The organism is Roseburia sp. AM23-20 (genome assembly GCF_003470905.1).
GTDB lineage: Bacteria > Bacillota > Clostridia > Lachnospirales > Lachnospiraceae > Roseburia > Roseburia rectibacter.
In genome coordinates this window covers 389,718-447,388 of the sequence record NZ_QRHS01000001.1, presented here as the reverse complement: position 1 = coordinate 447,388, position 57,671 = coordinate 389,718, and the positions used below count along the sequence as shown (strand labels likewise).

At 40.9% G+C, this 57,671-nt stretch carries 61 protein-coding genes (1 of these 61 only partly in view); 55 read left to right on the top strand and 6 right to left on the bottom strand.

Going from position 1 to position 57,671, the window contains the following annotated elements; genetic code table 11:
• The 3 genes in view from DW650_RS02080 to DW650_RS02070 are tightly spaced (at most 24 nt apart) and all read left to right on the top strand, a layout consistent with a single transcriptional unit that may run on beyond the window.
• Nucleotides 1-801: the 3' portion of a DUF5716 family protein gene (locus DW650_RS02080; protein WP_117921732.1), read on the top strand. The gene continues 438 nt to the left of window position 1, outside the view; 801 of the gene's 1,239 nt are visible here — the last part of the coding sequence; its start codon lies beyond the left edge, outside the window; the stop codon is at nucleotides 799-801.
• 24 nt (nucleotides 802-825) lie between these two features.
• Nucleotides 826-1,635 (top strand): hypothetical protein, encoded by an 810-nt coding sequence (locus tag DW650_RS02075; protein ID WP_118208946.1) that lies wholly within the window; start codon nucleotides 826-828, stop codon nucleotides 1,633-1,635.
• Complete coding sequence (locus tag DW650_RS02070) at nucleotides 1,636-2,802, top strand: hypothetical protein (RefSeq protein WP_118208945.1); 1,167 nt, start codon at nucleotides 1,636-1,638, stop codon at nucleotides 2,800-2,802.
• A 67-nt stretch (nucleotides 2,803-2,869) separates the two neighbouring features.
• On the opposite strand, the gene DW650_RS02065 is transcribed toward DW650_RS02070, so the two are convergent.
• Genes DW650_RS02065 through DW650_RS19895 form a run of 3 tightly spaced genes read right to left on the bottom strand, consistent with a single transcriptional unit; the run spans nucleotide 2,870 to nucleotide 3,867 of the window.
• A complete protein-coding gene (locus tag DW650_RS02065; RefSeq protein WP_117921736.1) occupies nucleotides 2,870-3,478 on the bottom strand; it encodes a manganese catalase family protein in 609 nt (202 codons plus the stop codon).
• Nucleotides 3,479-3,751 carry a spore coat protein CotJB gene (locus DW650_RS02060; RefSeq protein ID WP_117921738.1) on the bottom strand — a complete coding sequence of 91 codons (273 nt, stop codon included), beginning with the start codon at nucleotides 3,749-3,751 and terminating at the stop codon, nucleotides 3,479-3,481.
• The gene (locus DW650_RS19895; RefSeq protein ID WP_241071007.1) at nucleotides 3,742-3,867 is read right to left on the bottom strand and encodes a spore coat associated protein CotJA; all 126 of its coding nucleotides are present in this window, start codon (nucleotides 3,865-3,867) and stop codon (nucleotides 3,742-3,744) included. Before DW650_RS19895 ends, DW650_RS02060 begins: the two co-directional genes overlap by 10 nt.
• Nucleotides 3,868-4,237: 370 nt before the next feature.
• Here DW650_RS19895 and DW650_RS02050 point away from each other — a divergent pair, with 370 nt between their 5' ends.
• From DW650_RS02050 to DW650_RS02035, 4 genes are all read left to right on the top strand, one after another.
• Nucleotides 4,238-5,554, top strand: coding sequence for an extracellular solute-binding protein (locus tag DW650_RS02050; protein WP_118208944.1), 1,317 nt, complete (start codon nucleotides 4,238-4,240; stop codon nucleotides 5,552-5,554).
• A 23-nt stretch (nucleotides 5,555-5,577) separates the two neighbouring features.
• Nucleotides 5,578-7,311 (top strand): methyl-accepting chemotaxis protein, encoded by a 1,734-nt coding sequence (locus DW650_RS02045; protein ID WP_118208943.1) that lies wholly within the window; start codon nucleotides 5,578-5,580, stop codon nucleotides 7,309-7,311.
• Nucleotides 7,312-7,517: 206 nt separating this feature from the next.
• Nucleotides 7,518-8,969 (top strand): glutamate--tRNA ligase, encoded by a 1,452-nt coding sequence (gene gltX, locus DW650_RS02040; protein ID WP_015520425.1) that lies wholly within the window; start codon nucleotides 7,518-7,520, stop codon nucleotides 8,967-8,969.
• A 67-nt stretch (nucleotides 8,970-9,036) separates the two neighbouring features.
• Complete coding sequence (locus DW650_RS02035) at nucleotides 9,037-10,860, top strand: ATP-dependent helicase (protein ID WP_118208942.1); 1,824 nt, start codon at nucleotides 9,037-9,039, stop codon at nucleotides 10,858-10,860.
• Here the strand turns inward: DW650_RS02035 and DW650_RS02030 are convergent.
• Complete coding sequence (locus DW650_RS02030; RefSeq protein WP_117921748.1) at nucleotides 10,857-11,168, bottom strand: DUF1292 domain-containing protein; 312 nt, start codon at nucleotides 11,166-11,168, stop codon at nucleotides 10,857-10,859. The two genes, DW650_RS02035 and DW650_RS02030, sit on opposite strands and share 4 nt — an antisense overlap.
• 162 nt (nucleotides 11,169-11,330) lie before the next feature.
• Between DW650_RS02030 and DW650_RS02025 the strand changes: the two genes are divergently transcribed.
• Nucleotides 11,331-13,205: a glycogen operon protein GlgX gene (locus DW650_RS02025; protein WP_118208941.1), complete on the top strand. Its 1,875-nt coding sequence runs from the start codon at nucleotides 11,331-11,333 to the stop codon at nucleotides 13,203-13,205.
• Nucleotides 13,206-13,228: 23 nt separating this feature from the next.
• Nucleotides 13,229-13,867: a DUF5662 family protein gene (locus tag DW650_RS02020; RefSeq protein WP_117921752.1), complete on the top strand. Its 639-nt coding sequence runs from the start codon at nucleotides 13,229-13,231 to the stop codon at nucleotides 13,865-13,867.
• Here the strand turns inward: DW650_RS02020 and DW650_RS02015 are convergent.
• Entirely contained in the window at nucleotides 13,815-14,708 is an 894-nt protein-coding gene (locus tag DW650_RS02015) for an RluA family pseudouridine synthase (protein WP_118209038.1), read from the bottom strand. The two genes, DW650_RS02020 and DW650_RS02015, sit on opposite strands and share 53 nt — an antisense overlap.
• Before the next feature lie 100 nt (nucleotides 14,709-14,808).
• On the opposite strand from DW650_RS02015, the gene sigK reads away from it, so the two are divergent.
• From sigK to tsf, 46 genes are all read left to right on the top strand, one after another.
• Nucleotides 14,809-15,432, top strand: coding sequence for an RNA polymerase sporulation sigma factor SigK (gene sigK / locus DW650_RS02010; protein WP_117921753.1), 624 nt, complete (start codon nucleotides 14,809-14,811; stop codon nucleotides 15,430-15,432).
• Nucleotides 15,433-15,647: 215 nt separating this feature from the next.
• A complete protein-coding gene (locus tag DW650_RS02005; RefSeq protein ID WP_118208940.1) occupies nucleotides 15,648-17,171 on the top strand; it encodes a YifB family Mg chelatase-like AAA ATPase in 1,524 nt (507 codons plus the stop codon).
• Between the two features lies 1 nt (nucleotide 17,172).
• Nucleotides 17,173-18,258 (top strand): DNA-processing protein DprA, encoded by a 1,086-nt coding sequence (gene dprA, locus DW650_RS02000; protein ID WP_117921757.1) that lies wholly within the window; start codon nucleotides 17,173-17,175, stop codon nucleotides 18,256-18,258.
• A gap of 113 nt (nucleotides 18,259-18,371) precedes the next feature.
• Complete coding sequence (gene topA / locus DW650_RS01995) at nucleotides 18,372-20,459, top strand: type I DNA topoisomerase (RefSeq protein ID WP_118208939.1); 2,088 nt, start codon at nucleotides 18,372-18,374, stop codon at nucleotides 20,457-20,459.
• Nucleotides 20,460-20,566: 107 nt separating this feature from the next.
• Nucleotides 20,567-21,352 (top strand): GTP-sensing pleiotropic transcriptional regulator CodY, encoded by a 786-nt coding sequence (codY, locus tag DW650_RS01990; RefSeq protein ID WP_118208938.1) that lies wholly within the window; start codon nucleotides 20,567-20,569, stop codon nucleotides 21,350-21,352.
• A gap of 283 nt (nucleotides 21,353-21,635) precedes the next feature.
• Nucleotides 21,636-22,031 carry a flagellar basal body rod protein FlgB gene (gene flgB, locus DW650_RS01985; protein WP_117921763.1) on the top strand — a complete coding sequence of 132 codons (396 nt, stop codon included), beginning with the start codon at nucleotides 21,636-21,638 and terminating at the stop codon, nucleotides 22,029-22,031.
• 32 nt (nucleotides 22,032-22,063) lie between these two features.
• Entirely contained in the window at nucleotides 22,064-22,504 is a 441-nt protein-coding gene (gene flgC / locus DW650_RS01980) for a flagellar basal body rod protein FlgC (RefSeq protein WP_006857500.1), read from the top strand.
• An 18-nt stretch (nucleotides 22,505-22,522) separates the two neighbouring features.
• Nucleotides 22,523-22,834, top strand: coding sequence for a flagellar hook-basal body complex protein FliE (gene fliE, locus DW650_RS01975; RefSeq protein ID WP_117921765.1), 312 nt, complete (start codon nucleotides 22,523-22,525; stop codon nucleotides 22,832-22,834).
• Between the two features lie 18 nt (nucleotides 22,835-22,852).
• Nucleotides 22,853-24,451 carry a flagellar basal-body MS-ring/collar protein FliF gene (gene fliF, locus DW650_RS01970; protein WP_243006879.1) on the top strand — a complete coding sequence of 533 codons (1,599 nt, stop codon included), beginning with the start codon at nucleotides 22,853-22,855 and terminating at the stop codon, nucleotides 24,449-24,451.
• A gap of 3 nt (nucleotides 24,452-24,454) precedes the next feature.
• Nucleotides 24,455-25,468, top strand: coding sequence for a flagellar motor switch protein FliG (gene fliG, locus DW650_RS01965; protein ID WP_117921770.1), 1,014 nt, complete (start codon nucleotides 24,455-24,457; stop codon nucleotides 25,466-25,468).
• Nucleotides 25,449-26,270 (top strand): FliH/SctL family protein, encoded by an 822-nt coding sequence (locus DW650_RS01960; RefSeq protein WP_243102835.1) that lies wholly within the window; start codon nucleotides 25,449-25,451, stop codon nucleotides 26,268-26,270. The genes fliG and DW650_RS01960 overlap by 20 nt, the downstream gene beginning before the upstream one ends.
• A 15-nt stretch (nucleotides 26,271-26,285) precedes the next feature.
• Nucleotides 26,286-27,593: a flagellar protein export ATPase FliI gene (fliI, locus tag DW650_RS01955; RefSeq protein ID WP_117921772.1), complete on the top strand. Its 1,308-nt coding sequence runs from the start codon at nucleotides 26,286-26,288 to the stop codon at nucleotides 27,591-27,593.
• Between the two features lie 14 nt (nucleotides 27,594-27,607).
• Entirely contained in the window at nucleotides 27,608-28,060 is a 453-nt protein-coding gene (fliJ, locus tag DW650_RS01950; RefSeq protein ID WP_117921774.1) for a flagellar export protein FliJ, read from the top strand.
• A 26-nt stretch (nucleotides 28,061-28,086) separates the two neighbouring features.
• The gene (locus DW650_RS01945; RefSeq protein ID WP_117921776.1) at nucleotides 28,087-28,929 is read left to right on the top strand and encodes a MotE family protein; all 843 of its coding nucleotides are present in this window, start codon (nucleotides 28,087-28,089) and stop codon (nucleotides 28,927-28,929) included.
• Nucleotides 28,930-28,976: 47 nt separating this feature from the next.
• On the top strand, nucleotides 28,977-30,473 hold the full coding sequence (locus DW650_RS01940) for a flagellar hook-length control protein FliK (RefSeq protein WP_118208937.1): 1,497 nt from the start codon (nucleotides 28,977-28,979) through the stop codon (nucleotides 30,471-30,473).
• 21 nt (nucleotides 30,474-30,494) lie between these two features.
• The gene (locus tag DW650_RS01935; protein WP_006857491.1) at nucleotides 30,495-31,250 is read left to right on the top strand and encodes a flagellar hook assembly protein FlgD; all 756 of its coding nucleotides are present in this window, start codon (nucleotides 30,495-30,497) and stop codon (nucleotides 31,248-31,250) included.
• A gap of 25 nt (nucleotides 31,251-31,275) precedes the next feature.
• Complete coding sequence (locus DW650_RS01930; RefSeq protein ID WP_015560452.1) at nucleotides 31,276-31,671, top strand: TIGR02530 family flagellar biosynthesis protein; 396 nt, start codon at nucleotides 31,276-31,278, stop codon at nucleotides 31,669-31,671.
• A gap of 80 nt (nucleotides 31,672-31,751) precedes the next feature.
• Complete coding sequence (locus tag DW650_RS01925; RefSeq protein WP_118208936.1) at nucleotides 31,752-33,407, top strand: flagellar hook protein FlgE; 1,656 nt, start codon at nucleotides 31,752-31,754, stop codon at nucleotides 33,405-33,407.
• Between the two features lie 164 nt (nucleotides 33,408-33,571).
• Nucleotides 33,572-33,775 carry a flagellar FlbD family protein gene (locus DW650_RS01920; protein WP_118208935.1) on the top strand — a complete coding sequence of 68 codons (204 nt, stop codon included), beginning with the start codon at nucleotides 33,572-33,574 and terminating at the stop codon, nucleotides 33,773-33,775.
• Nucleotides 33,776-33,829: 54 nt separating this feature from the next.
• Entirely contained in the window at nucleotides 33,830-34,624 is a 795-nt protein-coding gene (locus DW650_RS01915) for a motility protein A (protein ID WP_278336450.1), read from the top strand.
• A complete protein-coding gene (locus DW650_RS01910; RefSeq protein ID WP_118208934.1) occupies nucleotides 34,624-35,427 on the top strand; it encodes an OmpA/MotB family protein in 804 nt (267 codons plus the stop codon). The genes DW650_RS01915 and DW650_RS01910 overlap by 1 nt, the downstream gene beginning before the upstream one ends.
• A 16-nt stretch (nucleotides 35,428-35,443) precedes the next feature.
• A complete protein-coding gene (locus DW650_RS01905) occupies nucleotides 35,444-35,971 on the top strand; it encodes a flagellar basal body-associated FliL family protein (protein ID WP_118208933.1) in 528 nt (175 codons plus the stop codon).
• Nucleotides 35,972-36,002: 31 nt separating this feature from the next.
• Nucleotides 36,003-36,983, top strand: coding sequence for a flagellar motor switch protein FliM (gene fliM, locus DW650_RS01900; protein ID WP_006857484.1), 981 nt, complete (start codon nucleotides 36,003-36,005; stop codon nucleotides 36,981-36,983).
• Nucleotide 36,984: 1 nt separating this feature from the next.
• Nucleotides 36,985-38,163, top strand: coding sequence for a flagellar motor switch phosphatase FliY (fliY, locus tag DW650_RS01895; RefSeq protein WP_117921788.1), 1,179 nt, complete (start codon nucleotides 36,985-36,987; stop codon nucleotides 38,161-38,163).
• 38 nt (nucleotides 38,164-38,201) lie between these two features.
• The gene (locus DW650_RS01890) at nucleotides 38,202-38,561 is read left to right on the top strand and encodes a response regulator (RefSeq protein WP_117921790.1); all 360 of its coding nucleotides are present in this window, start codon (nucleotides 38,202-38,204) and stop codon (nucleotides 38,559-38,561) included.
• Between the two features lies 1 nt (nucleotide 38,562).
• Nucleotides 38,563-38,934, top strand: a complete 372-nt coding sequence (locus tag DW650_RS01885) for a flagellar biosynthetic protein FliO (protein WP_243094198.1) — start codon at nucleotides 38,563-38,565, stop codon at nucleotides 38,932-38,934.
• Between the two features lie 7 nt (nucleotides 38,935-38,941).
• On the top strand, nucleotides 38,942-39,841 hold the full coding sequence (gene fliP, locus DW650_RS01880; RefSeq protein ID WP_118208932.1) for a flagellar type III secretion system pore protein FliP: 900 nt from the start codon (nucleotides 38,942-38,944) through the stop codon (nucleotides 39,839-39,841).
• A gap of 80 nt (nucleotides 39,842-39,921) precedes the next feature.
• Nucleotides 39,922-40,191 (top strand): flagellar biosynthesis protein FliQ, encoded by a 270-nt coding sequence (fliQ, locus tag DW650_RS01875; RefSeq protein ID WP_117921794.1) that lies wholly within the window; start codon nucleotides 39,922-39,924, stop codon nucleotides 40,189-40,191.
• Nucleotides 40,192-40,199: 8 nt separating this feature from the next.
• Nucleotides 40,200-40,979 (top strand): flagellar biosynthetic protein FliR, encoded by a 780-nt coding sequence (gene fliR / locus DW650_RS01870; RefSeq protein WP_118208931.1) that lies wholly within the window; start codon nucleotides 40,200-40,202, stop codon nucleotides 40,977-40,979.
• A gap of 1 nt (nucleotide 40,980) precedes the next feature.
• Nucleotides 40,981-42,120 carry a flagellar biosynthesis protein FlhB gene (flhB, locus tag DW650_RS01865; protein ID WP_118208930.1) on the top strand — a complete coding sequence of 380 codons (1,140 nt, stop codon included), beginning with the start codon at nucleotides 40,981-40,983 and terminating at the stop codon, nucleotides 42,118-42,120.
• Nucleotides 42,117-44,162 (top strand): flagellar biosynthesis protein FlhA, encoded by a 2,046-nt coding sequence (gene flhA / locus DW650_RS01860; RefSeq protein WP_118208929.1) that lies wholly within the window; start codon nucleotides 42,117-42,119, stop codon nucleotides 44,160-44,162. The genes flhB and flhA overlap by 4 nt, the downstream gene beginning before the upstream one ends.
• Before the next feature lies 1 nt (nucleotide 44,163).
• Nucleotides 44,164-45,444, top strand: coding sequence for a flagellar biosynthesis protein FlhF (gene flhF, locus DW650_RS01855; RefSeq protein WP_118208928.1), 1,281 nt, complete (start codon nucleotides 44,164-44,166; stop codon nucleotides 45,442-45,444).
• A 4-nt stretch (nucleotides 45,445-45,448) separates the two neighbouring features.
• The gene (locus DW650_RS01850; RefSeq protein ID WP_117921801.1) at nucleotides 45,449-46,327 is read left to right on the top strand and encodes a MinD/ParA family protein; all 879 of its coding nucleotides are present in this window, start codon (nucleotides 45,449-45,451) and stop codon (nucleotides 46,325-46,327) included.
• Nucleotides 46,328-46,339: 12 nt separating this feature from the next.
• Complete coding sequence (locus DW650_RS01845) at nucleotides 46,340-47,101, top strand: flagellar brake protein (RefSeq protein WP_243094197.1); 762 nt, start codon at nucleotides 46,340-46,342, stop codon at nucleotides 47,099-47,101.
• Nucleotides 47,098-48,162 (top strand): protein-glutamate methylesterase/protein-glutamine glutaminase, encoded by a 1,065-nt coding sequence (locus DW650_RS01840; RefSeq protein ID WP_118208926.1) that lies wholly within the window; start codon nucleotides 47,098-47,100, stop codon nucleotides 48,160-48,162. The genes DW650_RS01845 and DW650_RS01840 overlap by 4 nt, the downstream gene beginning before the upstream one ends.
• Before the next feature lies 1 nt (nucleotide 48,163).
• On the top strand, nucleotides 48,164-50,281 hold the full coding sequence (locus tag DW650_RS01835; RefSeq protein ID WP_117921807.1) for a chemotaxis protein CheA: 2,118 nt from the start codon (nucleotides 48,164-48,166) through the stop codon (nucleotides 50,279-50,281).
• 15 nt (nucleotides 50,282-50,296) lie between these two features.
• Complete coding sequence (locus DW650_RS01830) at nucleotides 50,297-50,743, top strand: chemotaxis protein CheW (protein ID WP_006857472.1); 447 nt, start codon at nucleotides 50,297-50,299, stop codon at nucleotides 50,741-50,743.
• A gap of 81 nt (nucleotides 50,744-50,824) precedes the next feature.
• Nucleotides 50,825-51,445 (top strand): chemotaxis protein CheC, encoded by a 621-nt coding sequence (locus DW650_RS01825; RefSeq protein ID WP_117921809.1) that lies wholly within the window; start codon nucleotides 50,825-50,827, stop codon nucleotides 51,443-51,445.
• A gap of 12 nt (nucleotides 51,446-51,457) precedes the next feature.
• On the top strand, nucleotides 51,458-51,943 hold the full coding sequence (locus DW650_RS01820) for a chemotaxis protein CheD (protein ID WP_117921811.1): 486 nt from the start codon (nucleotides 51,458-51,460) through the stop codon (nucleotides 51,941-51,943).
• Nucleotides 51,944-51,963: 20 nt separating this feature from the next.
• Nucleotides 51,964-52,239 carry a hypothetical protein gene (locus DW650_RS01815; RefSeq protein WP_117921813.1) on the top strand — a complete coding sequence of 92 codons (276 nt, stop codon included), beginning with the start codon at nucleotides 51,964-51,966 and terminating at the stop codon, nucleotides 52,237-52,239.
• 20 nt (nucleotides 52,240-52,259) lie between these two features.
• Complete coding sequence (locus tag DW650_RS01810; RefSeq protein WP_117921815.1) at nucleotides 52,260-53,024, top strand: FliA/WhiG family RNA polymerase sigma factor; 765 nt, start codon at nucleotides 52,260-52,262, stop codon at nucleotides 53,022-53,024.
• Nucleotides 53,025-53,049: 25 nt separating this feature from the next.
• A complete protein-coding gene (locus DW650_RS01805; protein ID WP_117921817.1) occupies nucleotides 53,050-53,373 on the top strand; it encodes a hypothetical protein in 324 nt (107 codons plus the stop codon).
• Nucleotides 53,374-53,438: 65 nt separating this feature from the next.
• The gene (locus DW650_RS01800; protein WP_243102834.1) at nucleotides 53,439-54,068 is read left to right on the top strand and encodes a DUF6115 domain-containing protein; all 630 of its coding nucleotides are present in this window, start codon (nucleotides 53,439-53,441) and stop codon (nucleotides 54,066-54,068) included.
• Nucleotides 54,065-54,646, top strand: a complete 582-nt coding sequence (locus DW650_RS01795; protein ID WP_118208924.1) for a hypothetical protein — start codon at nucleotides 54,065-54,067, stop codon at nucleotides 54,644-54,646. Before DW650_RS01800 ends, DW650_RS01795 begins: the two co-directional genes overlap by 4 nt.
• Nucleotides 54,647-54,882: 236 nt before the next feature.
• Nucleotides 54,883-55,626: a 30S ribosomal protein S2 gene (gene rpsB, locus DW650_RS01790; RefSeq protein ID WP_022112309.1), complete on the top strand. Its 744-nt coding sequence runs from the start codon at nucleotides 54,883-54,885 to the stop codon at nucleotides 55,624-55,626.
• Nucleotides 55,627-55,654: 28 nt separating this feature from the next.
• Nucleotides 55,655-56,590 carry a translation elongation factor Ts gene (gene tsf, locus DW650_RS01785; RefSeq protein WP_117921823.1) on the top strand — a complete coding sequence of 312 codons (936 nt, stop codon included), beginning with the start codon at nucleotides 55,655-55,657 and terminating at the stop codon, nucleotides 56,588-56,590.
• 82 nt (nucleotides 56,591-56,672) lie between these two features.
• Here the strand turns inward: tsf and DW650_RS01780 are convergent, their stop codons facing one another.
• Entirely contained in the window at nucleotides 56,673-57,557 is an 885-nt protein-coding gene (locus tag DW650_RS01780; protein ID WP_118208923.1) for an AraC family transcriptional regulator, read from the bottom strand.
• Nucleotides 57,558-57,671: the final 114 nt, after the last annotated feature.

The window sequence follows — 57,671 nt, the reverse complement described above, 5'->3', positions numbered from 1 at the left end:
GGAAGACTGACACTCATTGACAGGAGAGAGAGCTTTTATTATTTTGCCTTCAGTCAGCAAAAAGAATTATGGCTGCATGATGTGTATCTGTTTGATAACCGTGGAGACGAAGTATGGTGCAGAAGACTTGAACGTGATCAAAGGACTATGCCACAGCTTGTCACGATCAGTGAGGAACAGCGCAATATAGACAGAGCAGGCAAGGATGCCAGCTTTTTGAAAGTTGTAACAGAAGCCGTATCGGGACATATTGTTTCAGCGGTATATCTGACTGGAGATGGTTTTGATGGTGAATGGATGAAAGAGTCGCTTTCTTTCTTATGTAAAGGCCGTCGGGTCTTTATGGGGAAAAACCTATATTCCAAGGGAGCGTGTTATGCAGCGGCAAGAAAGTGTATGAAAACAGAAAACAGCTGGCAGTTTGTCTATATGGGCGATAACGAGATGAAAGTAAACGTCAGCCTAAAAGTGCAAAGACAGGGGAAAACGGAGCTTTTGACACTAATCAATGCAGGGGATAACTGGTATGAGACAGTTGGAGAATGTGAGGTATTGCTGGATGGATCAAATGAGATCGATTTCTGGCTGCAGCTGCCAAACAGTAAGGAGGCGCAGATTGAAAAACTTACACTTGCGGATCTGCCAAAGCGGCCTCCGCGTACAACGCGTCTCCGTATCAAAGCACAGCCGGTTTCTGATATGGAAGTAAAGATTAAGATCAAAGATCTGGGGTTTGGAGAAATCTTTAAGAGTTCGGACAAAACGTGGGAATATATGATGTCACTGGGAGCAGTGAAATAGACGAAAGAGAGGCAGGAAAGACGAATGGGCGATTTGATCTTATGTAACCAGCAGTTGGCGGCGATGCCTTATTATATTGAAAATGTATCGTTAAATGTTTATTCGTTGGATGAACTGTGTTATTATATCAAAAATAATACCTGTCTTTTGGATGCGGATTTCATGGACGACGAATTGTGTGACTGGGTGGAACATGAGCTGGGGCTGCCGGAGGTGGCAGAGAACCTTAGACATATTAAGGATGGAGGGGGGATTTTATCAGAATTTACCGGCTGCCTGATGTCTGCGTGTGGTTATTGCACACCAGAGGAACAAAAGCAGATCAGAAATACACTTCAGGATATGGAGCATAAATCGGCATTTGAATGCGGAAAAATCAAAGCTGACCGTTATCTTGAAAATCAAAAATACATAAACAGTATTACGGAGTACAGAAAGCTCTTGCAGTCGGAAGAGAATGAAAAGCCCCAGATGGTTGGTGCCGTGTGGCATAATCTTGGCACAGCATATGCAAGGCTGTTTTTATTTGAACAGGCAGCTGACTGCTATGCAAGGGCGTACGAAAAAAACGACGATGAAGAATCTTTGCGGGAGTGTCTGATGGCATGCCGTTGCAATCATGATGAGCGGGCGTTTGGACGCAGGGTGGAATATTTTAAAATAACATCTGAGAAAGCAAAAGAAATTGCAGATGAATTGAGCAGATGCAGCAGAAGTGATGCGATATGTCAGTTTGAAACAATGCTTGATGAGTGGGATGCCGGGGATGAAAAGGTATGGGAGATGCAGCTTGAGGAATGGAAAAAACAGTACAGGAAGGATTGTATGGTATAAATGAAATTTTTTAACAGATGGAAAAAACGTAGTTTTGAAGAAAAAATGGATGATTTAAACCAGACTGTGCTGACGGAAAACAACATAAAAAATCCGAAACAGGTGGAACAATATGTTGTAGAGCGATTAGAACAGATGATCGATATCACACAGGAAATCGAGGAGGAAAAGTCAGAGTATCGCACAGTCACATCTTATCTTAACGACATTCAGAAATTGGAGGATCTTCCGGAGCCTGAAAAGAAAAAAATTGCAGATGTGGCACAGAATGTTGTGCAGTTAAACAGCGCGAGAAATTCGTTCCTGAATTCAGAAAAAAAACTGACTGATGCGCAGTTTGCGCAGCTTGAGCAGGAAGAGAAAACCATGCCGGAAGCAATCAAGCGTCTCAGCTCGAATGAACTTTATCAGGATACTATAAAAAAAGATATGAAATACCTTGAAAGAGAAAAATCAAGGTGGCTGTTACATCGTGAATATCTGATGCATCAGCAGAAAAGTTTAAAAAATTTATTATATATCATTCTTGCGGTCGTGGCAGCAGTGGCAGTAACACTTATCACGTTACAGTTTGGATTTAAGGTTGATACATATTATGCATGGATGATACTGATTTTTGTTATGGCAGTGGCAGTTTGTGCAGATTATCTGAAGATGCTGCACAATGATTCTGAAATAAAATTAGCGGAACGAAGTGCAAACAAGGCAATTCTGTTACTTAATAAGGTGAAGTTTAAGTATGTCAATATCACAAATGCGATTGATTATGCCTGTGAGAAATATCATGTAAGAAGAGCTTCGGAATTGAATCAGCTGTGGCAGTATTATATGGATGCAGTGCGCGAACGTGAAAAATATCAGCGCACAAATGAAGATCTTGAATATTTTAACAGCAGACTGGTACGTGCCTTAAACCAGTATCAGCTATATGATGCACAGGTGTGGATCACACAGGCAGCTGCGCTGATCGATCCAAAGGAAATGGTAGAAGTTAAGCACGGACTGATTCTGCGCAGACAGAAATTAAGAGACAGGATTGAGTATAATGTCACAGAAATGAAAAACCAAAGGGAGGAAGCGTTAAAACTTTCTGTAAAAGCCGGAAATATGAAACCTCAGATTGATGAGATCATCAATGCGATTGACCGGTTGATGGAGACAATGTAGGTTTAGAACTGCGTGCAACATGTCTGTATAAGACGTGCTGCACGCAGTTTTTTGTCAGTTTGCTCTGTTATTTTCCACATCCCGGATCAAATTCCGGATTGCACATATAAAAGTTTTTGCTGTCGAGTTCTTCCAAAACAAGACGTAGACCCTCACCAAAACGCTGGAAGTGGACAATTTCCCGCTGGCGCAGAAAACGGATCGGTTCACAGACTTCCGGGTCTTTTACGAGACGTAAAATGTTATCGTAGGTAGTACGGGCTTTCTGTTCTGCAGCCATATCTTCAAACAGATCAGTGATCGCATCCCCTTTGCTTTGAAATTCACATGCATTAAACGGGATACCACCTGCCGCCTGCGGCCAGATTCCGGCAGTGTGGTCAACATAGTAAGGAGCAAAACCAGCGGATTCAAGTTCTTCCGCACTTAAACCTCTGGTAAGCTGCCGGACGATAGCAGCAATCATTTCAAGGTGGGCTAATTCTTCCGTTCCAATATCTGTCAGCAGCCCTGCTACCTTATTGTAGGGCATGCTATATCTCTGCGAAAGGTAACGGAATGATGCAGCAGCCTCTCCGTCCGGGCCGCCGTATTGACTGATGATAATCTGGGCGATTTTGGCATTGGGTCTTGTAATGTTGACTGGAAATTGCAAACGCTTTTCATAGTTCCACATTTAACAGTCACCTCCTTCCCAAGGCCAGGGGTCTGATGCCCAGCACCAGTAATTATCCGGATTTGCAGTGTCGATGGTAAGCGGTGTGTAATTTTGTGCGTATGCGCGCAGCGCTGTGCGCCGCAGATCAGCATAATGATTGAAATATTTTAAAGCATTTTCATCATCTGGATGAGTGTCAAGATATTCTGTGATTTCCACGACTGCAAAGCTGACCATGTCGATCCAGTGAAGAAGCTGTGATTGATTCATCTGACTGATCATCATCGGCATCTACCTCCTTTTGCAGCTAAAAATGGTTTATCCAGTTCTGGAAAGATTGTTCCTGCACTAAGTGCACGATCCGGTTCGTAAACAGAAGAAAATTGCTGCCAGGGAACGTAGGCCATGGCGAGTACATGATCTGAATCGCAACTGGGATTCCCTGAAGGGGAGATACATTCCATGCAAGGCATAGATTCTGCATTTGGTGCAGAAGAAACAGGTGAACGTCCGCAGGAACGACCTGCATTCCCGGACATATGATAAGGTCTCATAATTGTTCTATTCCTTTTATCGTTAATTTTATAGTAAGATATGTAGAAAAGAAGATTTTTGTGCACGTATGAACATGATGTAAAAAAATAACTGAATATAGTCAAAAAAGCCTGCTTTTATATCGAAAAAAGCAAAAACGTGATTGATAAATATGTAAAAAGCCTGTAAAATAGATAAGTGATGTAGTGATAAGACGGCATAATACGAGAAAGGGGAATTAGAATGAAAAAAAGAATCGTTGCAGGAATGCTGTTTACGACAATCTTGTGTATGGCGTTCGGAGGCTGTGGAAATACGGCAGATCAGAAAAGTACAAACAGTGATGGCGCTGTGGAGTCAGTAGTACCGGGGGCAGAAGCATCTACAGAAATTGCTTTTGGAGATATGGAAGCGGATAACGGAGTGGTACAGCTGAAAGTCTGGTCAGAGGAAGATAATTTTGATATGTTAAACCAGATGATAGACAGTTTTAAACAGAAATATGCCGGGGAGGCAAAGCTTGAGATAACATTGGAGCAGAATGCAGATTCTGATACAAAGGATGTCTTATTAGGAGATATTCATAATGGTGCAGATGTTTTCTCGTTTGCGGATGACCAGCTTTCTGCAATGGTTGCAGCAGGTGCGTTATATCCGGTGCCAAATGCAGATGAGGTAAAAAATGCAAATTTAGAGGAGGCAGTTTCAGCTGCATCTATTAATGATACATTGTATGCTTATCCGATGACGGCAGATAATGGATATTTCCTTTATTATGATAAAAATGTTCTTTCTGATACAGATGTTCAGACGATGGATGGAATATTAGCAGCGCTGGATGCTGCCGGTAAATCGTTTTCCATGGAGTTAAATTCTGGATGGTATCTGTATTCGTTTTTTGGAAACACAGGTTTAGAGTTTGGTATCAATGATGATGGTGTGACAAACTATTGTAACTGGAATTCAACGGATGGAGCGATTAAGGGAATTGATGTAGCACAGTCTATTTTAAATATTACAACCAACCCGGCATTTATCAGTCAGCCGGATGGCGATTTTGTTACCGGAGTACAGAATGGTACGATCGGTGCCGGAATCAGTGGTGTATGGAATGCTGTTTCCATTAAAGAGGCTTGGGGAGACGACTATGGTGCAGTAAAGCTTCCGACTTATACAGTAGCAGGACAGCAGATACAGATGTCATCCTTTACCGGATATAAAATGATGGGTGTGAATACGTATTCAAAATATCCGGAATGGGCTGCAAAATTAGCAGACTGGCTTACAAACGAGGAAAACCAGACCATTCGTTTTGAAGAGAGAAATCAGGGACCGTCTAATACCAATGCGGCAGCGTCGGATGCTGTAAAACAGGTACCGGCAATCCAGGCTGTTATTGCACAGTCTGAGTTTGGTAAACTGCAGCGTGTTGGAAACAGTTACTGGGATGCATGTTCTGCATTTGGTGATACGATGGCAGCAGGCAATCCATCCGGACAGGATCTTCAGGAAATTATGGATATACTTGTTGATGGTATCACGGCATCCACGGCTAAATAAGTAACAGGAGGACAAATCACATTATGAAAAAACAGGGACGTTTCAGCACAAAAATGATCATACTGATTCCAGTGTTTGTTCTTGGAATTGTGTCCATTATTTCGAGTATTCTGGCAGTAAGGAATATCCGTAAAGTCAATGCAAATGCAACACAGATCGCAAATGGCTATATGGTCTGTATCGCAGATTTAGGGTCGATTCAGACAGAAACAGAAAAGATTCATCGGCTTGGATTGTCACATATTGTAGCAACAGATCTTGATTCCATGATCTCTCTTGTAGATGTCATACGTTCAGAACAGACGGTGCTTGATGATTATCTGTCAGATTTTGAACAGTTTATAGATGATTCAGACCGCGAAAATTACGAGGCGATATTGTCAAATTATGAAGGTTTGAAATATGAAAATGCAAATCTTATGGCATACAGCGCAAATGGAAACAAAGAGGCTGCGTATGCTTTGGCAAACGGTGCAATTTCAGAGTATGCAGACAAGATAGATCAGAATATCACGGCAATTCAGGAAATAGTAAATAACAATGCGGACACAGCAAAAACGCAGTTGACGGCTGTATATAATTATTCACTGACTGTTAGTTTTATTACCATTGCGGTAAGTATAGCATCTCTGCTGGTTGCAGTATTTTCCGTATTAAAGATGGTAATTGTACCTCTTTCTAAAACACAGAAAGAGATTACCGGAATCATTGACGGTATTGATAAACGGGAAGGTGACCTGACTAAACGTGTGACAATCATGTCGAACCAGGAAGTTGCTGCAGTCGGCAGTGGAATTAACCTGTTTATGGGAAAATTACAGGATATTTTTAAGACGATCATTCATAATTCAAAACGTATGGAAACGGTAGTCAATGAAGTCCGTGAAAGTGTTATGACATCAAACAGCAGTGTGTCTGATCTGTCTGCATTAACGGAGGAACTTTCAGCTACCATGCAGGAGATGTCAGATAATGCTTCTTTGATCAATTCCAATACGGAATCTGTTGCGGGAGAGGTAAATCAGATTGCGGAGCGTACAACTGAGATTAATAATTATACGAAGGAAATGAAAGGTCATGCGGATTCCATGGAATCTGCTGCGCGTTCTAATATGGAATCTACCGGCACGAAAGTCAATGAGATTCTTGAGGTGTTAAACAGGGCGATTGAGGACAGTAACAGTGTAAATCAGGTAAATAGCCTGACGGATGATATTTTGAATATTGCAAGCCAGACAAACCTGCTTGCATTAAATGCATCTATTGAAGCAGCCAGAGCAGGGGATGCAGGACGCGGTTTTGCTGTTGTTGCAACAGAGATCAGTCAGCTTGCAGCTGCCAGTCAGGAAGCTGCAAACCGTATCCAGCAGATCAACAGTGTTGTAACTCAGGCAGTGCATAATTTAGCAGACAATGCAAATGGACTTGTACAGTATATGAACGAATCTATCCTGCCGGAATTTGAAGAATTTGTAACGGCCGGAAGTGAGTATAAAAACAAGGCAACCTACATAGAGAATGCCATGAATGAATTCGAATCAAAGACGGATTCATTAAAGAACACAATGATTGAGATACAGAAATCGATCAATACGATTGCACATGCCATCGAGGAGGGGGCAAAAGGTGTCAGCAATGCGGCAGACAGTACACAGGTACTTGTTACAGATATGGAGAATATCTCAAGCCGTATGGATGAGAACTTTGAAATTGCAACCGATTTAAAGAAAGAAACGGCGATATTTACAAAACTATAATGCTGGCATTGCACCTGAAGGGAAAATGTTTTAAGTATGCAGAGACAGGAGAACGATCCTGTCTCTGCTTTTTACCGTTATATTTCGATTTGTGAACTTGTCAGCAGGGAAAAATTGTTATATAATGACGTGTACGGCATTTGAAATTTGAAAATCTTTTCCGGATCATAAAGATGGAAAATGAGAATACAGGAGGAAAATAAAAAATGAGCAAAGTAAGAACAAGATTTGCACCAAGTCCGACAGGAAGAATGCATGTGGGAAATCTGCGTTCTGCATTATATGAATTTTTGATCGCAAAACATGCAGGCGGCGACTTTATGCTTCGTATCGAGGATACGGATCAGGAGCGCTTTGTAGAAGGTGCAGTTGATATTATATATCATACCTTAGAGGAGACAGGCTTAGTACATGATGAGGGACCAGATAAAGATGGCGGTTATGGTCCATACGTACAGAGTGAGCGTATGAAGACCGGTATCTATATGAAATATGCAAAAGAACTGGTCGAAAAAGGCGAGGCATATTACTGCTTCTGCGACAAGGAGCGTTTAGAGTCTTTAAAAACAGAAGTGGACGGTAAAGAGATCATGATGTATGACAAACACTGTCTGCATTTAAGTAAAGAAGAAGTGGAGGCAAATCTTGCTGCTGGCAAACCGTTTGTCATCCGTCAGAACATCCCGAACGAGGGAACAACGACCTTCCATGATGAGTTATACGGAGATATCACGGTGGATAATGCAGAACTTGATGATATGATTCTGATCAAATCCGATGGATATCCGACCTATAATTTTGCAAACGTGGTTGACGATCATACCATGAACATCACACATGTGGTACGTGGAAATGAGTATCTTTCCTCTTCGCCGAAATACCAGCGTCTGTATGATGCATTTGGCTGGGAATCACCGGTTTACATCCATCTGCCGCTGATCACGGATGAAAACCACAAGAAACTTTCTAAGAGAAGCGGACATTCTTCTTTTGAAGATCTGTTAGAGCAGGGATTTTTAAGTGAAGCAGTTGTAAACTATATCTCACTGCTTGGCTGGAGTCCGGAAGATAACAGAGAAATTTTTACCTTAGATGAGCTGATCAAAGAATTTGATTACCACAGAATCAGCAAATCACCGGCGGTTTTTGATTATACAAAATTAAAATGGATGAACGGTGAATACATTAAAGCAATGGATTTTGACAGCTTCTATGAAAAAGCAGAGCCGTATATCCGTGAGGTGATCACAAAGGATCTTGATTTAAAGAAAATTGCAGCAATGGTAAAGACCAGAATCGAGGTATTCCCGGATATCAAAGAGCATATTGATTTCTTTGAGGCGCTTCCGGAATATGATGTGGCAATGTATACGCACAAGAAGATGAAAACAAACGCAGAAACATCTTTAAAGGTATTAAAGGATGTACTTCCACTGTTAGAAGCACAGGAAGATTACAGCAATGACGCATTGTATGCCACATTGTTAAAATACGTGGAAGAGACCGGTGTGAAGAATGGCTATGTAATGTGGCCGATCCGTACCGCTGTTTCCGGCAAACAGATGACACCGGGCGGAGCGACAGAGCTGATGGAGGTACTTGGAAAAGAAGAGTCCATTGCCCGCATCAAAAAGGGTATTGAATTGTTAGAACAGTAAGATTTTTTGACAGGCAGGGAGATTTTAAATTTCCCTGCCGTTTCAAATCTATGAATTGAGGTAATCTATGAGCTTTAATGCATCACAGACACGGGCAATCCATCATAAAAATGGACCCATGCTCGTTCTCGCCGGACCAGGTTCCGGAAAAACCCTTGTAATTACGGAACGCACGAAATATCTGATCGAAGAGTGTGGGATAGATCCGGCGCAGATTCTTGTTATCACATTTACAAAAGCTGCGGCAACAGAGATGAAACGCAGGTTTCAGCGGAAGATGAACAGATCATGTCCGGTAACATTTGGTACATTCCATGCGGTTTATTTTGCAATCTTAAAGCATGCATATAATTACAGTGCGGATAATATTGCGAGAGAGGAACAACGCTATCAGTGTATGAGAGAGATCATAGCGAAGGAACATCTGACCTATGAGGATGAGACGGAATTTATCACTTCCTTGCTGGGGGAGATCAGTCTGGTCAAAAATTCAGGAATACAGATCGCAAATTATTATTCGAAAAACTGTGCGGAAACTGTGTTCCGGAAGGTGTACCGTGAATATCATGAGTTTTTGTATAAAAACAGACTGATCGATTTTGATGATATGCTGGTATACACGAAAGAACTTTTTGAGCAGCGCCCCGATATCCTTGCGGCGTGGCAGAATAAATACCGCTATATTTTGATTGATGAGTTCCAGGATATCAACCGGATTCAGTATGATATTATAAAAATGCTGGCAGGAGAGCGTAAAAATCTGTTTATCGTGGGAGACGATGACCAGTCAATCTATCGTTTCCGCGGCGCAAAACCGGAAATCATGCTGCATTTTAAAGACGATTATCCGGAAGCGGAGACTGTTCTTTTGGATGTGAATTACCGTTCGACAAAAAATATTGTGGCAAGTGCCGGCTGTCTTATCAGTCACAATAAAGAACGCTTTACGAAAAAAATCGAAGCTGCTGACCAGGGAGACATTCCGATCGAGTGGCAGCAGTTTGAAAGCCAGCGCAAAGAAAATGCGCGTATTATCTGGGATATTCAGGAGGCAGTGGAAAGAGGGGCAAAATATGAGGAATTTGCAGTACTTTTCCGTACCAATACGCAGCCGAGACTTCTGATGGAGCAGTTGATGGAATATAATATACCATTCCGGACAAGAGACACTGTACCAAATTTATATGAACACTGGATTGCAAAAGATATCTTTGCATATATAAGAATTGCGATGGGAAGCAGGGAAAGAAGGGATTTCCTGCAGATCATGAACCGGCCCAAACGCTATATCAGCAGGGAATCATTAGACGAGGAGACGGTGGCATTTGATGTATGGGAATGGTACTATGAGGAACAGCCGTGGGTGGCAAAGCGTATTGAAAAACTTGAGGGTGATATCCATATGTTAGAGCATTTAAGCCCTTATGCGGCGATCAATTACATAAGGAAGGCTGTTGGCTATGACGAATTCTGCACAGAATATGCGGATTACAGAAGAATTAAGGCGGATGATCTGTTTGATGTTTTAGATGAACTGTTAGATGCTGCAAGAGAGTATAAGACCTATGATGCCTGGTTTGACCACATTGAAAATTATACGAAAGAGTTAAAAGAATTTTATCGTGTGCAGAACCAGAATCCAAACAGTGTTGCGTTAGCAACATTGCATAGTGCAAAAGGGTTAGAATATGAGAATGTATACATCATTGACGTCAATGAAGGAGTTATGCCATACAAAAAAGCAGTGTTAGAACAGGAAATAGAAGAAGAGCGAAGGATGTTTTATGTAGGGATGACGCGTGCAAAAAAAAATCTGCATCTTTTTTCGGTAAAACAACTGAACCATAAAGATGCAGAAATTTCGCGCTTCATCAAAGAAGCTCAGAACTAATCATCCATTTCCTCAAAGGCTGCTTCATCTAAAAGCTCGTCAAAACGGTCGGATACAGCTTCGTATTCATCATCATCCTCGATATTATCAAGGGAAGGATTGCCTTCACTGTCCTCAGAATAACGATAAATAAATACTTCGCCTTCCTCGTTCTCCTCGCCATTTTCATCGAGTGGGAGAAGTGCAATGTAATCACGTTCGCCAACAGTAAAAATGGTAAGAATCTCACATTCTACCTGACTTCCGTCGTCAAGATCAAGGGTTACAACGATATCTTCATCGTCATTGTTCTGGTTAAAATCACTCATGCCGATACCTCTCTTTTTTGTAATGGTCCTAATAAAGACAAAGACATCATAACATAATCGGGTGTGATTGAACATATTTTTCTATACAAAATGTAAAAAAAAAGGTATACTATTTTATTATAGAAAAAATACCGGGGTACGATAGAAAAGGTGGCAGACAGCATGGATTACACGATCAGAGAAGGCGATTACGAAAAATTAGGAGTACAGAAAAAGAATGATGCAGTTATTTTCACATTTGAAGGGGAAAAAGAAGAAAACTGCAGCATTCTTTTTTATGGGAAAAAAGCAGAGCCTGTCTGCAGAATTCCTGTACCGGAAGAATATTGCCGCGGATCAGTACGTTCTGTAGCTGTAGCCGGCAAGTTATGGAAAAATTTAAGATACAATTACGAGATAAATGGAAAAATCATTACGGATACCTATGCGACCCGTATTATAGGCAGAGAAAAATGGAACGATAAAACCCGCAGTGAGAATGATTATTTTATCTGTGGCGGTGCATATCCGCAGCCGTTTGACTGGGGAAATGACAGACAGCCGGAGATTAAACGACAGCAGATGGTTATGTATAAACTGCATGTGCGTGGCTTCTCCATGGATGATGCATCCTGTCCGAGAAAAGAGAGGGGGACATTTCGTGCAGTCGCAGACAAAATCCCGTATCTGAAGGCACTGGGTGTTACGACAATAGAGCTAATGCCTGCTTATGAGTTTGAAGAGCAGATAATACCAAAGAAAATGACGCTGCCGGATTATCTTAAATGGGACAGCCAGAGCGATGATCTGATCAAACCGGAAATAGTACAGCCGGAGAAAAAAATTAATTATTGGGGATATGTTCCGGGCAACTATTTTGCTCCAAAGGCTTCTTACAGCAGCAGTATAGATGCTGCGTCTGAGTTTCGGGAGATGGTGCGCACATTACATCAGAATGGAATGGAATGTGTGATGGAATTTTATTTCGCACCTGGGATGAATCAGAATGTGATTCTGGATGCACTGCGGTTCTGGGTACGGGAATATCATGTAGATGGATTTCATCTGCAGGGGGATGCACTGCCGGTTACAGCAGCAGCGCAGGATCTTCTGCTTAGCAGAACGAAGTTATTTTATACGCACTTTGATCCGATCCTGTTGGAAAATGCAAAGAAATATCATCATTTATATGTATATAGTGATGAATATCTGTATCCGGCAAGGAAAATGCTGAATCATATGGAAGGCAGTCTTAACGAGCTTTTCTGTCAGCAGAGAAAGCAAAACAGTGTGGAAGGTTTTGTCAATTACATTACAAATAATAACGGATTTACCTTGTGGGATCTGTTTTCCTACTGCGAAAAGCATAATTTGGAAAATGGTGAGGATAACTGCGATGGAAATTGCTTCAATTACAGCAGTAATTGCGGCGCAGAGGGAAATACGAGAAAAAGATATATAGATAATTTGCGGAAAAAACAGGTCAGAAATGCATTGACCATGGAGTTTTTGGCACAGGGAGTTCCACTGGTTCTGGGAGGAGACGAATTTTTAAATTCACAGCAGGGCAATAACAATGCGTATTGTCAGGACAATAAGACAGGCTGGCTGAATTGGAAAAAACAAACAAAAGAAAGCTGGCTGTATGAATTTGTGAAAAAACTTGCAGGTTTCCGCAGGGAACATCCGATCATTGCTTCGGATCATCCGATGGAGCTAAGCGATTATGGGCGGAAAGGATTCCCGGATCTTTCCTATCATGGGGAGAATGCATGGATTTCTTCAATACCGGCTGACAGACAGGCTGCGGGGATGCTCTATTGCGGCGAATATGAGAAGAAGTCAGATCAGACACCGGATGATTATATCTATATTGGTTATAATTTTCACAGTGGTCTGTCGCATCTTGCACTGCCAAAACTTCCGCAAAATAAAAAATGGTATCTTCTGATGACTACGGCAGTGGAAAATTCATTTCTGCCGGAAAAGAGACTCCTCGAAGATCAGCATCTTTTGGCAATCGAAGGGCAGTCAATCAACATTGTAATTGGAATATAAAAGTAGTAAAGAGGGTAAAAGATATGATAAAGGCATGGAAACATTTATGTACGATCCTGCATCACAAAAATTTAGTCCGGGCAGGCTGTTTTAAAATCGGACTTTATAAACAGGGATTATTGCATGACATGTCAAAGTATACGCCGACAGAATTTTTAGTAGGATGTAAATATTATCAGGGAACGATGAGCCCTAATAATGCAGAACGTGAAGATAAAGGATATTCTTCGGCATGGCTTCACCATAAGGGAAGAAATAAGCACCATATGGAATACTGGATGGATTATGGTGTTGGTGATGGGAGAGATGGTCAGAAACCGCATCGTGGGATCTGTGGTATGAAGATGCCGATTCAGTATGTGGCAGAGATGTATGTGGATCGTGTTTCAGCATCAAAGAATTATCAGCGGGATAAATTCAGACCGGACAGCCCGCTTCAGTACTATTTAAAAGGCAGACAGCATTATATTTTAAATGAGGACACGAAAGCGATGTTAGAACTTTTACTGGTTATGCTGGCAGTAAAAGGGGAAGATGAAGTAAATCATTTTCTGAAATATGAGGTATTAAAAGGAAAGGTTCCTTATGAGAAAGAATACCTCATTAATTTCAGGAAAAATCTGGAAAAAGGCAGTGCATATCGTCTGGAAGAGGAGCAGTGAGAACGAGCAGCCCGCCTGTGATAGGATGTGAAAATGTTAAGCGGTAGGAGTGAAGAGCCTGCCGCTTTATTGTTTTATCTGTTGGATTATAAAGAAAATCCCCGATCAGTGGATGACCGATCGATTTTAAGTGAACGCGGATCTGGTGTGTACGACCGGTCTCTAAATGCAGCGACAGCAGAGATAAACCATCGTGATAAGCAAGGCGTTCATAATGTGTGACGGCACGTTCTCCGTTTTTATAGTCGATCTGGCGTTCGATCGTCGATCCATCCACGCGTCCGATCGGAGCATCGATCGTTCCAGATTCAGGTGTTTTTCCGGAGACAATGGCGATATATTCCCTTGATATCTCGCGTCTGGCTGCTGCGGTACTTAATATGGCAGAACTTAACATGTGCTTTGCAATGAGGGTCAGCCCGGTTGTGTCACGGTCGAGACGATTGACACAGCGGAATGTATAAGGGATATTCTGGTCGTTATAATAGCCACATACAGCATTCGCAAGTGTATGGTCGTAGTGGTTGAGGGACGGGTGGATGGGCATATATGCCGGTTTATCCACAGCAAGGATGTCCTCGTCTTCATAACAGATGGAAAGCGGCAGGGAAACTGGCAGAATATGTGCGGAGGATGTATTTTCTTCCAGGTGGATAAAAAGTTCGTCGCCGGCAGATATACGTGTGCGCATGTAAGCCCATTCCCCGTTTAACAGGACGCTTTCGGGTGTCTTTTTCAGTTGTACGAAAACAGCATTTGGATATCCTTTTAGAGAGAGGTACTCACGAATGCTGAAAGAATCATATTCCGGCTCTATCCGGTAATTAAATTTTCGAATCATATGGTCATTATATAATAAAACTTTGAAAAAATAAATGGGGAAAAGCACGCACAACCTGGCAAAAACATAGAATGTATCAATAAAGCTTTTAAGGTGCGTTTTGAAAACATTCTTATCTCCACTTACGCCAGAGCAGGAAAACGAATGCCTGAAAAAATTAAAAAAAGGTAGCCTTGAAGCAAAAAACGAACTGACACTTCACAATATGCGTCTGGTTGCGCATGTGGCAAAAAAATATCAGAACTCGGAAGAAGATATGGAGGATCTGATCTCGATTGGAACGATAGGACTGATGAAGGCAATTGCAACGTATAAAGAAGATTATGGGAGCAGGCTGGCAACCTATGCAGCCAGATGTATCGATAATGAACTTCTGATGTATTTTCGGGCAAAGAAGAAAGTGTCGCGTGAAGTATCGTTATATGAACCTATCGGTATGGATAAAGAGGGAAATCAGATCCATCTGCTTGATATTGTGGAGAGTGAAGAACCGGATGTTGTGGAACTGTTAGAACATACAAGGCAGATTGAAAAGCTGCTTGGGCTGGTTCCTAAAGTGTTACAGGAAAGAGAATTGTTTATTATTGTACATCGTTATGGACTTTTTGGGAATAAGGAGATGACGCAGAGAGAAATTGCTTCTGCAGTTGGAATCTCACGTTCATACGTGTCACGTATTGAAAAAAAAGCATTGGATAAATTGAAAAAAAGTTTTTGCGAATAAGGTTGTATTTCTTACTATGAATGTGTTATACTTAGGCGACGGCGGATGTCGCCGCCTTATGTTCGGATTTATATCAGGTCTTAGAAGCTGGGTATGGAATTGCTCAGTGTTTCTATGCACAGGTTGTCGTGTGCATATGTCAGTAAAAATCAACTGCAGCATTTCTGCTGTAAGAATCAGATGAATCAGAAAAATGAATAAAAAGGAGGAATACGTTGTATAGTATTGTATCAACAGCGATCATACACGGAATCCAAAGTGTGCCGATTTCTGTGGAAGCAGATGTGAGCGATGGCATGCCTGTGTTTGAAATGGTAGGATTTCTTGCTTCAGAGGTACAGGAAGCAAAAGAGAGAGTGCGCACGGCACTGAAAAACTGTGGCTATGCATTGACTCCAAAACATATTACGATCAACTTTACACCTGCTAACATCCGGAAATCCGGATCCGGATTTGATCTTCCGGTTGCAGTTGCGGTCCTTACCGCATTTGGCTATGTCAGACAGGAACTGGTCGGAGAATACTTTGTAACAGGAGAGGTCGGGCTGAATGGAAAAGTACAGCCAGTAAATGGAGTTCTGCCAATGGTCGCGGAGGCAAAAGAACGAGGTATGAGGAAATGCATGGTTCCATGGGAAAATGCAAGTGAGGCTGCGCTGGTAGCGGACATGCAGGTGTTTGCCGTAAAAGATCTTGCGGAAGCTGTTACGTTTTTAAATGGAAAAGGGGAATATTATAATGAGCCATATAATATAGAAGAAATACAGGCAGGAAAGGCATTGGATTTTGCAGATGTATATGGACAGATATTAGTGAAACGTGCCTGTGAAACGGCTGTTTCAGGAATGCATAATCTGCTTTTGATGGGGTCTCCGGGTGCAGGAAAAACAATGATTGCAGAACGGATTCCTGAAATCCTGCCGCCCTTAAATGCAGAAGAACGGATGGAGCTTTCTAAAATATACAGTGTTTGCGGACTTTTAGAACATAAAAGAGGATTGATGCAGAAAAGACCGTTCCGTGCACCACATCATACGATCACACCGCAGGGACTTGCAGGTGGAGGTGCATTGCCGAAACCGGGGGAAATTTCGCTGGCACATAAGGGAATCTTGTTTTTAGATGAACTGACAGAATTTCAAAATGATACTCTGGAAATATTAAGACAGCCGATGGAGGATAAAAAAATATGTATCGCAAGACTGAATGCGAGCTATGAATATCCGGCTGATTTTATGCTTGTGGCTGCGATGAATCCCTGTAAATGCGGGTATTACCCGGATATGCAGAGATGTACCTGCACATCGGCAGCGATTAACCGGTATCTGAGGAAGATAAGCAGACCGCTTTTAGACCGGATTGATATATGTGTGGAAGTGCCGCCGATCGGATTTAAGGATCTTTACAATACTGGAAAAAGTGAACGGTCAGAAGAAATCAGAAAACGCGTTATACGGACACAAGAGATACAGAAAATGCGTTACTGTGGAGAAGAGTTCTGCTTTAACAGTCATATTCCGTCTTCTAAGATTTTTGAGTATTGTAAACTTGATAAAAAACAGGAAACTTACATGGAACGGATGTATAACAAATTAAATCTGACAGCACGGACTTATCATAAAATACTGCGTGTGGCACGCACACTGGCAGATATGGAAGAAAGTGAACAGATAAAAATGCGGCATTTAAATGAAGCGATCTGTTATAGAAATATTGATAAGAAGTTCTGGGAGGTATAGGGTGATAAATTATGCGTACTGGCTCTCAAATATTCCGGAAGTCGGAATACGCACCAGAAACAGGCTGATTGCCGCAGCAGGAAGTGCGAGGGAGATTTATGGACTGACAGAAAAACAGCTTCTTCTGATCCCTGGCGTGACGGAGAAACATGCTGCGAGGATCTTAGAGAGCAGAAAAAAAGATTATGATGCAATGTTTGAGGGGATGATAGAACAAGGAATCTGGTTTTTATCCAGAGAGGAACAGCTGTTCCCAGAACGTCTTGCCACAATCCCGGATGCACCATATAGCATTTATGTGAAAGGGAATATGCCGGCAGAGTGGAATAAAAAGACAGTGGCGATCGTTGGTGCACGCCGCTGTTCTGCTTACGGCAGATCAGTGGCAGAGAAAATAGCAGGAAAAATAGCAGAATCAGGTGCATGGGTTGTAAGCGGCATGGCATCCGGGGTTGATGGTGGCGGACATGCGGGTGCACTTGAAAAAAATGGATATACATGTGCAGTATTAGGGTGTGGGGTAGATATCTGTTATCCAAGATCAAATATTAGAATATATCAGGAGATACTTGAAAAAAATGGTGCAGTCATCTCAGAATATCCGCCGGGGACAAATCCGTCTGCGCCGCTTTTTCCTGCAAGGAACCGGATCATTGCAGGACTTGCGGATGTGGTGGTTGTTGTTGAGGCAAAAATAAAGAGTGGTTCGCTTATTACGGCGGATTATGCGTTAGAACAGGGGAGAGACATATATGCGGTGCCGGGACGTATATATGATGCGCTTAGCGGGGGATGCAATAATCTGATACGGCAGGGGGCAGGCATTATTTCTGATGTAGATGAATTCTTAAAAGAAATTGAATTACAGGGGGAGATAAATACCGGAGAAGATAATTTAAAAAATTTATTACTTGAAAAAGATGAGCGACTGGTGTATAGTTGTCTAAGTTTACGACCGAAAAACGTCGGGGAACTCTTGGAGAAGACTGGTATATTAGTACCGGACATAATGGACGTACTTGCCAGACTTCTGCAAAAAGGTTTTATTACCGAGACAGTTAAAAATTACTATATCAGAAAAATATGAAAGAAATTCTTAGACACAGCAATCTGCACAAATGGAACAGAGCTGCTGTCAGAAACAATAGATGGCACGTTTTGTACACTGCTCTATTGTCATGAATAAAAGGAGATGGATGCATGGCAAAGTATCTTGTTATTGTGGAGTCGCCCGCAAAGGTAAAGACAATTAAAAAATTTCTGGGAAAAAATTATGAGGTAGTGGCATCGAACGGACATGTGAGAGATCTGCCAAAAAGCCAGATGGGAATTGACACAGAGAATGATTTTGAACCCAAATATATTACGATCCGCGGAAAGGGAGATATCCTGGCAAAACTGCGAAAGGAAGCAAAAAAAGCAGATAAAGTTTATCTTGCAACTGACCCCGATCGTGAGGGAGAGGCGATTTCATGGCATTTGAGCCAGGCACTGAAGCTGGATGATAAAAATGCACAGAGAATTACTTTTAATGAGATTACGCAGAATGCAGTGAAGGCTTCGTTAAAAGAACCGCGCCAGATTGACATGAATCTTGTAGATGCACAGCAGACCAGACGAATTCTGGATCGTCTGGTGGGATATGAGATCAGTCCACTGCTATGGGCAAAAGTAAAAAGAGGACTTAGTGCCGGACGTGTCCAGTCAGTTGCGCTTCGCATTATCTGTGACCGGGAGGATGAGATTAATGCATTCATTCCGGAAGAATACTGGACACTGGATGCAGAACTGTCTGTAAAAGGTGAAAAAAAGGCATTGCTCGCCAAATTTTATGGAGATGAGAATGGAAAAGTTACAATTTCCAGTAAAGAGCAGGCAGACCGCATCATGGCAGAGATGCAGAAAGAAGAGTTTCACATTTTAGAGGTAAAAAAAGGAGAACGTGTAAAAAAAGCTCCATTACCGTTTACAACCAGTACGTTACAACAGGAAGCATCTAAGGTACTTAATTTTCCGATTTCAAAAACAATGCGTATTGCACAGCAGTTGTATGAAGGTGTGGATGTCAAAGGTCAGGGAACGGTTGGTCTTATCACTTACTTAAGAACAGACTCTGTACGAATTTCAGAAGAGGCAGATGCACAGGCGAGGGAATATATTGCTGGAAATTATGGTGAGAACTATATTGCCGGTGAGAAAACAGCAAAGAAGAATGGAGCCAAAATTCAGGATGCGCATGAGGCGATTCGTCCGTCTGATATCAACCGTACACCTGTCATGGTGAAAGAGTCGTTATCGAGAGATCAGTTCCGCCTGTACCAGTTGATCTGGAAACGTTTTGCGGCAAGCAGAATGTCACAGGCGGTTTATGAGACAACAAATGTAAAAATTGGAGCAGGAAAATACCAGTTTACAGTATCTGCTTCTAAAATTGCATTTGACGGATTTATGTCAGTGTATACAAGCGATGATGATGAAAAGGCAGAGAACAATGTCCTGGTAGGCTCTATTGATGAGAATACAGTGCTTGGATTAAAAGAGTTTGATGAAAAACAGCATTTTACCCAGCCACCGGCCCACTATACAGAGGCATCACTGGTAAAAACATTAGAGGAGCTGGGAATAGGACGTCCGAGTACTTATTCACCGACAATCACGACACTGCTAGGAAGACGATATATTGTTAAGGAAGCGAAAAATTTATATGTGACGGAACTTGGAGAAGTGGTCAATCAGATTATGAAGGAATCATTTCCAAGCATTGTAGACGAACATTTTACCGCAAACATGGAATCGCTGCTTGATGGTGTTGAAGAAGGCAATGTAAACTGGAAAACAGTGGTACGTAATTTCTATCCGGATCTGGATGAAGCTGTGAAGGCGGCGCAGAAGGATCTGGAAAAAGTAAAGATAGAAGATGAAGTGACAGATGTTATCTGTGATGTCTGCGGCAGAAATATGGTAGTAAAATATGGTCCGCATGGCAAGTTCCTTGCATGTCCGGGATTCCCGGAATGCCGCAATACAAAACCTTATCTCGAAAAGATTGGAGTTGCATGTCCGAAGTGCGGTAAGGAAGTTGTACTTCGCAAAACGAAAAAAGGAAGAAAATATTTCGGCTGCGAGGATAATCCGGAATGTGATTTTATGAGCTGGTCAAGACCTGTTGCAGAAAAATGTCCGAAATGTGGCGGGTACATGGTAGTCAAAGGAAATAAGATTGTGTGTGCAGATGAACAGTGCGGTTATGTGACAGATCGTAAAAATGTTGAAAAAGATTCCGAATAATGAAATAATTTTAGGAAGAATATATTAAGAATATTGAATTTTCAGAATTGACGTGATAAAATATAGTACATCATGAAAGACATATATGTAGTCAGGAGGCACGCATTATGAGCGTTCAGTTGTTGGATAAAACAAGAAAAATCAATAAATTGCTTCACAATAATAATTCATCCAAAGTAGTATTTAATGATATATGCGACGTATTAAAAGAAATACTGGAATCAAATATCCTTGTCATCAGTAAAAAAGGAAAAGTACTTGGAACCGGAGTAAGACAGGGTGTCGAAGAGATCAATGAATTGATCGTGGATGAAGTAGGAGGTTTTATTGATCCGCTTTTAAATGAACGTTTGCTTGGAATCCTGTCCACAAAAGAGAATGTTAATCTTGAAACATTGGGATTTGTGGATGATGTAAAAAAATATACAGCGATCATTACACCAATTGATATTGCCGGAGAACGGCTTGGAACATTGTTTGTATACCGTGAGAACCGTCAGTATGATATAGATGATATTATATTGAGCGAATATGGAACAACTGTGGTCGGACTTGAAATGATGCGTTCTGTAAATGAAGAAAATGCAGAAGAAACAAGAAAGGTACAGATTGTAAAATCTGCGATCAGTACATTATCTTTTTCAGAATTAGAAGCAATCACACATATTTTTGATGAGATGGACGGCAAAGAAGGAATCCTTGTTGCAAGTAAGATAGCAGACCGTGTTGGAATTACAAGATCGGTGATCGTAAACGCACTTCGCAAGTTTGAAAGTGCAGGTGTGATCGAATCGAGATCATCCGGAATGAAAGGAACTTACATCAAGGTATTGAATGATGTTGTGTTTGATGAACTAGACAAGATAAAGAAAGAGAATCATAAGAATAGTTAAATGAAAAGGAATTTGTTACGCTATTTGAAAAACGTGACAAATTCCTTTTTTATGAGAGTGCTTTTTACAGCATTCTGGCAGCATGTTCGCTAAAAAATGCAAAAAATGTCGAAAAAAAGAGAATTATGAAGAATCAGAACAAATTGTTGTACACGAAATCGTAAAATAATACAAGATACGGGGAAAAACAACGAAAAAAAGTAAAAAACTCTTGTGTTTTTTCTGAGATATTTTATAATAAAATAGAATAATGTAGAAAATAGTGCATGAAAGGAGCAACAGAATGTTTACAACGAATGCATTTGACTATACAAATATACTTGATAAAGCGGCTGATGCAAGCTGGATGCGTGAGAATGTTATCACTAATAATATTGCAAATATCGACACACCTGGATACAAGAGACAGGATGTTGATTTTGAATCTGTATTACAAAAGGCACTCGGTAAGACAAAATACAGCAGCCTTGATAAGAAGGTAAGAGAATTGAACCAGAATCTTGGAAAACTTACAGCGACATCTTATACGGATGCGGCAAATTATTCATACCGTCTTGACCGTAATAATGTGGATGAAAACACGGAAAATGCGGAGCTGGCTTCTGAATCATTGAGATATCAGCTATTGACGACAGCGATAACAAACAATTTCTCAAGAATGCAGACAGTCTTAAAATAAAAGAATAAAAAGAAACAAAGGATGGAAATTATATGGGATTATTTCAGGCATTTGATATCAGTGCAAGTGGTATGACAGCAGAACGCTTCCGTATGGATACGATTGCACAGAATATTGCAAATATTAATACAACAAGAACGGAAGATGGGACACCGTACCGGAGAAAGATTGTTACATTTGCGGAAAAGACAGAAACACCTTTTTCACAGTATTATGAGACGGCAAGAGCGAGAGCGGTTGGAAATGGTGTAAAAGTAACATCTGTAAAAGAAGATGATGAGACAGAAATGCGCATGGTTTATGACCCATCTCATCCGGATGCAGATGAAAACGGTTATGTTACATATCCGAATGTTAATACAGTAACTGAAATGACGAACCTGATTGATGCAACGAGAGCATATGAGGCGAATACAACAGCATTTGATGCAACAAAAAGTATGGTACAGGCTGCACTCAACATCAGCAAATAAGGAAAGGAATGACGGTAAATGGACATTACTTCGTTGACAGGGATTACATCAGATTATATTGAAAAAGTAGCAGAACAGAACAGACTCGTAAATACTTCAGATGACAGTTTCCAGTCAGTACTTGATTCAGCAATGAATGTGTTGACAGAAACAAGTGATTTGCAGAATGATGCAGAGGCTGCTCAGATAGAATTTGCTCTTGGGAAGGCAGACAATCCGCATGATATGCAGGTTGCAGCAAAGAAAGCGCTTACAGCACTTCAGTATACAACAGCAGTAAGGGATAAAATGTTGGATGCATATAAAGAGATCATGAATATGCAAATTTAATGAATGGAGTCAGATAACATGCCGGAACAGGTGCAGAATATATTAAATAAGATTACAGAGTGGTGGAAAAAATTCAATACAAAGCAGAAAGCATTACTGATCAGTATTGTGGCAGTAATCCTTGTTGCACTGGCAATACTGGCAGCAGTTGTGAGCAAACCCAATATGGTTACGCTGCATGAATGTCAGACAACAGCGGAAGCTGGTACAGTAAAAGATCTGCTGGATGGTGAAAGCATTTCATATCAGATGTCTCAGGATGGTCTGATCTTTTATGTAGATGCGAAGGATGAAGCAGCTGCGTCTATCCTGCTCGGCAAGAATGACATTCCGAGTCAGGGAGCTTCAATCGATAATGTTTTTGAGGGCGGATTCAGCTCAACTGAGGCAGATAAAACAAAAAAATATAAAGTTTATCTGCAGAAATATTTCGCAGAACAGTTAGAGACACTGTCAAATGTTGAAAGCGCTTCTGTTACTCTCGATATTCCGAATGATGATGGAACAATTCTTGCAAAAGATCAGGATTCATATGCCGCAGTCATTCTTACCTTAAGTGGAGATATGGATGAAGATCAGGCCGCAGGTCTTGCAAAATACATAGCAACACAGCTTGGTAATAAAAATACAGATAATATTCAGATTTTAGATTCTAATTCCAATGTTTTATTTTCGGGAGATTCTTCTGATACTTCGATAGGAACAGCAAACAGTCAGCTTTCAGTAAAATCAAAGGCAGAAAATCTTGTAAAAAGCAAAGTAAAAGATGTTATGGTTGGATCTTCCCTGTTTGATCATGTGGAAGTGGCACCGGAACTCGTGATGGATTTTGACACATCGGAAGAGGCAACCCATGAATATTACGCACCAGACGGACAGACGAATGGTATGGTTGGCAGCAAGAGCGAGTATGAATCAGATTCAGAAGGTGGCGCGGCTGCAACACCTGGAACAGATTCCAATGATGATACTTCTTATGTAATCGAAGATAATAATTACACACACAGTACAGTTACAGATACAACAACCAATTATCAGAATAATGAGAAAGTAACAAAGAAATCTTCCAATGGAGGAACTGTTGATTATGCAAGTTCTTCTGTTTCTCTGGTGGCAACAAAATATCGTATCTATGATGAAGATACATTGCGTGCATCCGGAGCACTGGAAAATATGACGTTTGATGAGTATGTTGCAGCAAACAGTGACCCGACACCGATCACGGTTGATCAGGAATACATTACAATGATCTCTAATGCAACAGGAATCCCGACTGATAAGATTACGATCATTGCGCAGGAAGAACCGGTTTTCCAGTATTCTTCCGGTGGAAGAAGTGCTTCCGATTATTTACAGATTGTGCTTGTGGTTCTGATCCTTCTTCTTCTTGGTTATGTGGTATTCCGCAGCACCAGAAAAGAGAAAACCGCAGAGATCGAACCGGAGCTTTCTGTTGAGAGCCTGCTTGAATCAACAAAAGAGAGCCAGGAAGAAATGCAGGATATTGGATACAATGAGAAGTCTGAGACCCGTATCCTGATCGAAAAATTTGTGGAAGATAATCCAGAGGCGGCAGCTTCATTATTGCGCAACTGGTTGAACGAGGAGTGGGAATAAGGTATGGCAACAAATACACAGGATTATACTGGAATACAAAAGGCGGCGATTCTTTTGATTGCCTTAGGACCGGAGCGGTCTGCTGATATTTTTAAACATTTAAAAGAAGATGAAATTGAAGAGCTGACACTTGAAATCGCAAATACCAGAAGCGTTTCACCGCAGGTTAAGGAAGATGTCTTAAATGAATTTTATCAGATCTGCCTTGCACAGCAGTATATTGCTGAAGGCGGTATTGGATATGCAAAAGAACTGCTGGACAAAGCTCTTGGTGAGGAAAAGGCACAGGAAGTTATTACGAAACTTACAGCATCATTGCAGGTACGTCCGTTTGAATTTGTGCGGAAAACAGATCCAAGCCAGTTACTGAACTTTATCCAGGATGAACATCCACAGACAATTGCCATGATCTTATCATATCTGACATCCGCGCAGGCGGCACTTGTGATCGGGGCACTTCCACCGGAAAAACAGGCGGATGTTGCAAAACGTATTGCAATGATGGATCGTACATCACCGGATGTGATTAAAGAGGTAGAGCGTGTTTTGGAAAAGAAACTTTCTTCACTTGTCAATCAGGACTACACGATTGTTGGTGGTGTGGATGCAATCGTAAATATTTTAAATACGGTAGACCGTACGACAGAGAAACATATCATGGAGTCTTTAGAGATCGAAGAACCGGAACTGGCAGACGAGATCCGCAAGAAGATGTTTGTATTCGAGGATATCTTGCTGCTTGATGACCGTGCAATCCAGCGTGTACTCCGCGATGTCGATAATGCAGATCTTGGTGTTGCACTTAAGGCTGCAAATGAGGAAGTACAGAATGTTATCTTTAAGAATCTTTCAAAACGTCTGGCAGCAATGATCAAAGAGGATATGGAGTTTATGGGTCCTGTCCGTATGAAGGATGTTGAGGAGGCTCAGCAGAAAGTTGTCAGTGTTATTCGTAAATTAGAGGATTCTGGAGAAATCGTAATCTCCAGAGGCGGAGGTGACGAGATCGTTGTCTAATCTTTACAAACCATGGTTCGTACATACAGAGAGTCAGAATGCGAGGGTGATCAATTCAAATGATCATATGCAGGAATTTCTGAAACAAAACATCATAAAAGAGGCACAGCCGAAAGAAGCACGGCCGGTAGGATCGGATGGTTTTGCGGAGGGAATCATTACTGAAAAAACAGATAATGTGATCCCTGTAGAAGAACCGGAACAGGATATGTCTGCTGCAAATGAAAAAGCGGAACAGATACTTTCGCAGGCGAGGGCACAGGCGGATGTGCTGATTGACGATGCAAGACAAGAAGCAGAAACGATACGCGAGAAAGCAAAGAAACAGGGATATCTGGAAGGACAGAGTACATTAGAACAGGAGTATGACCAGAAAAAACAGCAATTAGAACAGGAACAGCAGCGGAAAAAGGCACAATTGCAGAATTCCTACCAGGAAAAACAAAAAAATATGGAAAGAGAACTGGTGGATGTAATATTGGATGTGTTTAATAAAGTTTTTCATGTCCAGTTTGATGGAAAAAAGGAGATCCTGCTTCATCTGATTGATAATGCTATTGCCAATATAGAGGATGAAAAGCGTTTCCGGATCAAAGTGGCAGGCGACAATGTCTCATTTCTGGAGGAACATAAAGAAAATATATTAGATTATGTGGGTCATGATATAGAATTGGAGATCGTTCCTGATTATACGCTGGATGAAAATGCATGTGTTATAGAAACCGATTCGGGAATCTTTGACTGCAGTCTGGATGTGCAGCTTGATAATCTGATGAAAGATATCAGATCCTTGTGTTCTTAAAAGTGAGGCGGCAGAATGTATACATTTGATAAATATCTTCAGCTTGCTGACAAGACATATTTTAACCGTCTGGGCAAGGTGACAAAGATTGTTGGTCTTACGATTGAATCTGTAGGACCAAATGCAAAACTGAATGATCTGTGCCGCATCATTATCGATCGGGAACAAAATCTTTCGACGATGGCTGAAGTGGTTGGTTTCCGTGACAAACATTTGCTTTTGATGCCTTTTGAAAGCGTGGAAGGAATTGGTGTTGGCTGTATCGTAGAGAATACAGGACATCCTTTGACTGTAAAGGTTGGAGAAGAACTGTTAGGTCACACTTTAGATGGAATCGGGAGACCAACGGATGTGGATGAGTTGCTGGTTCCATATGATTACCCGGTTGAGGCACAGCCGCCGGACCCGATGGCAAGAAAGATCATTGATGAGGTTCTGCCTTTGGGCGTTAAGGCAGTCGATGGTCTGATCACAGTCGGCAAAGGACAGAGAATCGGTATCTTTGCGGGATCTGGTGTTGGAAAAAGTACTTTGCTTGGAATGTTTGCAAGAAATACAAAAGCAGATATCAATGTGATCGCGCTGATTGGTGAGCGTGGAAGGGAAGTAAGGGAATTTGTGGAACGTGATCTTGGTGAAGAGGGTATGAAGCGTTCCGTAGTCATTGTTGCAACATCTGACAAACCTGCACTGATCAGAAATAAAGCTGCAAAAACAGCAACGGCAATTGCTGAATATTTCAGAGATCAGGGAAAAGATGTGCTATTGATGATGGATTCACTGACACGATTTTCAATGGCGCAGAGAGAGATAGGACTGGCATCCGGAGAACCACCGGTAACGAGAGGATATCCGCCGAGCGTATATTCAGAAATGCCTAAACTCCTAGAACGTGCGGGAACCTCAGACAAAGGATCTATTACCGGACTTTATACCGTACTTGTAGATGGTGATGATATGAATGAACCAATTACAGATACGGCGAGAAGTATTCTGGATGGACATATCATGTTATCCAGAAAATTAGGACATAAAAATCATTATCCTGCAATTGATGTTTTACAGAGTATTTCCCGTGTTATGAGCTCAATTGCTACAAGTGAACATAAAGAACTTGCCGGAAAATTAAGAAATGTTATGGCTACTTATAATGAGGCAGAGGATCTGATCAATATTGGAGCCTATAAAAATGGAACCAATCGTGAAATAGATTATGCTATTCAGAAAATACAGGCAGTAAATGAATTTCTGATACAGAAGACCGATGAAAAATTTGAATTCAGTGAGGAAATTGATCTTCTTAGAAAACTGTTTGAAAACTAAGAAAGGTTTTTGACATGGCAAAGTTCAGATACAGAATGCAGAACATTCTTGATATCAAAGAGAAAATGGAAAATCAGGCAAAGACAGCCTATGGTATGGCAAATGCAAAACTGGCAACAGAACAGCAGAAACTTCAGGACATTCTGATCCGGAGAGCCGGGTATGAATCAAAAGCAAGGGAATTAGTAAGTGGAAACCTCAATGTTTTGGAAATTCGTGAATGTAGGCAGGCTATTGATGTTATGAAAAGCAAACAGCGCAGCCAGATGATGAATGTACATGCTGCGGAACGCAATGTTGAATTGGCAAGAAAACAGCTAAATGAAGCAATGGTTGAACGCAAAACACATGAAAAACTAAAAGAAAAAGCTTTTGAGGAATTTAAACAGGAACTTTTACATGAAGAGTCTAAAGAAATAGACGAACTTGTCAGTTATACCTATCACGATAATGGACAGCGCAGTTAGGCAGTTTGAGCGGACAGGAGGAAAACATGGCAGAAGAAAAAGAAGAAGTTGTAGATAAGAAAGCTGCAAAAAAAGAAGAAAAACAAAGAAAAAAAGAAGAGGCAAAAGCAAAAAAAACACAGCGGGCAGAAGATAGTGATGAGCTTGAGGAAGAAAGCGGCGGAAGCAAAGTGGCTGTATTCTTTGTCTCACTTCTGATCATAATTGTATGGCTTGCGATTATAGCACTTTTGATCAAATGGGATGTTGGTGGATTTGGCTCAGGCATGCTTGCACCGATCTTAAAGGATGTTCCTTATGTGAACAAGATTTTGCCGGATGATGCGGTGGAAGAAGTTTCAACAGAGGACAGTGCCTATGCATATGACACTATGGCAGATGCAGTGGAGCGCATCAAAGAGCTGGAAAAAGAACTGGCAGATGCCCAGAATACATCATCTGCAAATGCAGATTATATCAGCCAGCTGGAAGCACAGTCGGCAGAGTTACAGCAATATAAGGAAAACGAGGCAGAATTTGAAAAAGAAAAGCAGAGTTTTTATGAAGATGTTGTTTTTTCAGATGTAGCCCCGGATGTTGAGGAATATAAGAAATATTATGAAAGTATTGATCCTGCTAATGCAGAAGTATTGTATAAGCAGGTGGTAGCACAGACGGCAGAGGATGAGCAGCTTGATGATTATATCAAGACATATTCATCCATGAAGCCGAAAGAGGCGGCAGCAATTTTTGATACCATGACAGATAATCTGAAGCTGGTTGCACAGATTTTAAATGGAATGGATGCAGATTCAAGAGCTGCTATTCTTGGCAAAATGAGTTCTGATACCGCTGCAAAGGTAACAGAGATCATGAAGCCTTCAGAATAGATTATTAAGCGGCAGTACATGCAGCGAAAGAGAGAGGAGGAAGAAAAATGGGAAGCACGAGTGTTTCAGAAGTGACCGGTATCATGTCTGTTGGACAGGGAAGCCAGACACTCACAGGTACAAAAGAAGGAGATCTGAAAGTCCAGTTTGCAGAAGTGATGAGCCAGATGACAACACAGGTTGGATACGGATACAGTTATGGCGGACAGAACGGCAAACAGAACATGTCTGTTGTGACAGGGAAAAGCAGTGTCACAGATAACTATGAGCGTTATCAGAATAATGCTGCCAGTATAAAAAATAATCCGTCAGACAAAACAGATATCCAGACCGGGAATACAGATGAAAAGCTGGCTGCATTTGAAGAGGATGTTAGACAGGTTTTGAAAGAGAAACTTGGCGTGACAGATGAAGAGATCACGGATGCAATGCAGAAGCTGGGACTTACTGTGGCTGATCTTATACAGCCGAACCAGCTTACACAACTTACAGCTGAACTTACAGGCTCTGAAAATATCGGCGAATTGTTATGCAATGATTCGTTTATGGAAATTGTAAATGAAATCGGTGGATTATCACAGGATCTGTTAGATGATCTTGGAATGACATCACAGATGTTTACTGAGACGGTTGCGGCAGCATCACAGGTTGTAATGACTCCGGAATCGGCAGGTATTGAACAGTTACCGGAAATGCAGGTAACAGAAAATGTTAATGCAGACAAAACCGCAGCAAACGATAATCAGATGAATTCTGTTTTGGAGGAAGAAAAAACAGTTCAGACAGCATCAGATGCAGATGAAGTGGAAATACAAAAACCGGAAGACAATATTCTCCTGCAAAAAGAAGTGGCAGAAGAAACAGATAATACAGACGATATGCAGGAAAAAACGACATTGTCAGAGGATAACAGCCTGATGCAGGAAGAAACAGATACAAAGGCAGATGACGGGCAGACAGGAAACAGAAATGAATCCGGGAACACGTCAAATCAGACAGCATTTGTGAGTCAGGAGCATACTGTTGATCCGGCAGCGGCAAAAACACCGGAGACTGTACCGGAATTTTCAAGACAGCTTGATACGTTAGATCTGATCCGTCAGGTAACAGAATTTACAAAAATCACTGTCCGTGAAGCACAGACGACGATGGAGATGCAGTTGAACCCGGAACACCTTGGCAAGATTTATATCGAAGTAACGACCAAGGAAGGAAATGTATCTGCTCATATTATGACACAGAACGAACTGGTAAAAGAAGCGTTAGAAGCGCAGATGGCAGAACTCAAACAGAGTATGAACCAGGCAGGTGTGAAGGTGGATGCCGTAGAAGTTACGGTTGGAAGCCATGAGTTTGAAAAAAACTTAGAGCAGAATGCAAAACAGGAAGAGAGACAGGCAGAGGAGCAGGAAAAAGCTTCGCCAAAGACTAGAAGAATCAACTTAGATGATTTAGATGAACTCTCCGGAGTCATGAGTGAGGAAGAGGCCCTTGTGGCGCAGATTATGGCAGATCACGGTAATTCCGTAGATTATACTGCTTAAAACAAAAGAAAGGAGAAAAAAATGGCATTAATTCAGCCCGTTGAAGACGGAAAAATACCAAAGGATACCAGTACTACAAGCAAATCGGATACCAGCAATGACCTTGGCTATGACCAGTTCTTACAGCTGTTATGTGCAGAGATGCAGTATCAGGATCCGTTAGAGCCTACCAGCAATACGGAGTATGTTGCACAGCTTGCTACATTTTCACAGATGGAAGCAACACTTGGTATGCAGAGTACAATCGAGAGCAGCAATGCAAATGCACTTGTTGGAAAATATGTTATTATCAAGACAACATCTTCGACTGGAGAAACAACAGCAACAGAGGGATTTGTTGATTATGTACAGAAAGAAAACGGTGAGCAGAAGATCTGTGTAAATGGGGTGTTATATTCACTTTCTGATGTATATCAGGTTGCAGATACCGAATACATGGAGGCAGAGACACTTGCTAAGACGTTTGCAGCAGCGGTTGCTAAATTGCCGAATGCAGCACAGCTTACATTAAGTGACAAAGATGATGTCAAGAATTTAAAGACATATTACGATAATCTGAATTCTTATCAGCAGTCAAAGATCGATACAGATACTTTGAAAAAATATCAGGAACTGCTTGCACAGATGGAAAAACTTGCAGGAAAAGACTGGTATAAAAGTACTTCATCATCGACAGGTACAACAACAGATACAAAAACAGATACAGATACAAAAACAGATACGACAACAGGAACAGATACAACAACAGACACAAAGACAGATACAGATAAAACCTGATATCTGACAGAAGGGAAATGCGATTATGAATAAGATCAGTAACCAGTTTGCTTCCATTGAGCAGGTAACTGACCAGTATCTGACTCGGAAAAGCACGGATGCGGTAACTTCGAGCGGTGTCTCCTTTGAAGATATTTTAAAGCAGAAGCAGGATGCAAAAGCAGGTGGGACACTCAAATTTTCCAAGCATGCCACGATGCGCCTGATGGATCGTAATATCAATCTGTCAGAGGAACAGAATGAACGACTTGAGACAGGCGTTTTTAAGGCTGGTGAAAAGGGAATCAGAGAATCGTTAGTAATTGTTGATTCACTCGCTTTTATCGTAAATGTTCCGAACAGGACAGTCGTTACAGCAATGGACCGGACAGAGTCCGATGATAATATTTATACCAATATTGATGGTGCTGTGATCACGTAGCCGGACCGAAATGGAGGCTAGATTCCCGGAATGACAGAAGGGAAGGCAGCACAAAAGAACTTAGGAGGTCAATTTCAACTATGATGAGATCAATGTACTCTGCTGTGTCAGGTCTTAAGACACATCAGACAAAAATGGACGTTATTGGTAACAATATCGCCAACGTAAACACAGTAGCTTTTAAATCATCCTCAGTTGTATTTCAGGATGTTTTATATCAGATGACAAGTAATGCATCCGGTGCGAACGCAGCAACAGGTACCGGTGGTGTGAATGCAAAACAGATCGGTCTTGGTGTTACGACCGGTGCAACAAACTTAAGCATCACAACTTCCGGTGCGGCTGAAACAACCGGACGTGCATTCGATATCCGTTTATCAGACCAGTCTACGACAAACTTTTTTGTAGTTAACAACGGTTCTGAGAACCTGTTTACCAGAGCCGGTTCTTTCTATGTAGATGGTGCCGGTAACTTATGTATGACATCCACCGGTTATACAGTTATGGGATGGCAGGTAGATCCGACAACAGGAAATATCAAGAAGGATACCGTATCTGCACTTCGTGTCATGCAGACATCCAACCTGACATCTGCTCCGGAGGCAACCACACAGGCAAATGTTTCCGGTATTATTGATAAAAATGATAAGGATGTATTGTCAGACAACGGACTTGTCAAAACACTGACATTTTTTGATAATCTCGGTTATTCCTATACAGCGCGTTTTGCAATGAAATCTACCGGAACAGATGGAAAATATACGGTGGAACTGGAAAAAATCTTAAACAGTGACGGAACAACGTTCTATGATCCGGAAACCAGCAATGTTGATCTGAGTGATATATTTGGAGCAAAAACAACGAATGCTACACTTGGAACATACAGCCAGGTTCAGAGTGGTTATTACTATGATTCTGCTAACGATAAATTCTATGTAGGAAGTGATGCAAACGGTACAGAAATCTCTTGGGATCCGGCAACAAATTCTTTTACGGATAGACAAACTCCAGCAACTACACACAGCCTGAAACAGGTATATGGAATTTCGAATGCAATGGTTGCCAAGATTACAGGTAATAAGGCAAATGCTACAGTCAAAAATGGAACACTGACGATCACCGGAGATGTAACGGATTATGCAATCGACTTCAGTACAAAAGATGGTACATTTACAGGAGTCGGTGCAAGAACGTCAAACAATAAGACAAACACAGTTACACTTAATATGAGTAAACTTGGAAACAATCCGACCCAGTTTGATGATATTACCATTGATTTTTCGGGACTGAAAGATGCAAACAACGGTGGTAAATCCACAGCGGTTATGTCTACAGGATCTATAGATGATGGTGTGACAGGAAAAGGAAAGAAATTAGGTGCCATGATCGGTATTTCCATCGACAACAATGGTCTTATCACAGGTACTTATGATAATGGTAATACAGAAACCCTCGGACAGATCGCAGTAGCACAGTTCGCAAATGCATCCGGTCTTGAAAAGGTTGGAGAGAATTGCTACCGTACGACCTTAAACTCAGGTGAATTTGATGGAATCGGTGTTGAAATCTCTGCGGACGGAAGTTCTATGACATCCGGAGAACTTGAGATGTCAAACGTTGACCTTTCAACAGAATTCACACAGATGATCATCACACAGCGTGGTTTCCAGGCAAACTCCCGTATCATCACAACATCCGATACACTGTTAGAGGAACTGGTTAACCTGAAACGTTAATGTAATGTAAGAAAAAAATAATATTTATGTAAAACCCGTTCTAAAATGTCGAAACAGGTTTTACACAGGCAGTTACATATGTTATACTGAACATTGTGGCCGGTTTCAAAACAGGCCGGTCACAATGAAAATCTGTTGACTGGCAATGGAGGAATGATTACGATATGATCGAAGTGACACGGCTGAATGGAACAACAGTATTAATCAATTCGGATCTGATTGAAACGGTGGAGGAAACTCCGGATACAGTTATTTCTCTTACAACAGGTAGAAAGTTTATTGTAAAAGAAAGTAGACAAGAGGTCAAAAATTTAGTAAAATCATACAAAAGGGATATTTTTACAAATGGCCTTTTAAGAGAAGAATAAGTCCCACGGATGGGATTTTACAATATGAAAAATCAAGGATGGTAGGTGGAAAAAGTGGATATAGCATCAATAGTAGGTATGTTATTAGGCGTTGTAATGTTTGTGTTTGGTGTACTTTCCAACGGAGGTGTTGCAAGTTTACACTCCATGTGGGATATGGCATCATTCATTATTACAATAGGAGGTTCCATAGCAGGTACGCTTGCATCTTTTAAATTGGCGGATTTTATCAATGGTATAAAATCAATAAAGTTGATTTTTAAGGATGAGGTTCAGGATCCGGCAGTTGTCATCAATCAGATCATTTCACTGTCGAATACAGCGAGAAAAGAAGGACTTCTGGCATTGGAAGAAGCCGCAAATGGAATTGAAGATGATTTCCTGAAAAAGGGCATTATGCTTGTTGTAGATGGTACGGATCCGGAACTGGTAAGAGGAATCATGGAGACAGACTTAGCCTGTGTCGAGAGCAGACATAAAGCTAAAATTGCTGTCTGGGAAAAATGGGCTGAATTAGGTCCTGCCTGGGGTATGATCGGTACCCTGATCGGATTGATCCTCATGTTGCAGAACATGGAAGATGCATCCACAATCGGACCGGCGATGGCAACAGCGCTTGTTACAACATTGTATGGTTCATTACTTGCAAACTGGTTATGTAACCCGATTGCAGGTAAGTTAAAACTGAATAATGATAATGAAATGATGATGAAGGAAATTTCCGTGGAAGGTATTCTGTCGATCCAGGCAGGAGAGAATCCGCGTGTTATAGAAGAAAAACTGAAATCATTCCTTGCACCTTCGGCGCGTAATACAGCGCAGGAAAGCGAGGCTGGAGGTGAAGAATAGTGAAAAGAAAGCCTGATGAACCAAAAGGATCACCAGCATGGATGAATACATTTGCAGATCTGATGAACCTGTTGTTGTGCTTCTTTGTATTGTTATTTTCTATGTCAACAGTAGATGCAGAAAAGTTTGAAAAAATGGTGGCTTCCTTTCAGAATACATTTAGTATTCTTCCCAATGGAGGATCTTCTATTGGAGATGGAACTCTGATATCATCTGGTGTGAGCCAGCTTGAAATGTTAGATTCCTATTATAAAGACAAAGCGAACTCTGAATCGGATCAGGAGACAGACGAAGAGAATGATGTAGTGGAAGAATATAAAGAACAGGCACTGGAAGAATCAGAAAAGATGTCTGAACAATTAGAGGATGCCATTGCAAGGTATGGAATTCAGGATCAGGTAGAAGTTGATTTTAATGCACAGTATGTCATGCTCAATATGAATGGAGCTCTTTTATTTGACTCCGGGCATGCAGAAATCCGGTCAGAAGCATATCCGCTGATTGATAAGCTGGGCAAACTGATCGAACCTTATCAGGATAATATCATAGAAGTAGAAGGACACACGGACAACGTGCCGATCCATTCTGCAAAATATGAAGACAATGACGTGCTTTCGTTTTACAGGGCACGGGCGGTTACAGATTACTTGAGAGATATTACAACAGTGAAACCCGCACACTTGAAAGCATCTGGAAGAGGTGAGTATGTACCTGTTGCAGATAATACAACGCAGGAGGGAAGAGCAAGAAACCGCCGCGTTATTATAAAAATATATAATTCTTATAGTTCAGACTTTAATTGAACAGGAAGGTAGCATTATGAAAAAGAATCTGATAACAGTAATTATTCTGGCACTGGTTTTGGCAAACCTTATTTTAACTGCAATTCTTGTGTTCACGATTATTCCGCAGACAAAGAAATCAAATCAGCTGATCGATCAGGTATGTTCTGCGATTAATCTGGAACTTCAGAGCGGTGAAAATACACCTGCAACACCGGAAGTGCCGATTGAAGACATTGAGACTTATGCGATTACAGATGGATTTACTGTAAACTTAAAACAGGGTGGAGATGGCAAACAGCATTATGCGGTGTTTTCGGTCAGCCTGTCTTTGAATACCAAGAGTGATGGATATAAGACTTATGGTGGATCAGAAGGACTTGCTGCAAAAGAAACGATCATTCAGAGTGAGATCAATACGATTGTAAATGGATATACGTTAGATGAATTTAATACAGACGGCTATCAGAATGTAAAAGATGATATATTAAAATCAATGCAGGATATGTTTGGAGGTTCAGACTTCATCGTTGGTGTAAACTTCTCAAGCGTTCAGACGGAATAGACCCAAATATTGTGTTAGGTGGTGAGAAAGAATGGGTGAAGTCTTATCTCAAAATGAGATAGATAGTTTGCTCAAAGCGTTAAGCAGTGGTGAACTTGATGTAGATGAAATGAAAGATGAAGATAAAAAACAGGTCAAAAATTATGATTTTGCCCGTCCTGCAAAGTTTTCAAAGGAACATCTGCGAACGCTGGAGATTATCTTTGAACATTACGGAAGACTCTTGTCAACCAATCTTCCTGTTTATTTACGGAAAAATGTTCAGGTTGAGGTGATGAACTCAGAAGCAGTTACATATTCAGAATTTTCAAATGCGTTATCGAATCCTGTATTACTTGGAATTGTAAATGCATCTCCATTGAATGGAAGCATTGTCATTGAGATGGCACAAAATCTTGGATATGTTGTAGTAGACAGAATGTTAGGTGGAAAGGGAGTGCCTCTGGATAAACCGAGGGATTTCTCGGAGATAGAATTGCTGATCATTGAGCGGATATTTAATGTGGCAGTAGATCTTTTAGTGGAGCCGTGGGAGAATGTATGTGAGTTAGAACCCCGGTTAGAGCGTATTGAGACGAATTCGCAGTTCGCACAGATTATATCGCCGACGGAGATGATAGCTCTGGTAACGCTCAATGTTAAGATTGGCGATGTGGAGGGATTACTGAATGTATGCCTTCCATATCTGACTTTAGAGAGTATTATGGACAAACTGAATACCAAATACTGGTATTCGAGTCTGCAGGAAAAGGATGAACAACAGTATACAGAAACGATCGAGGCACTTATTTCAAAAGCACCAATGCCGATCAAAGCTGTACTTGGTAACAGTTCCATTTCAGTAAATGATTTTTTGGGACTGCAGGTAGGAGATATTATCCGGCTGGATACGAAGGTTGATCAGGAACTGAGTGTCTTTGTTGGAAGTATAAAAAAATTTACTGCTCTGCCGGGAGAAACCGGTGATGACTATGCAGTAAGAATTACATCAGTGATTAGGGAGGAGCAGTAAGATGGATGGAACGATGTCACAGGAAGAAATCAATGCTTTACTGAACAATCCTTCAGGTACAGATGAAAATCCGGAAAATACATTGACAGAACAGGAAAAAGATGCGATCGGTGAGATCTCGAATATCAGTATGGGAACAGCGGCAACTACACTGTTTTCACTGGTAAACCGTAAGGTTGAGATTTCCACCCCAGTGGTTGCGTTTGCAAACTGGAGTGATATATGTGACGCATATGAAAAGCCATGTGTATTTATACGAATTGCGTATACCGTGGGATTAGATGGAAGCAATATCCTTGTGTTAAAGGAACATGATGTAAAAGTTATCACGGATCTGATGATGGGCGGTGATGGAACAAATACAGATGGAGAACTTGGAGAACTTCACCTGAGTGCAATCAGCGAGGCAATGAACCAGATGATGGGCTCGGCAGCAACATCATTGTCTTCCATGCTGAACAAGGTAATTGATATCAGCCCGCCAAGTGCAGATCTGATAGATTTGCAACAGACAATTGATGAGAGTCAGATTGATGAGTTCCTTGCAGGTGAATTTGTAAAAATTTCATTCCGGTTAGAGATTGGTGATCTTGTTGATAGTGAGATCATGCAGTTATATCCTGTTTCTTTTGCAAAAGAAATGTGTGCAAATGTAACAAGCAATATGGAAGAAGACAGTAATTCCACTGCAGGAATGAGTGAAAAAGAGAACACCCAGAGTACACCGGCAGCTCAGCCGACACCAGCACCGCAGCCACAACCTCAGATGGCAGCACAGCAGCCAATGATGGGACAGCCGATGATGGGGCAGCCAATGATGGGTCAGCCGATGATGGGACAACCAATGATGGGTCAGGAGATGTCGCAGATGTATGGACAACAGCAGGTAAATGTACAGCCGGCACAATTCCAGGCATTTACTGGAGCAGTACCGGGGAATTTTCAACCGGAAAATATTGATTTGATTATGGATGTACCACTTGAAGTTACGGTAGAACTTGGAAGAACTTCCAAATCAATTAAAGAAATACTTGATTTTACACCGGGAACCATTATAGAATTAAACAGGATTGCCGGAGAACCGATTGATGTTCTGGTAAATGGTAAATTCGTAGCCAAAGGCGAGGTAGTAGTAATAGAAGAAAGCTATGGTATACGAATTACTGAAATTATAAAATAAAAAACAAAAAAGAAGAGTTAAAGATAGGAGAGAAAATTATGGCTAAGGTTATGATTTGTGATGATGCTGCATTTATGAGAATGATGATTAAGGACATTCTTACAAAGAATGGTTATGAGATTGCAGCGGAGGCTGAAAATGGTGCTATTGCAGTGGAAAAATATCCTGAAGCAAAACCGGATCTGGTATTAATGGATATTACTATGCCGGATATGGATGGTATCCAGGCACTTAAAAAAATCAAAGAGATCGATCCGAATGCAAATATTATCATGTGTTCTGCAATGGGACAGCAGGCAATGGTTATTGAAGCGATTCAGTCAGGAGCAAAGGATTTTATTGTTAAACCATTCCAGGCAGAGCGTGTACTTGAGGCAGTAAAAAAAGTAGTGGGTTAGTATGATCTTATTAAGCGCTTCTTTTCGAAGTCTGATGCAACTGATAGGAGTACTGATCATATTTGTGTTTGTTTTGATTATTACCTACTTTACGACAAAGTGGGTAGGTGGTTTTCAAAAAACACAAATGTCCAAAGGAAATCTTACGGTTCTTGAAACAATCCGGATTGCAAATGGTAAATTTTTGCAGCTTGTTAAAGCTGGAGAACAATATTTTGTTATCGCGGTGGGTAAGGATGAAGTAACGAAGATTGCAGAACTTACAGAAGATCAGCTATCAGTCCGTACATCAGATGATATGAAAAATTCACAGGAAAGCTTTCAGGAGATATTTCATAAACTGAAGGATCATTTTCCAAAAAAGCAGGATTGATGGAATTATGACAAAATTAAAAAAGACATATTGTATACTGTCATTAGTATTTGCAATAGCAGTATTCGTGGCAATGCTGTTTGTCTCACAAAACAGGACAACTGTTTATGCAGCCTCCATGGATACGGACAGTATAAGTACACTGGATAATGCGGCGGCGGATACCGCCACAGGCTCAGGCAGTGGGTCAGACAGCAGAGGTGGTCTGTCTATCTCGATAAATAATGATGAGGCAGGAGTTTCTTCGGAAGTACGTGCATTATTGTTACTGACAATTATTGCAGTATCGCCGTCACTTTTGATCATGCTTACATCATATACCAGAATTGTAATCGTACTTCATTTTTTAAGAACGGCAATAGGAACACAGACGGCACCGCCAAACCAGATTTTGATAGGTCTGGCATTGTTTTTGACATTTTTTATCATGTGGCCGACGTTTCAGCAGATTAATGAAAATGCAATCCAGCCATTGGATAATGGAGACATTACGATGGAAGAAGCATTAAAAGAAGCAGAACAGCCGATTCGTCAGTTTATGTATGGACAGGTGCAGCGAAAAGATGTCAAACTTTTTATAGATATGGCTGGTGACAGTTATGATATTGACAGTGCCGCACTTGAAAAGGAGTATGAAGAATCCGGACAGAGTGCATATGATGCGATCCCGATGACGATTATGATTCCATCGTTTATAATCGGGGAACTGAGACAGGCATTTATCATGGGATTTGTAATTTATATCCCGTTTATTGTAATTGATATGGTAGTTGCATCTGTGCTTATGTCTATGGGTATGATGATGCTTCCACCGACAACAATTTCGCTGCCATTTAAGGTATTGCTGTTTATATTGGCAGATGGATGGAATCTTGTAATAGGAAGCGTAGTAAAGACATTTTATTGATGATAGAATGTTTGAAATGCGTATATTCTCTTATGGACGCAGATTAATATGTATACAGATAGCAAAGAGGTGAGAATGGAATGACAGAAGGACAGGTACTTGATATAGCAAAAGAAGCGATTTATACGATTATAATCTGTTCCGCTCCGATGTTGATCATTTCACTGGTTGTTGGTTTGATTGTCAGTATTTTCCAGACGGTTACATCTATTCAGGAGCAGACATTGACGTTTGTTCCTAAGATCATTGCAGTATTTGTTGGCATTATGATTTTTGGATCATGGATTCTGACAAATCTGACTGAATTTGTGACGACGTTATGGTCGAATTTTAGTATATATCTTGGTTAGGACGCTCTATGTTAGAATATACGTTTTCATTGGCTAATTTTGAAATACTGATATTAATATTGGTTCGCATATCGTGTTTTGTGTACATCGCTCCTTTTTTTGGGACAAGGAATGCACCTTCACAGGCAAAGATAGCTTTTTCGTTCTTTGTTGCGCTTTTGGTCTATGGTTTTGTTGATAAGACAGCAATCGAGTATACAGGTATGATTGGATATGCGATAATAGTGTTAAAAGAAGGAATTACAGGGTTGCTGATAGGATTTGCTGCAAACATTTGTAATTCCATTATTTTATTTGCGGGAAATATTATTGATATGGATATCGGATTATCCATGGTGACTGAATTTGACCCGACAATGAATACGCAGGTAACGATCACTGGAAACCTGTACAATTATTTTATACTTCTTCTTTTGATCGCAACAAATATGCATCATGTGATTTTACAGGCGGTGGTGGATTCTTTTACGGTAATACCGATCAATGGTCAGATCTTTAACTGGGATTCCCTTGCAGGTTCCATGACACAGTATATGACGGACATGTTTGTAATCGGATTCCGGATTTTTCTCCCGATATTTGCCTGTATGATGATTTTAAATTGTATCTTAGGTATTCTTGCAAAGGTTGCACCACAGATGAACATGTTTGCGGTTGGTATGCAGATGAAAATACTGATTGGTCTGGGAGTTTTATTCCTGACAGTTTCATTGCTGCCGGGGATTGCCAGTTTTATATTTACCGAAATGAAAAAAATGATGGTTTTATTTATAGAGGGAATGTACTAAGGTGGAACTGAAAGACAGATTACTATTTGCATATGACCTTCAGTGGTTTGCAAAAGATGGACCCGGAGGAGAAAAAACAGAGCCGGCAACGGAAAAAAAATTAAGAGAAGCGCGAGAGGATGGTAAGGTTGCAAAGAGTAAGGAACTTACGGCTGCATTTGACCTGATCGTATTATTTCTTGTATTAAAGATTTTTATTTCGTGGATCGGCAACGGTTTCTTAGGAGTTTTTCATTATGTATATAAGCTGATGCCTGATTTCGTGGCTGTTAATGCAATGGAGTCTTCTACAAAGGAGATTACTTCCTTTTTACATAATGTATACATAGAAATGTTTCAGATGGTCGCACCTTTTTTTGCTTTTGGTGTTGCGGTGACGGCCCTTGTAAGTATCCTTCAGGTAGGATGGAAAGTTACGGCAAAACCGTTGAAACCCAAGGGGGATAAATTTAACCCGATTAATGGGTTTAAACGTATTTTTTCAAAAGATTCGTTGTTTGAGCTGCTTAAATCTATATTAAAAATAGGTTTGATCATATATGTTGCCTATACATCCATAAAGGGTGAGGCAGATGATATTTTTATTTTATATGATATACCGTTAAATCAGGCAGTTGTATTGTGCGGTGATGTTATAATTAATGCAGGTTTTAAAATCAGCCTTGTTTATCTGGTGGTCGGAATTGTAGATTTTATTTATCAGAAACATCGTTTTAATGAAGATATGAAGATGACCAAGCAGGAATTAAAGGATGAGTATAAAAATACAGAGGGAAATCCTGAAATCAAAGGAAGACAGAGACAGCGTATGAGGGAGGCTTCCCAGAGACGTATGATGCAGGATGTTCCAAAAGCAGATGTGGTCATCACGAACCCGACACACCTTGCAGTTGCAATCAAATATGATGCCGAGGTGTCAAGAGCTCCGATCGTTATTGCAAAAGGAGAAGATTATCTTGCGAAAAAGATTCGTGAGAAGGCAAAAGAAAACCACATTGAGATTGTTGAAAACAAACCACTGGCGAGAATGTTATATGCAAATGTAGATATTGGCTCAGAAATACCGCCTGAATTGTATCAGGCAGTAGCGGAAATTCTTGCTATGGTATATAATATGAGAAACAGGGAGGATAGGTCATGAAGAAAGCTGACATAGGTGTTGCACTGTATCTACTGGCTGCAGTCATCTTTTTTATAGTGCCAATCAGTTCCACTTTACTCGATGTTATGCTGGCACTGAATATTTCAATCGCATTGATTGTTCTTTTTAATACACTGTTTGTAAAAGAAGTACTGGATATGTCTTTTTTTCCAACATTACTTTTGTTTACAACAATTTTTCGAATTTCCCTGAATGTATCTTCAACACGACTGATCTTAACCACTGGTGCCCCGGGTAATGTTGTACAGACATTCGGTCAATTTGTTGGTGGCGGTGACCTGATCGTCGGTGCCATCGTATTTATCATTCTGGTTATCATCCAGTTTGTTGTCATTAATAAAGGTTCTGAACGTGTTGCTGAGGTAACAGCGAGATTTACACTTGATGCGATGCCTGGTAAACAGATGGCAATCGATGCTGATTTAAATACCGGAGCGATTACGGAAAAACAGGCGAGAGAGCGAAGAAATAAGATTCAGGAAGAGTCCGCATTCTTTGGTTCCATGGATGGTGCTACCAAGTATGTAAAAGGAGATGCAGCTGCTGGTCTTATCATCACGTTTGTAAACCTTGCAGGTGGAACTATCATGGGTATACTGCGAGGTGGAATGAGTTTTCAGGAAGCCATTGAACATTATGGTGTGCTTACGATCGGTGATGGATTATCTTCACAGATTCCTTCACTTCTGATATCGCTTGCAACCGGTATTCTTGTAACGAAGGCATCTAAGGAAGCTGACTTTTCCAATATTCTTGTCAGTCAGTTATTTGGAATCCCAAAAGTATTATATATTGTAGGTACCACCTTAGCGGTACTAGGAATCGCAACTCCGTTGAATACTTTGCTGTTTCTTGCATTTGGAGCAACTTTTATTATTGCAGGACGACAGGTAGATAAGAATATCGGTATTGAGAGCATAGAGGAAGAAGTCAATACGGCGGAGACGGAAGCGGAAGAGATACGAAAACCAGAGAATGTTGTGTCGCTTCTTCAGGTTGATCCGATTGAACTTGAATTTGGATATGGTATTATTCCATTAGCCGATGTAAACCAGGGAGGAGATCTGTTGGATCGTGTTGTTATGATACGACGGCAGATTGCTCTTGAACTTGGTACTATCGTACCGATTATTCGTTTGAGAGATAATATTCAGCTAAATCCGAACCAGTATATCATTAAGATCAAAGGTGTGCAGGTAACAGAGGGAGAAATCCTTTTTGATCACTATATGGCAATGAATCCAGGATATGTGGAGGAAGAGATCACAGGTATTCCTACGTTTGAACCTTCATTTCATCTCCCTGCTATCTGGATCACGGAAAGTCAGCGTGAACGTGCAGAGAGCCTTGGTTACACAGTTGTTGATCCGCCATCGATCATTGCAACACATCTGACGGAGGTGATCCGGTCACATATTGCAGAGCTGCTTACCAGACAGGATGTGCAGAATCTTGTCAATAATCTGAAAGAGAGCAATCCGGTATTAGTGGACGAGCTGATTCCTAAAATGCTTGGACTTGGCGAGGTTCAGAAGGTATTACAGAATCTGCTGGATGAGGGAATTTCAATCCGGGATCTTCTGACAATTTTTGAAACGCTTGCCGATCATGCAGCAACAACAAGAGATACGGATGTATTGACGGAGTATGTACGTCAGAGTTTAAAGAGAGCGATTTCCAGCAAGTATTTCCCTGCAAATGAAACAACCAGTGTCATTACACTTGATCCGAAGGTTGAGCAGGAAATTATGGCTTCCGTAAAACAGACGGAGCAGGGTGCATATCTCACACTTGATCCGGAGACAACAAAAGCAATTATGAATTCTGTACAGAATGAAGTGACAAAACTTGAAAACATGGGTAAAACTCCAATTGTGATCACATCTCCGATTGTACGAATGTACTTTAAAAAATTAACGGAAGATTATTTTAAGGACTTGATCGTGGTTTCATATAATGAAATTGAGTCTAATGTAGAATTACAGTCAGTAGGGATAATCAGCAGGGACGGTGACAAGTGAAATGACCATAAATAAGTATCAGGGAAAAACGAAAGAAGAAGCAATTGAAAAAGCAAAACAGGAGCTTGGCGAAGGCGCGGTTGTGATGAATGTTAAGGAGATCAAACCGACAGGTATGTTTAAGGCCTGGAAAAGTTCCGTGTTTGAGGTTACAGCAGCAAAAGAAGAGAAAGATGATTTTGTAGATCCAAGACAGGTTGCCGATCTGGCGGCAAAAACAGTTAAAACATTAAATCTTGCAGCAGATGAGAAAATCAGTCCAAAAGAGTTCTCAAATGACAGAACACAGGATATCCTGTCAGGACGTCTTACAAGTGCACCGGAACTGCATGCACCAGAGCTGCATGCATCAGAGCTGCATGCAAAAGATGGATTGGAGAAAAGACTCGAAAATCTTTCTAATATACTGGAAAAACAGCTGTCTGTTGAGGAAAGCAGACAGAAGGAAGTAAAGGAAGAGGAAAAAGAACATCAGGTTGTGAACCCGGAGGGATTGCAGTTCATAAAAATGCTTTACAGAACGCTGCTGGAAAATGAGGTAAACGAAAAGTATGTCAACCAGATTTTAGACGAAGCAGAGAAAGTGATGCACAGTGGAAGCAGCGTGGATGTGATATTGTCAAATGTGTACCAGAAAATGATCTTAAAATTAGGACAGCCGGATACAATCTGTGTTACCGGTAAAAAACCGAGAATTATTTTCTTTGTTGGCCCGACAGGTGTGGGAAAGACAACAACGATTGCCAAGATTGCCTCTAAGTATAAACTTGAGATGGGGATGAAGATTGCGTTCCTGACAGCGGATACTTATCGTATTGCTGCTACGGAGCAGCTTCGGGTGTATGCCAATATCTTAGATGCACCGATGAGCATCATTTATTCTTCCGAGGAGATGAATGCCGCGATTGAAAGAGTCAGTGAATATGATCTCATTTTTGTAGATACGGCAGGTTTTTCCCACAAAAATGATGAGCAGTGCAATGATATGAAAAAAATGCTTGCGGGACTTGATGAAGCATATGAAAGAGAGGTATATCTGGTAGTCAGTGCGACAACTAAGTATAAAGATCTTCTGGAAATTGCTGACCGTTATAAAGAGATTGCCGATTACAAGCTGATATTTACCAAATTGGATGAAACTGAGGCTTATGGTAATATTTACAACATCAAGATGTATTCGGGAGCACCGCTTTCCTACATGACAAACGGACAGAATGTGCCGGATGATATAGAGGAATTTAATACACAAAAAATAGTAAAACAACTTCTGGGAGGCAGATAATGATATGGATCAGGCTCAAAATCTCAGAAATGTAATTAAAGTAAAAAATCAGAGCCGGAAACTGGATGCACGTGTGATTACCGTGACGAGTGGAAAAGGTGGAGTTGGAAAATCGAATGTTGCAGTGAATCTTGCTGTGCAGATTAGTAAATTAGGAAAGAAAGTACTGATTTTTGATGCTGATTTTGGACTTGCCAATGTTGAGGTTATGTTTGGAGCAGTTCCCCGTTATAATCTGGGAGATTTTCTGTTCCAGAGAAAGAGTATGACAGAAATCATAACAGAAGGTCCTATGGGGATTGGATTTATCTCAGGTGGAGCAGGGGTCTTATGTATGAACCAGCTGGCAGACGAACAGATCAGATATCTGATCCGTGGTTTATCTGAATTAGATCAGTATGCAGATGTGATCCTGATCGATACAGGAGCGGGGATATCAAATCAGGTTATGGAGTTTGTCATGGCGAGTCCGGAAGTTCTTGTTGTAACAACTCCTGAACCGAGTTCTTTGACCGATTCCTATTCATTGCTTAAAGCATTATATCATAACCCTTTATTTTCACGCGAACAGACAGATATCCGGATCGTATCAAACCGTGTGGTATCTAATGAAGAGGGACAGCAGGTATATGAAAAATTGAATTCTGTAGTAGAACAGTTTCTGGATGGTTCTGTGAATTATCTTGGGATGATTCCTCAGGATCACATGCTGGAACGTTCGGTAAGACAGCAGAAACCTGTTTCACTGAATGCACCGATGGCAAAGTCAGCAAGAGCATTTGAAACTATGGCAGCGAATCTGATTTTACAGGAACAGAAAATACCGGATAAACGGTTGGGAATTGCCAGAATGTTTTCAGATTTCTGGTGGCAGAAATACTAAGGAGGAATGGATATGAAGGTTTCAGACATTATACGTATAGGCGATAAGATTGATATCCGTGTTCTTCAGGAAGTTGAACAGGCAGAAAAAACGGATGTCACTGTTAAAACATATAAGAGTAAAGTACTTGATTTCCGTTCAAATGGGAATATGGAGATAGCAATGCCAATGGAGGCGGGTAAACTGGTATTATTACAGCTTGGTGTCCGCTATGAACTCGTGTTTTTCTCACGCGAGTCACTGTATCGAGCCGTTGGTCAGGTAAAAGAACGATATAAAAAAGACAATATATATATGCTTGAGATGGAATTGAAATCCCAGCCGGAAAAATTTCAACGGAGAGAATACTTCAGATTTCCGTGTCTGCTCGATTTTAAATATTATGAACTGACGGCTGAACAGGCTATGCTTGACAGTGTGGAGGCTATTTTTTCAGAAATCCGTGATGAACACTTTTATGAGAAAGAACGAAAAGGAAAAATCATGGATTTAAGTGGCGGAGGAATCCGTTTTACAACAGAACAGGAGCAGAAACCTGGTACGTGGATATTGGCAGAATTAAGGCTGAAGAGCCAGACAATGGATAATCAGTATTATATTGTTGCAAATGTGATAGAATCAGGTAAAATAGAATCAGCGGCGGAATATGGATTTATGTCGCGTGCAAAATTCAGTATCAAGAATGATCGTGTAAGGGAAGAAATTATTCGTTACATCTTCGAAGAAGAGAGAAGAATGCGTCAGCAAAATGGCAGTGAGAGGATAAAAAAATGAAAAAAAATATTCTTGTTGTTGATGACTCTGCACTCATGAGAAGGGTGATCTGTGATATTATTAATTCGGATGAAACATTTCAGGCAATCGATACCTGCAGAGACGGTCTGGATGCACTTGAAAAATTAAGAGCAAAAAGATATGACGGTGTGGTATTGGATGTTAATATGCCGCGGATGGATGGACTTGCTTTATTAGAGCAGCTTCAAAAAGAAAAAATCCGTGCTACGGTCATCATGGTCAGTACTACGACTACAAAGGATGCCGAAGTTACCATGCTTGCCATGGAACGGGGGGCAGTTGATTTTGTGCCGAAGCCGACGAATGTGATCGAGGCAAAAGGTGAAGCATTTAAGGGTAAGCTTCTTGGAGTGCTGAATGCAGTTTTAAAAACACAGAAGATGGCTTTGGGCAGCAAATCGGCTGCAACACCGGAAAAAGTAGTCTTGCGCAGAAACACAGAGCCGGTTCGAAGCAGAAATAAATTAGTTGCATTGGCATGTTCGACGGGAGGTCCGAAAGCTCTTCAGAGTGTGATTCCATATCTTCCTAAAAATCTGGATGCACCAATGGTTTTAGTGCAGCATATGCCTGCAGGATTTACAAAATCCATGGCAGACAGACTTAACGAAGTCAGTGACATACATGTCAAAGAGGCGGAAGATGGAGATATCCTCAAAAAGGGAACGATATATATTGCTCCCGGCGGAAAGCATATGGAAATAAAGAAAAGTCCTGACGGAAGCCATAAAATCAGACTCAATGATGAATTGCCTCCTATCGGCGGATTAAAACCGTGTGCAGACATTACTTATGATTCGTTGCGAACCTGTGGATATGATCAGATAGTGTGTGTTGTACTGACCGGTATGGGAGCAGATGGTACCAAGGGAATAAAATCCTTAGCAAAGAGTAAGCCGGTATATGTGATATCGCAGAATGCCGAGACTTGTGTGGTATACGGAATGCCTAAGTCGATTGCTGAAACCGGACTGGTAAATGAAGTGGTTCCTCTTACACAGGTTGCTCAAACAATAACAAAGAATGTGGGGGTACAGTAATATGGATGTAAGCCAATATCTTGAGATTTTTATTGATGAAACAGAAGAACATCTGCAGACTTTAAGTGACTGCATTATGGAACTTGAAAAAGAACCGGAAAATATGGATACTATAAATGAAATTTTCCGTGCAGCCCATTCCTTAAAGGGTATGGCAGGTACCATGGGATTTAAGCGCATGCAGCGACTGACCCATGATATGGAAAATGTTTTTCAGGAAGTCAGAAGTGATAAAGTTAAAGTTAACAGTAATATGATCGATCTTCTTTTTAAATGCTTAGATGCCATTGAAAGCTATCTGAATAATGTAAAAGCAAGTTCTGACGAGGGAACAGAAGATAATGAACTGATCATCAAAGAATTGAATGATTTTATCGCCGGTGAAGAGAATGCTGAGAAAAAAGCAGAAGAAGCTGCTCCGGCACCAAAAGAAGAAAATACAGATGAAGCAGCTAAGAATGGTGAAAAGAAGTATTTTGAATTTGAACTGAACGAGACAGACCGTACAAAGTTAAAAGAGGCTGAGAATAATGGTTTACATATTTATGGAATGACCGTATATATTCAGAAAGAATGTCTCTTAAAGGCAGCACGTGCGTTTTTGGTGTTTAAGGCTGTAGAAGAGTTTGGACAGATTCTTGTATACAACCCGACATCTCAGGAAATTGAGGACGAGCATTTTGAAAATGATTTCAGTTTCTTTATCGCATCCGAGGAAGCATTCGATAAAATTTTACAGGCAGCACAGTCTGTATCTGAAATTGAAAAAGTAGTCGGCGAAGAAGTAAAATGTGACGTGCTTGCAGAAAAACAGGCACAGGCAGAAAAGGCTGCAGCAGAAGAGGCAGCAAAGAATGAGACACCGGTTCAGGCAGAGACAGCACCGGCTCCGGAAGTAAAAGCAGCACCGGCGAAGGCTCCGGCAGCACAGAATAATAAAAAACAGACTGTTGCAAAACCAGTTACAAACAGAACGGTACGTGTTGATATTGAAAAACTGGATGCATTAATGAACCAGGTATCAGAGCTTATTATTGCAAAGAACAGTCTTGTTGCGATTGGCTCCACAGAGTCCGGTGATTTCCAGAATCAGACTTATCATGAGCAGATTGAATATCTTGAGCGTATCACAACCAATCTTCATGAGTCGGTTATGAAAGTTCGAATGGTTCCAATCGAGAGCGTTGTAAATAAATTCCCTCGAATGATCCGTGACCTGTCAAGAAAGCTGGACAAAAAGATGGAGCTTTACATGACTGGTGAGGATACAGAGCTTGACCGTACGGTTGTTGACCAGATCGGTGATCCTCTGCAGCACTTACTGCGTAACTCTGCTGACCATGGTCTTGAGGATAACGAAACACGTATTGCTCTCGGTAAACCGGAAGTGGGAAGCATTTTCTTAAATGCATTCCAGGAAGGCAATAATGTCATCATCCAGGTCGGAGATGACGGTGCCGGTATTGATGTGGCTGCAGTACGTGATAAAGCAATCGAGAGAGGCATTATTACAGAAGAACAGGCTGAGAGCATGAGCCAGAAAGATATTATCAATATCCTGTTCCTTCCAAGTTTCTCAATGTCCAAAAAAATTACCGATATCTCAGGACGAGGTGTTGGACTTGATGTAGTAAAATCCAACATTGAAGCATTAGGTGGTGATGTTGAAGTTAAGACAGCAATGGGTGAGGGTACAACTTTTACAGTACGTCTGCCGCTTACTCTTGCAATTATCCAGGCTCTGATGGTAGAGGTAAGAGATGAAAAATATGCGATCGCACTTGGTTCCATCTCCAATATTGAGGATATTCCGGTTAAGGATATCAAGTATGTGGAGGCACAGGAAGTAATTCATCTGCGTGGCAAGGTTATCCCATTAGTACGGCTCGATAAAGTGCTTGATCTTGAGCCAAGGGAAGAACCGGAAAGCCTGACCGTTGTTATTGTAACGAAAGGTGACAGCATGGCGGGTCTTGTAGTTGATAACCTGATCGGACAGCAGGAAATCGTAATCAAGTCACTTGGAAAATACATTGACAATAACAAGCTGATCAGTGGTGCAACCATCCTCGGAGATGGCGAAGTTGCATTGATCTTAGATGTGAATACGTTAATGTAATGGAGGGTACTTAGCATGGCAAATAATAATCTTGAAACAACGGAAAAAGAATCCAAACAATATATCGTTGTCATGGTGGGCAGTGAACAGTATGGAATTGATATCAGCTATATTGATAACATTGTCCGCATGCAGAAAATTACAAGAGTTCCGAAAGTACAGACATATTTTAAAGGTGTGATCAATCTTCGTGGTGAGGTTGTTCCGGTTATGAGTGTACGCAAAAAAATGGGACTTGAAGATGATGTGCTGACAAATGCAAGCAGAATCATTATCTTAAAATTAGAGGAAAATGCTTCTTTAGGTGTCATCGTAGATGAAGTAAGAGAAGTTGTAAATTTAAGTGAAGATGAAATTGATAAAGTTTCTAACAAAGGAAGATTTATCAATGGAATCGGAAAGCATGGAGATCAGCTGATTTCCCTGCTTGAGATCAATGCACTTGTAGAGGAAAATAATTAATGAAAAGGTGGGGTTTTATGAAACATAAAATCCCACCGGATCTTTATCTGATGTGCAAAATGAGAGGAGAATCAGCAATTCATGGGAAATTTAACGTTGGAAGACGTAAATAATATGTATCTCGATGTCTTAAAAGAGATTGGTAATATCGGTGCAGGAAATGCAACTACCGCAATTGCAAATATGCTTGGCATGAAAATCGACATGAATGTCCCGAACGTAAAACTGATGGAAGTTTCAAAATTAGGAACGGCTGTCGGAGCGGAGGATGAAACAATTGTTGGCATTTTCTTAGAGGTGCTGAATGACATCGAAGGTAGTATGATGTTTCTGGTAGATATTCCATCGGCACGTTATCTTGTTAACAAACTGATGATGGAAGATGTGCCGGCAGATAAACCATTTGATGAAATGGAATTATCTGCGTTAAAAGAAATAGGAAATATTATTGCAGGTTCTTATCTGTCAGCCCTTTCTTCTATGACGAATCTTGTGATTTCTCCGTCTGTTCCTTATATTGCCGTAGATATGGCAGCTTCTATCTTAAGTGTGCCGGCCATTGAGTTTGGACAGTTTGGTGATAATGCACTGTTGATTCAGACTGAGATCTGTGCGGACGTGGCAATCAATGGATATTTTATATTGATGCCAGAGCAGGGGTCCTATGAAAAGATATTAACGTCACTTGGAATCTCACTGTAAGGAGAAGGATATATGAGCGAAGTAATAAAAGTGGGCATGGCAGATTTGAATATATGTAAAGCCCCTGATGTTATTACAACTTTGGGATTGGGCTCGTGCATTGGACTGGTATTTTATGATCCGGTATCAAAAGTTGGGGGAATGGTTCATTATATGCTCCCGGACAGTACAAAAGTCAGAAATAACAGCAATATCGCAAAGTTTGCAGATACAGGGATTGATGAATTATTACGCCGTGTAATTGCGGCAGGAGCAAATAAGGGCAGATTGATCGCTAAAATTGCCGGCGGTGCAAAAATGTTTGAAGTGAGTGGTTTGTCAGATGTTGGTAATATTGGTGCGCGAAATGCAGAGGCGGCAAAAGCAAAATTAAAGCAGCTTGGAATCAGGCTTGTTGCAGAAGATACAGGACTTAATTATGGTCGTACTGTTGAACTTCATTGTGATACAGGCGAGTTTTATATCAAATCAGTAGGCAAACCTTTAAAGATTATCTGATAGAAAGGCATGGATGCATTATGAAAACAAAGCCGATACCAGCTATCGTTATGCTTGTGGCAGGACTGGTTGCCTGTATTGCGGGAATGGCGGGACATATGGAAACCGGCAGATTTGTAAAAATGCTGCTGGTTGTCTTAATTGTGTTTTATATTATTGGCGGGATTGTAAAACTGTTGATTGATAAAAATTTTAAGGATATGGAAGAGGAAACCACGGATGGTGAAGAAACTCCGGCAGAGTCAGAAGATCAGGCAGAACCGGAGCAGGAAAGCGATGAACAGGATGACGAATAACTGAAACGTGGGGGCTTCATATGAAAACGGTAGAAAAAGAAAAGCTCTGGGAGGAATATCGGAAAAATCCTTCCGCGGAGCTGCGGGAGAAAATTATTATCGAGTATGCTCCACTGGTGCGGGTTGTGGCAGGACGGCTTAGCATGTATCTCGGATATAACGTAGAGTATGAAGATCTGGTTAGCTATGGTATATTTGGACTGATAGACGCAATAGATAAATTTGATCGTGGAAAAGATGTAAAGTTCGAGACGTATGCAAGTTTAAGAATACGTGGATCCATATTGGATCAGATAAGAAAAATGGATTGGATTCCACGGACGGTGCGGCAGAAACGCAAGAAGATCGAGGAAGCGATCAAGCAGATCGAAACTAAGACAGGGCAAAATGCTTCGGATGAAGAAATAGCAAAAGAATTAGGAATCGGTGAGGAAGAATTAAATGACTGGCAGACGCAGTTAAATGTCACAAATGTTATCTCACTGAATGAATTTGTGGAGCAGGGCGGAGAACCTGTGATGGATGCAAAAAATAATTCACATTTCATCCAACCCGAGGAGTCTGTTCAGGAAGAAGAACTGAAAAAAGTTCTGATGGAGTCACTGGAGCTTTTGACAGAAAAAGAGAAAAAAGTTATTTTATTATATTATTATGAGGATCTGACGTTAAAGGAAATAAGCAGCATCCTTGAAGTCTCGGAATCGAGGGTTTCGCAGCTTCATACCAAGGCATTGTTAAAAATGCGTAAAAAGATGGGAAACTATATGGGAATACTGATTGACTGACAGAAGAGTCCGGAGGTGATATGTTATGTCGATAAGACCAGTTGATTTGAGTGGAATGATACAACGAACGCAGGACATTGGCAACATTAAGCATGCGGAGGACAGCAGACCGATCGTAGATCAGTATAACATTGAGGTAAGGCAGGAAAAACAGGAATCTGATTTGTCCCACAAAGTACAGGACCCGGAACAGAAGGATAATCAGGAATTTCGATATGATGCCCGGGAAAAAGGAAATAACAGTTATAACGGTAGTGGGAAAAAGAAAAAAAAGCATGGTCAGTCAGAAGAGGATGAAGGAAGTGTTCATGTTAAGGAACGCAGGACCAGCTTTGATGTCAAAATATAACGAAAGGCGTAATAGTTGATATGACGGGAATAGTATTTTTTTTGCTTCTGACGGGGGTTGTTTTTATGGTTGGAAGTTTTTTTATCACGGAACGCTTATCTCCATCCGAATTAAATAAGATTGCAGAGTTAAGTAAGGACGAATTGGGCAGAATCATTGACGGTGCTCTGTCAGATGCCAGCAGTAAAGTAGAGGAGGCAATTCAGACACAGATCGATGCTTCTTCGGAACAAGTGGAGCGTGCACTGGAAAAAGAAACAAATGAAAAGATCATGGCCATCAGTGAATATTCAGATACAGTCATGGAAAACATGAATAAAACCCATAATGAGATCATGTTTCTTTATAATATGCTGAATGACAAACATGCAGAGCTGACAGGTCTTGCTACTGATCTGCAGAAGATCGCAGCAAATGTCAAGAGTATACAGGATGGGTTGTCAAAGAAAAAAGCACCGGAGCCAGTTCCTGTGGCGAAGCCTGAGTCCGTAGAAGAAAAAGTGGAAACAAAAGAACAGAAAATCCCAGTCGTAAAAAAGAAAGAAAATCCTGATACAGAGGAAAACCACACGGGTAAGATTCTTGAAATGCGCAAAAAGGGAATGCAGAGTGTTGAGATTGCAAAAGCACTAGGAGTAGGACTCGGAGAGGTTAATCTTGTACTTGGACTTTATAAAGGGGATACAGATTCGTGAAGCTAAAATATTATTTAAGAGGACTTGGTATAGGTATCATTGTCACAACAATTATTCTTGTAAGCTGCTTTTCAATGCAGAAACCTAAAATGACAGATGCACAGATCATTGAAAAGGCATCCCAGCTTGGTATGATCATGCCGGAACAGGACAGTGTAGTCGCTGCAGAGACAGAAACCACAGAACCGGAAGAAACACAGCAGAAAAATGAACAGCAGGTGGCAGCAGAAGAAGCACAGCAGGAGACAGAACAGCAGACAGAAGTGCCAAAAGAGCAGGCAACAGAAGAAACACAGCAGGATGCGCCGTCAGAAGATACAGAGAATGCAGAAAGTGAAGAACCAGCACAGCAGGAACCGTTTACGCTTGTTGTAAACCGTGGAGATGTATGCAGAACAATGTGTGAGAATCTTGCTGCCAATGGTGTGATCGATGATTCGGAAGGGTTACGCAAATATTTGAGTGAAGTTGGTTATGCTTCCTTTATCAGTGCTGGAACCTACCAGATTCCGTATCACGCATCTTATGAAGAAATTACAAATATTTTAAAAGCCGGACCGATGGAACAGCAGCAATAAAATAGAATAAAATAAAAAATACGCTCCAATCAGAAAAAAGTACTTGATTCTGGTTGGGGCGTATGTTATAATTTGCAAGGTTATGACGGAATAAAAAAGAATATTCCAAACAAACACATGTGTGGACTGACAGGCTGGTGCCAGATGGTCGTCTGAAAGAATGAAACACATGGAAGCAACTTATAAAAAGCCTGACGCACAGCTTTTTATAACAACAAAAACCAGGAGGTAGAAACATGAGCGTTATTTCAATGAAACAGTTATTAGAGGCAGGTGTTCACTTTGGACATCAGACAAGAAGATGGAACCCTAAAATGGCTCCATACATCTACACAGAGAGAAACGGAATCTATATCATTGATTTACAGAAATCCGTTGGTAAAGTAGATGAGGCTTACAAAGCAGTATCTGATATCGCAGCAGCAGGTGGCACAATTCTTTTCGTAGGAACAAAGAAGCAGGCTCAGGATGCAATCAAGACTGAGGCAGAGCGTTGCGGAATGTTCTATGTAAATGAGAGATGGTTAGGTGGTATGCTGACCAACTTCAGAACTATCCAGAGCCGTATTGCAAGATTAAAAGAGATCGAGACAATGGCAACAGATGGTACTTTCGAAGTATTACCAAAGAAAGAAGTTATCGCACTGAAAAAAGAGTGGGAGAAATTAGAGAAAAACCTTGGTGGTATCAAGGAAATGAAAAAGATCCCGGATGCAATCTTCGTTGTAGATCCTAAGAAAGAAAGAATCTGTATCCAGGAAGCTCATACATTAGGAATCAAATTAATTGGTATCGCTGATACAAACTGTGATCCGGAAGAGTTAGATTATGTAATTCCGGGTAATGATGATGCTATCAGAGCCGTTAAATTAATCGTATCTAAGATGGCAGATGCTGTTATCGAGGCTAATCAGGGTGCAGAGATGACTGCAGAAGAAGCAGAGTCTGCAGCAGCTGACGAAGCAGTAGAGGAAGCATAAGAACAAATTAATTTTGGAGGATTGAAAAATGGCTATTACAGCAGCTATGGTAAAAGAACTGCGTGAGATGACTGGCGCAGGTATGATGGATTGTAAAAAAGCATTAAACGAGACTAACGGAAATATGGACGAGGCTGTTGAGTTCTTAAGAAAGAACGGACAGGCTAAGGCTGAGAAGAAAGCAAGCAGAATCGCAGCAGAGGGTCTTTGCACCGTTGTTGTAAAAGATGATACAACAGCAGCAGTTGTTGAAGTTAACTCTGAGACTGATTTCGTTGCTAAGAATGAGACATTCCAGAATTTCGTAAAAGCAGTAGCAACTCAGGCTGTAAACTCTGATGCAAAAGATATGGATGCATTTATGGCAGAGGCATGGAACGAGGATGCTTCTAAGACTGTTAACGATGCATTAGTAGAGAAAGTAGCTGTAATCGGAGAGAACTTAAAGATCCGTAGATTTGAGAAAGTTGTTGCTGAGCATGGCTGCGTAGTTTCTTATGTACATGGCGGCGGAAGAATCGGTGTTATCGTAGACGCTGATACTGATGTTGTTAATGATGCTGTAAAAGAGGCTATGGTTAACATTGCAATGCAGATCGCAGCTTTAAATCCAAAATACGTTTCCAGAGACGAAGTAAGTGCTGATTATATCGCACATGAGAAAGAGATTCTTTTAGCTCAGATCATGAACGATCCGAAAGAGTCTCAGAAACCGGAGAAAGTTATCAACGGTATGATCGAAGGACGTATCAGCAAAGAGTTAAAAGAAGTATGCTTAGTAGATCAGGTATACGTAAAAGCTGAGGATGGAAAACAGACCGTTGCTAAATACCTTGAAGAGGTTTCTAAAGCAGCTGGATGTACTGTAAAAGTTAAGAGATTTGTTCGTTTTGAGACTGGTGAAGGTCTTGAGAAGAAACAGGAAGATTTTGCAGCAGAAGTTGCAGCTCAGATGAATGCTTAATTTGATATTGTGCTAAGTTCCTGAACATATTGATAACCCTTATGAATGATGCAGACATCATTTATAAGGGTTATTTTTGACTCTAAATATTGATCTTCCGCTGGAAAGTTCCTGGTGTCATTCCATATTTCTTTTTAAATTCCCGATGAAAATAGGATAAATTATTAAATCCACAGGAGAGAGAGACCTCAAGAGAGGATTCCGCACCCTGTTCGAATAGCTCTGCTGCTTTTTCCAGTCGGATATTCCGTACATACTCCATGGCAGATTCTCCCATATATTTTTTGAAAAAACGCATGAAATGGTATTCGCTGAAACAGCAGATGGATGCGAGATCGGCGATTGATAAAGGCTCAGCATAATGCTGTTCAATGAATTCTAACACGGCTTTCAGTTTGCTGGTGTGTTCATTGGAAAGCTGGGAAAATGCAGAATCTTCCTGACAGAAAGGAAGCAGCAGAGCGATCAGTTCTAAAAGGAGAGACTTGATCTTCAGTTCATAACCAATGGATTTACTATGATAAAGCTGACTAAGCCTTTGAAAAATCGACAGGGCGTCTCCATAGATGGGATGTTCTTTTTTTATGATATAAGGAGGAATTAATTTTTGCATTGCAAGCGGCGCGAGATATTTGACTGCACAGATATCCGCGTTTCCCATGCCAAGATAATTCATATGAAAAACATATGTTTCGGAAGTCATTACCGGATCTGTGTCAGCGTGGATAGAATGAAGGACTAAAGGTGGTACAAATATAAGATCTCCCACATCTGCAGAATAGGGACAAAGCTGTATCTGATAGGTACAGCCTCCGTTTGTAATCATTGTAAACTCAGCCTCATCGTGCCAGTGCGCAGTGACTGCCGGACAGGTGGCAGACAGGTTTGTGACATAGCATTGCAGAGGAAAGAGCTGTTCACCGTGTTTTGCTTTTTCTTTTTGGTCTAAAGATAAACTGATTGCCATAAAAACTCCATTCTGCCGGTGCAGATTTTGGTCTGTATATGCGAATCTGCTGCCAGCTTTTTTACTACCTGAAAATACACAATATATCCAAGCATGAGTTGCCTCGTGTAGGGT

Bases quoted from the DNA above. Each gene is read 5' to 3' on its own strand.
- DW650_RS01940 (WP_118208937.1), top strand. From the start codon at position 28,977: ATGGGAAGCACGAGTGTTTCAGAAGTGACCGGTATCATGTCTGTTGGA.
- DW650_RS01945 (WP_117921776.1), top strand. From the start codon at position 28,087: ATGGCAGAAGAAAAAGAAGAAGTTGTAGATAAGAAAGCTGCAAAAAAA.
- DW650_RS01925 (WP_118208936.1), top strand. From the start codon at position 31,752: ATGATGAGATCAATGTACTCTGCTGTGTCAGGTCTTAAGACACATCAG.
- DW650_RS01780 (WP_118208923.1), bottom strand. From the start codon at position 57,557: ATGGCAATCAGTTTATCTTTAGACCAAAAAGAAAAAGCAAAACACGGT.
- fliR (WP_118208931.1), top strand. From the start codon at position 40,200: ATGTTAGAATATACGTTTTCATTGGCTAATTTTGAAATACTGATATTA.
- DW650_RS01905 (WP_118208933.1), top strand. From the start codon at position 35,444: ATGAAAAAGAATCTGATAACAGTAATTATTCTGGCACTGGTTTTGGCA.
- tsf (WP_117921823.1), top strand. From the start codon at position 55,655: ATGGCTATTACAGCAGCTATGGTAAAAGAACTGCGTGAGATGACTGGC.
- DW650_RS02035 (WP_118208942.1), top strand. From the start codon at position 9,037: ATGAGCTTTAATGCATCACAGACACGGGCAATCCATCATAAAAATGGA.
- DW650_RS02060 (WP_117921738.1), bottom strand. From the start codon at position 3,751: ATGCCGATGATGATCAGTCAGATGAATCAATCACAGCTTCTTCACTGG.
- fliQ (WP_117921794.1), top strand. From the start codon at position 39,922: ATGACAGAAGGACAGGTACTTGATATAGCAAAAGAAGCGATTTATACG.
- fliM (WP_006857484.1), top strand. From the start codon at position 36,003: ATGGGTGAAGTCTTATCTCAAAATGAGATAGATAGTTTGCTCAAAGCG.
- DW650_RS02025 (WP_118208941.1), top strand. From the start codon at position 11,331: ATGGATTACACGATCAGAGAAGGCGATTACGAAAAATTAGGAGTACAG.
- DW650_RS02045 (WP_118208943.1), top strand. From the start codon at position 5,578: ATGAAAAAACAGGGACGTTTCAGCACAAAAATGATCATACTGATTCCA.
- fliJ (WP_117921774.1), top strand. From the start codon at position 27,608: ATGGCAAAGTTCAGATACAGAATGCAGAACATTCTTGATATCAAAGAG.
- DW650_RS01935 (WP_006857491.1), top strand. From the start codon at position 30,495: ATGGCATTAATTCAGCCCGTTGAAGACGGAAAAATACCAAAGGATACC.
- DW650_RS02015 (WP_118209038.1), bottom strand. From the start codon at position 14,708: ATGATTCGAAAATTTAATTACCGGATAGAGCCGGAATATGATTCTTTC.
- DW650_RS01805 (WP_117921817.1), top strand. From the start codon at position 53,050: ATGTCGATAAGACCAGTTGATTTGAGTGGAATGATACAACGAACGCAG.
- flgB (WP_117921763.1), top strand. From the start codon at position 21,636: ATGTTTACAACGAATGCATTTGACTATACAAATATACTTGATAAAGCG.
- DW650_RS19895 (WP_241071007.1), bottom strand. From the start codon at position 3,867: ATGGCCTACGTTCCCTGGCAGCAATTTTCTTCTGTTTACGAACCGGAT.
- topA (WP_118208939.1), top strand. From the start codon at position 18,372: ATGGCAAAGTATCTTGTTATTGTGGAGTCGCCCGCAAAGGTAAAGACA.
- rpsB (WP_022112309.1), top strand. From the start codon at position 54,883: ATGAGCGTTATTTCAATGAAACAGTTATTAGAGGCAGGTGTTCACTTT.
- DW650_RS01890 (WP_117921790.1), top strand. From the start codon at position 38,202: ATGGCTAAGGTTATGATTTGTGATGATGCTGCATTTATGAGAATGATG.
- DW650_RS01920 (WP_118208935.1), top strand. From the start codon at position 33,572: ATGATCGAAGTGACACGGCTGAATGGAACAACAGTATTAATCAATTCG.
- fliF (WP_243006879.1), top strand. From the start codon at position 22,853: ATGCCGGAACAGGTGCAGAATATATTAAATAAGATTACAGAGTGGTGG.
- flgC (WP_006857500.1), top strand. From the start codon at position 22,064: ATGGGATTATTTCAGGCATTTGATATCAGTGCAAGTGGTATGACAGCA.
- DW650_RS01820 (WP_117921811.1), top strand. From the start codon at position 51,458: ATGAGCGAAGTAATAAAAGTGGGCATGGCAGATTTGAATATATGTAAA.
- DW650_RS01885 (WP_243094198.1), top strand. From the start codon at position 38,563: ATGATCTTATTAAGCGCTTCTTTTCGAAGTCTGATGCAACTGATAGGA.
- fliY (WP_117921788.1), top strand. From the start codon at position 36,985: ATGGATGGAACGATGTCACAGGAAGAAATCAATGCTTTACTGAACAAT.
- DW650_RS01825 (WP_117921809.1), top strand. From the start codon at position 50,825: ATGGGAAATTTAACGTTGGAAGACGTAAATAATATGTATCTCGATGTC.
- DW650_RS01830 (WP_006857472.1), top strand. From the start codon at position 50,297: ATGGCAAATAATAATCTTGAAACAACGGAAAAAGAATCCAAACAATAT.
- fliG (WP_117921770.1), top strand. From the start codon at position 24,455: ATGGCAACAAATACACAGGATTATACTGGAATACAAAAGGCGGCGATT.
- fliE (WP_117921765.1), top strand. From the start codon at position 22,523: ATGGACATTACTTCGTTGACAGGGATTACATCAGATTATATTGAAAAA.
- DW650_RS02050 (WP_118208944.1), top strand. From the start codon at position 4,238: ATGAAAAAAAGAATCGTTGCAGGAATGCTGTTTACGACAATCTTGTGT.
- DW650_RS01845 (WP_243094197.1), top strand. From the start codon at position 46,340: ATGAAGGTTTCAGACATTATACGTATAGGCGATAAGATTGATATCCGT.
- codY (WP_118208938.1), top strand. From the start codon at position 20,567: ATGAGCGTTCAGTTGTTGGATAAAACAAGAAAAATCAATAAATTGCTT.
- DW650_RS01930 (WP_015560452.1), top strand. From the start codon at position 31,276: ATGAATAAGATCAGTAACCAGTTTGCTTCCATTGAGCAGGTAACTGAC.
- DW650_RS02020 (WP_117921752.1), top strand. From the start codon at position 13,229: ATGATAAAGGCATGGAAACATTTATGTACGATCCTGCATCACAAAAAT.
- flhF (WP_118208928.1), top strand. From the start codon at position 44,164: ATGACCATAAATAAGTATCAGGGAAAAACGAAAGAAGAAGCAATTGAA.
- DW650_RS02070 (WP_118208945.1), top strand. From the start codon at position 1,636: ATGAAATTTTTTAACAGATGGAAAAAACGTAGTTTTGAAGAAAAAATG.
- DW650_RS01800 (WP_243102834.1), top strand. From the start codon at position 53,439: ATGGTTGGAAGTTTTTTTATCACGGAACGCTTATCTCCATCCGAATTA.
- DW650_RS01810 (WP_117921815.1), top strand. From the start codon at position 52,260: ATGAAAACGGTAGAAAAAGAAAAGCTCTGGGAGGAATATCGGAAAAAT.
- fliP (WP_118208932.1), top strand. From the start codon at position 38,942: ATGACAAAATTAAAAAAGACATATTGTATACTGTCATTAGTATTTGCA.
- DW650_RS01815 (WP_117921813.1), top strand. From the start codon at position 51,964: ATGAAAACAAAGCCGATACCAGCTATCGTTATGCTTGTGGCAGGACTG.
- DW650_RS02075 (WP_118208946.1), top strand. From the start codon at position 826: ATGGGCGATTTGATCTTATGTAACCAGCAGTTGGCGGCGATGCCTTAT.
- DW650_RS02065 (WP_117921736.1), bottom strand. From the start codon at position 3,478: ATGTGGAACTATGAAAAGCGTTTGCAATTTCCAGTCAACATTACAAGA.
- gltX (WP_015520425.1), top strand. From the start codon at position 7,518: ATGAGCAAAGTAAGAACAAGATTTGCACCAAGTCCGACAGGAAGAATG.
- flhA (WP_118208929.1), top strand. From the start codon at position 42,117: ATGAAGAAAGCTGACATAGGTGTTGCACTGTATCTACTGGCTGCAGTC.
- DW650_RS01840 (WP_118208926.1), top strand. From the start codon at position 47,098: ATGAAAAAAAATATTCTTGTTGTTGATGACTCTGCACTCATGAGAAGG.
- DW650_RS02030 (WP_117921748.1), bottom strand. From the start codon at position 11,168: ATGAGTGATTTTAACCAGAACAATGACGATGAAGATATCGTTGTAACC.
- DW650_RS01835 (WP_117921807.1), top strand. From the start codon at position 48,164: ATGGATGTAAGCCAATATCTTGAGATTTTTATTGATGAAACAGAAGAA.
- DW650_RS01850 (WP_117921801.1), top strand. From the start codon at position 45,449: ATGGATCAGGCTCAAAATCTCAGAAATGTAATTAAAGTAAAAAATCAG.
- fliI (WP_117921772.1), top strand. From the start codon at position 26,286: ATGTATACATTTGATAAATATCTTCAGCTTGCTGACAAGACATATTTT.